42 protein-coding genes and 4 pseudogenes (1 of these 46 running past the window's edge) are annotated in these 57671 nt (G+C 61.2%); 20 read left to right on the top strand and 26 right to left on the bottom strand.

Annotated elements, in window-relative coordinates; all coding sequences use genetic code 11:
- From HHL24_RS33395 to HHL24_RS44220, 3 genes are all read left to right on the top strand, one after another.
- Window positions 1–5339: the 3' portion of a GH36-type glycosyl hydrolase domain-containing protein gene (locus tag HHL24_RS33395; protein ID WP_169489566.1), read on the top strand. The gene continues 3268 nt to the left of window position 1, outside the view; only the last 5339 of its 8607 coding nucleotides appear in the window; its start codon lies off the left edge, out of view; its stop codon occupies window positions 5337–5339.
- 210 nt (window positions 5340–5549) lie between these two features.
- Complete coding sequence (locus HHL24_RS33390; protein WP_169489565.1) at window positions 5550–7007, top strand: NCS1 family nucleobase:cation symporter-1; 1458 nt, start codon at window positions 5550–5552, stop codon at window positions 7005–7007.
- 120 nt (window positions 7008–7127) lie between these two features.
- A complete protein-coding gene (locus HHL24_RS44220; protein ID WP_169489564.1) occupies window positions 7128–7511 on the top strand; it encodes a hypothetical protein in 384 nt (127 codons plus the stop codon).
- A 47-nt stretch (window positions 7512–7558) separates the two neighbouring features.
- Here HHL24_RS44220 and HHL24_RS33380 read toward each other — a convergent pair whose 3' ends face one another.
- Window positions 7559–8014 carry a hypothetical protein gene (locus tag HHL24_RS33380; protein WP_169489563.1) on the bottom strand — a complete coding sequence of 152 codons (456 nt, stop codon included), beginning with the start codon at window positions 8012–8014 and terminating at the stop codon, window positions 7559–7561.
- Window positions 8015–8292: 278 nt separating this feature from the next.
- Between HHL24_RS33380 and HHL24_RS33375 the strand changes: the two genes are divergently transcribed.
- Window positions 8293–9354 (top strand): catalase family peroxidase, encoded by a 1062-nt coding sequence (locus HHL24_RS33375; RefSeq protein WP_169489562.1) that lies wholly within the window; start codon window positions 8293–8295, stop codon window positions 9352–9354.
- Window positions 9351–9884, top strand: a complete 534-nt coding sequence (locus HHL24_RS33370; RefSeq protein WP_169489561.1) for a cytochrome b — start codon at window positions 9351–9353, stop codon at window positions 9882–9884. The genes HHL24_RS33375 and HHL24_RS33370 overlap by 4 nt, the downstream gene beginning before the upstream one ends.
- A gap of 113 nt (window positions 9885–9997) precedes the next feature.
- Here HHL24_RS33370 and HHL24_RS33365 read toward each other — a convergent pair whose 3' ends face one another.
- The 6 genes from HHL24_RS33365 to HHL24_RS33340 form a co-directional block, all read right to left on the bottom strand.
- Window positions 9998–11641 carry an efflux transporter outer membrane subunit gene (locus HHL24_RS33365; protein WP_169489560.1) on the bottom strand — a complete coding sequence of 548 codons (1644 nt, stop codon included), beginning with the start codon at window positions 11639–11641 and terminating at the stop codon, window positions 9998–10000.
- 2 nt (window positions 11642–11643) lie between these two features.
- Window positions 11644–14967: an efflux RND transporter permease subunit gene (locus HHL24_RS33360; RefSeq protein ID WP_169489559.1), complete on the bottom strand. Its 3324-nt coding sequence runs from the start codon at window positions 14965–14967 to the stop codon at window positions 11644–11646.
- Window positions 14964–18095 (bottom strand): efflux RND transporter permease subunit, encoded by a 3132-nt coding sequence (locus HHL24_RS33355; RefSeq protein WP_169489558.1) that lies wholly within the window; start codon window positions 18093–18095, stop codon window positions 14964–14966. Before HHL24_RS33355 ends, HHL24_RS33360 begins: the two co-directional genes overlap by 4 nt.
- 15 nt (window positions 18096–18110) lie before the next feature.
- Entirely contained in the window at window positions 18111–19358 is a 1248-nt protein-coding gene (locus HHL24_RS33350; protein ID WP_169489557.1) for an efflux RND transporter periplasmic adaptor subunit, read from the bottom strand.
- 730 nt (window positions 19359–20088) lie between these two features.
- Window positions 20089–21297, bottom strand: a complete 1209-nt coding sequence (locus HHL24_RS33345) for a porin (RefSeq protein WP_169489556.1) — start codon at window positions 21295–21297, stop codon at window positions 20089–20091.
- 249 nt (window positions 21298–21546) lie between these two features.
- The gene (locus HHL24_RS33340; RefSeq protein WP_169489555.1) at window positions 21547–22659 is read right to left on the bottom strand and encodes a M14 family metallopeptidase; all 1113 of its coding nucleotides are present in this window, start codon (window positions 22657–22659) and stop codon (window positions 21547–21549) included.
- A 123-nt stretch (window positions 22660–22782) separates the two neighbouring features.
- On the opposite strand from HHL24_RS33340, the gene HHL24_RS33335 reads away from it, so the two are divergent.
- Window positions 22783–23679 carry a LysR substrate-binding domain-containing protein gene (locus tag HHL24_RS33335; protein ID WP_169489554.1) on the top strand — a complete coding sequence of 299 codons (897 nt, stop codon included), beginning with the start codon at window positions 22783–22785 and terminating at the stop codon, window positions 23677–23679.
- Window positions 23680–23917: 238 nt separating this feature from the next.
- On the opposite strand, the pseudogene HHL24_RS44215 reads toward HHL24_RS33335, so the two are convergent.
- From HHL24_RS44215 to HHL24_RS33310, 6 genes and pseudogenes are all read right to left on the bottom strand, one after another.
- Window positions 23918–24157, bottom strand: a pseudogene (locus HHL24_RS44215) (oxidoreductase); the annotation flags it as partial.
- Between the two features lie 97 nt (window positions 24158–24254).
- Window positions 24255–24467 (bottom strand): annotated as a pseudogene (locus tag HHL24_RS33330) (TolC family protein); the annotation flags it as partial.
- A pseudogene (locus tag HHL24_RS33325) lies at window positions 24467–24727 on the bottom strand (biotin/lipoyl-binding protein); the annotation flags it as partial. The pseudogenes HHL24_RS33330 and HHL24_RS33325, both read right to left, overlap by 1 nt.
- Before the next feature lie 12 nt (window positions 24728–24739).
- Entirely contained in the window at window positions 24740–26365 is a 1626-nt protein-coding gene (locus tag HHL24_RS33320; protein WP_169489553.1) for an MFS transporter, read from the bottom strand.
- Between the two features lie 431 nt (window positions 26366–26796).
- Window positions 26797–27327 carry a G/U mismatch-specific DNA glycosylase gene (mug, locus tag HHL24_RS33315; protein ID WP_169489552.1) on the bottom strand — a complete coding sequence of 177 codons (531 nt, stop codon included), beginning with the start codon at window positions 27325–27327 and terminating at the stop codon, window positions 26797–26799.
- 199 nt (window positions 27328–27526) lie between these two features.
- Complete coding sequence (locus HHL24_RS33310) at window positions 27527–28549, bottom strand: GlxA family transcriptional regulator (protein WP_169489551.1); 1023 nt, start codon at window positions 28547–28549, stop codon at window positions 27527–27529.
- Between the two features lie 548 nt (window positions 28550–29097).
- Between HHL24_RS33310 and HHL24_RS33305 the strand changes: the two genes are divergently transcribed.
- From HHL24_RS33305 to HHL24_RS33290, 4 genes are all read left to right on the top strand, one after another.
- Window positions 29098–29325, top strand: a complete 228-nt coding sequence (locus HHL24_RS33305; RefSeq protein ID WP_206003136.1) for a hypothetical protein — start codon at window positions 29098–29100, stop codon at window positions 29323–29325.
- Window positions 29322–31187 (top strand): biosynthetic-type acetolactate synthase large subunit, encoded by a 1866-nt coding sequence (gene ilvB / locus HHL24_RS33300; RefSeq protein ID WP_206003135.1) that lies wholly within the window; start codon window positions 29322–29324, stop codon window positions 31185–31187. The genes HHL24_RS33305 and ilvB overlap by 4 nt, the downstream gene beginning before the upstream one ends.
- A 53-nt stretch (window positions 31188–31240) precedes the next feature.
- Entirely contained in the window at window positions 31241–32140 is a 900-nt protein-coding gene (locus tag HHL24_RS33295) for a LysR family transcriptional regulator (RefSeq protein ID WP_169489549.1), read from the top strand.
- 297 nt (window positions 32141–32437) lie between these two features.
- On the top strand, window positions 32438–32902 hold the full coding sequence (locus tag HHL24_RS33290) for a cupin domain-containing protein (RefSeq protein WP_169489548.1): 465 nt from the start codon (window positions 32438–32440) through the stop codon (window positions 32900–32902).
- A gap of 75 nt (window positions 32903–32977) precedes the next feature.
- Here HHL24_RS33290 and HHL24_RS33285 read toward each other — a convergent pair whose 3' ends face one another.
- Window positions 32978–33253: a DUF2164 domain-containing protein gene (locus HHL24_RS33285; RefSeq protein ID WP_169489547.1), complete on the bottom strand. Its 276-nt coding sequence runs from the start codon at window positions 33251–33253 to the stop codon at window positions 32978–32980.
- A 212-nt stretch (window positions 33254–33465) separates the two neighbouring features.
- A complete protein-coding gene (locus HHL24_RS33280; RefSeq protein WP_169489546.1) occupies window positions 33466–34395 on the bottom strand; it encodes a LysR family transcriptional regulator in 930 nt (309 codons plus the stop codon).
- A gap of 173 nt (window positions 34396–34568) precedes the next feature.
- On the opposite strand from HHL24_RS33280, the gene HHL24_RS33275 reads away from it, so the two are divergent.
- The 3 genes from HHL24_RS33275 (at window position 34569) to HHL24_RS33265 (ending at window position 36917) form a co-directional block, all read left to right on the top strand.
- Window positions 34569–35273: an SDR family NAD(P)-dependent oxidoreductase gene (locus HHL24_RS33275; protein WP_169489545.1), complete on the top strand. Its 705-nt coding sequence runs from the start codon at window positions 34569–34571 to the stop codon at window positions 35271–35273.
- A gap of 288 nt (window positions 35274–35561) precedes the next feature.
- Window positions 35562–36503, top strand: a complete 942-nt coding sequence (locus tag HHL24_RS33270; RefSeq protein ID WP_169489544.1) for an aldo/keto reductase — start codon at window positions 35562–35564, stop codon at window positions 36501–36503.
- Between the two features lie 30 nt (window positions 36504–36533).
- Complete coding sequence (locus tag HHL24_RS33265) at window positions 36534–36917, top strand: nuclear transport factor 2 family protein (protein ID WP_169489543.1); 384 nt, start codon at window positions 36534–36536, stop codon at window positions 36915–36917.
- A 57-nt stretch (window positions 36918–36974) separates the two neighbouring features.
- Here the strand turns inward: HHL24_RS33265 and HHL24_RS33260 are convergent, their stop codons facing one another.
- Window positions 36975–37739, bottom strand: a complete 765-nt coding sequence (locus HHL24_RS33260; protein ID WP_169489542.1) for a ParA family protein — start codon at window positions 37737–37739, stop codon at window positions 36975–36977.
- A 490-nt stretch (window positions 37740–38229) separates the two neighbouring features.
- On the opposite strand from HHL24_RS33260, the gene HHL24_RS33255 reads away from it, so the two are divergent.
- Window positions 38230–43212: a response regulator gene (locus HHL24_RS33255; RefSeq protein ID WP_169489541.1), complete on the top strand. Its 4983-nt coding sequence runs from the start codon at window positions 38230–38232 to the stop codon at window positions 43210–43212.
- Between the two features lie 169 nt (window positions 43213–43381).
- On the opposite strand, the gene HHL24_RS33250 is transcribed toward HHL24_RS33255, so the two are convergent.
- The 7 genes from HHL24_RS33250 to HHL24_RS33220 form a co-directional block, all read right to left on the bottom strand.
- Window positions 43382–43789: an Hsp20/alpha crystallin family protein gene (locus HHL24_RS33250; protein ID WP_169489540.1), complete on the bottom strand. Its 408-nt coding sequence runs from the start codon at window positions 43787–43789 to the stop codon at window positions 43382–43384.
- Window positions 43790–43813: 24 nt separating this feature from the next.
- Window positions 43814–44209 (bottom strand): Hsp20/alpha crystallin family protein, encoded by a 396-nt coding sequence (locus tag HHL24_RS33245; protein ID WP_169489595.1) that lies wholly within the window; start codon window positions 44207–44209, stop codon window positions 43814–43816.
- Window positions 44210–45970, bottom strand: a complete 1761-nt coding sequence (locus HHL24_RS33240) for an MFS transporter (RefSeq protein WP_206003134.1) — start codon at window positions 45968–45970, stop codon at window positions 44210–44212. It lies immediately after the preceding gene.
- A gap of 627 nt (window positions 45971–46597) precedes the next feature.
- On the bottom strand, window positions 46598–46906 hold the full coding sequence (locus HHL24_RS33235) for an EthD family reductase (protein ID WP_169489539.1): 309 nt from the start codon (window positions 46904–46906) through the stop codon (window positions 46598–46600).
- A gap of 508 nt (window positions 46907–47414) precedes the next feature.
- The gene (locus HHL24_RS33230; protein WP_169489538.1) at window positions 47415–47855 is read right to left on the bottom strand and encodes a hypothetical protein; all 441 of its coding nucleotides are present in this window, start codon (window positions 47853–47855) and stop codon (window positions 47415–47417) included.
- Window positions 47856–47943: 88 nt separating this feature from the next.
- Complete coding sequence (locus HHL24_RS33225; RefSeq protein ID WP_169489537.1) at window positions 47944–48273, bottom strand: hypothetical protein; 330 nt, start codon at window positions 48271–48273, stop codon at window positions 47944–47946.
- A 109-nt stretch (window positions 48274–48382) separates the two neighbouring features.
- Entirely contained in the window at window positions 48383–48577 is a 195-nt protein-coding gene (locus tag HHL24_RS33220; RefSeq protein ID WP_169489536.1) for a hypothetical protein, read from the bottom strand.
- Window positions 48578–49074: 497 nt separating this feature from the next.
- Between HHL24_RS33220 and HHL24_RS33215 the strand changes: the two genes are divergently transcribed.
- From HHL24_RS33215 to HHL24_RS33205, 3 genes are all read left to right on the top strand, one after another.
- Window positions 49075–49620 (top strand): SRPBCC family protein, encoded by a 546-nt coding sequence (locus HHL24_RS33215; protein WP_169489535.1) that lies wholly within the window; start codon window positions 49075–49077, stop codon window positions 49618–49620.
- 284 nt (window positions 49621–49904) lie between these two features.
- The gene (locus tag HHL24_RS33210) at window positions 49905–50213 is read left to right on the top strand and encodes a putative quinol monooxygenase (protein ID WP_169489534.1); all 309 of its coding nucleotides are present in this window, start codon (window positions 49905–49907) and stop codon (window positions 50211–50213) included.
- Window positions 50214–50782: 569 nt separating this feature from the next.
- A complete protein-coding gene (locus HHL24_RS33205; protein ID WP_169489533.1) occupies window positions 50783–51151 on the top strand; it encodes a BON domain-containing protein in 369 nt (122 codons plus the stop codon).
- 281 nt (window positions 51152–51432) lie between these two features.
- Here HHL24_RS33205 and HHL24_RS33200 read toward each other — a convergent pair whose 3' ends face one another.
- Window positions 51433–52650, bottom strand: coding sequence for an FAD-dependent monooxygenase (locus HHL24_RS33200; protein ID WP_169489532.1), 1218 nt, complete (start codon window positions 52648–52650; stop codon window positions 51433–51435).
- A 171-nt stretch (window positions 52651–52821) separates the two neighbouring features.
- Between HHL24_RS33200 and HHL24_RS33195 the strand changes: the two are divergent.
- Window positions 52822–53769, top strand: a pseudogene (locus tag HHL24_RS33195) (LysR family transcriptional regulator).
- 120 nt (window positions 53770–53889) lie between these two features.
- On the opposite strand, the gene HHL24_RS33190 reads toward HHL24_RS33195, so the two are convergent.
- Both HHL24_RS33190 and HHL24_RS33185 read right to left on the bottom strand, forming a co-directional pair.
- A complete protein-coding gene (locus HHL24_RS33190) occupies window positions 53890–55008 on the bottom strand; it encodes an FUSC family protein (RefSeq protein WP_169489531.1) in 1119 nt (372 codons plus the stop codon).
- A gap of 229 nt (window positions 55009–55237) precedes the next feature.
- Window positions 55238–55822, bottom strand: a complete 585-nt coding sequence (locus tag HHL24_RS33185) for a hypothetical protein (RefSeq protein WP_169489593.1) — start codon at window positions 55820–55822, stop codon at window positions 55238–55240.
- A 451-nt stretch (window positions 55823–56273) separates the two neighbouring features.
- Between HHL24_RS33185 and HHL24_RS33180 the strand changes: the two genes are divergently transcribed.
- Together HHL24_RS33180 and HHL24_RS43680 are read left to right on the top strand one after the other, a co-directional pair.
- Window positions 56274–56732 (top strand): hypothetical protein, encoded by a 459-nt coding sequence (locus HHL24_RS33180; RefSeq protein WP_169489530.1) that lies wholly within the window; start codon window positions 56274–56276, stop codon window positions 56730–56732.
- Between the two features lie 758 nt (window positions 56733–57490).
- Window positions 57491–57671 (top strand): hypothetical protein (locus tag HHL24_RS43680; RefSeq protein WP_206003132.1); only part of this gene is annotated, 181 nt, incomplete at its 3' end.

Genomic DNA, 57671 nt, shown 5'->3' with positions numbered 1-57671 from the left:
TCACGCGTTTCAAGGGGCATTTCTATAACTGGTACGGGACACTCGATCTGCAGGTGCTGGCGCCGGCGTATGTTTCGTCGGTCGATAGTGGCAATCTGGCCGGTCATCTGATCGCCCTCGCCAACGCGTGCGAAGAGTGGCCGCATGAATTGCTCGCGCCGGCTGCGCGGCCCGGATTGCTGGACCACCTGCAACTCGCGCGTGAGGCCATCGACGCGCTGCCCGCCGCAGGTGGTGAACGTGGCAAGCAGCTGATAGCGATCCTCGAAGAAATCAGCACGCAGTTGCGCGGCCCGCAGACGCTCGAAGCGCTGTCGCCGTCGCTCACGCGGCTGACCGAAAAGGCCGCGAAGGCGATGCGTGAACTCGTCCCCGCCGGCGGTGACGACAGTTCTGCCAACCTGATGTTCTGGATCGACGCGTTGAGCAAAAGCGTGGTCGAACATGCCCGCGACCGGCAACAACTCGCCGAGTCGCCGGACCTTCTGCAGGCACGCTTGAAGTCGCTCGCCGATACGTCGCGAGCGATGGCGCTCGACATGGACTTCGCGTTCCTGCTTGATCCGGAACGCAAGCTGCTATCGATCGGCTATTCGCAGTCCGACAACAGCCTCGACCTGAACTGCTATGACCTGCTGGCGTCCGAAGCGCGCCTCGCGAGCCTGTTCGCCATCGCGAAAGGTGACGTGACGACGCGCCACTGGTTCCGTCTCGGTCGCGCCGCCACACCGGTCGGCAACGGCTCGGCGCTGATCTCCTGGTCGGGGTCGATGTTCGAATACCTGATGCCGTCGCTAGTGATGCGCGCGCCGGTCGGCAGCCTGCTCGAGCAGACGAGCCGTCTGGTGGTGGAACGGCAAGCTTCGTATGGACGTTCGCTCGGCATTCCGTGGGGCATTTCAGAATCGGCATACAACGCTCGCGACATCGAATTCACCTACCAGTATTCGAATTTTGGCGTGCCCGGCCTTGGCCTCAAGCGGGGGCTTTCAGAGAACCGTGTGATCGCGCCGTATGCAACGGGGCTAGCGGCGATGGTCGACCCACAAGCCGCGCGCGAGAACTACGCACAACTCGCCGCGCTGGGCGCGCTGGGTCGCTATGGTTTCTACGAAGCACTCGATTTCACCCGCTCGCGGCTGCCGGACAACGAGGATGTGGCGATCGTGCGCAATTTCATGGCGCATCATCAGGGCATGACAATCGTGTCGATCGCGAACACGTTACTCGACGCGCAGATGCGTGCGCGTTTCCATCGCGAACCCATGATCCAGGCGAGCGAACTGTTGTTGCAGGAACGTATGCCGCGCAATGTCGCCGTTGCGCATCCCCGTGCCGAAGAAGTGCACACGTCAGCAGCCGTCGCCGGCGTCGTGCCGCCGACCGTACGGCGCCTCGCTGCGTCGGCGGTAGCTGGCGCAGCGCCGGTCACACACCTGCTTTCGAATGGACGCTACGCGGTCATGCTGACCGCGACCGGCGGCGGTTACAGCCGTTGGCGCGACATGGCCGTGACGCGCTGGCGCGAAGATGCAACCCGCGACGACTGGGGCTCCTTCATCTTTTTGCGCGATACGCAGAGCGGCCACGTGTGGTCGGCTGGCGCACAGCCGGCAGGCAGCGAAGCCGAGTACGAAGAGGTGGTGTTCGGCGAGGACCATGCGGAATTCATCCGCCGCGACGGCGCGTTGACAACGACGATGGACGTGCTGGTTTCCGGCGAAGCAGACGGCGAAGTGCGCCGCGTGTCGTTGGCCAACGGCGGACGCCGCGCGCGCGAGATTGAACTGACTTCCTACGCCGAAATCGTTCTCGCGACACCCGCCGCCGACAACGCGCATCCGGCCTTCTCGCGGATGTTTGTCCAGACCGAGCACCTCGCAGAATTCGGCGCGCTGGTGGCCACGCGCCGTCCGCGTTCGCACGAGGAAAAACAGGTGTGGGCTGCGCATTTCGCGGTGGTCGACGGCGAGATCGTCTCCGATCCGCAGTACGAATCGGATCGCGCGCGCTTCCTGGGACGCGGGCGCAACGCCGGCACGGCGGCGGCGATCTTCGACGATCGGCCGCTGAGCAACACCGCCGGCACCGTACTCGATCCGGTCTTTGCGCTCAGGTATCGCGTGCTGGTGCCGCCGGGCAAGGTCGCACGCGTGACGTTCTGGACCGTCGTGGCCGAGTCGCGAGCGCTGTTGCTCGATCTGATCGACAAACACCATGACCGCAACGCGTTCGATCGCGCCAAAACGCTAGCCTGGACGCAGGCCCAGGTGCAGTTGCGCCATCTCGATGTCGAAGCCGAAGAGGCAGCCGACTTTCAGCGCCTCGCTGCGCCCGTCATCTACGCCGACGCACGTTTCAGGGCATCGTCGGACACCATCATTCGCGGGGCCGGCGCGCAGTCGGGACTCTGGCCGCACGCGATTTCCGGCGACCTGCCGATCGTGCTGCTGCGTATCGACGACGTCGAGGACATCGCGCAAGTCCGGCAGTTGTTGAGAGCACACGAGTACTGGCGGATGAAGCGGCTGGGCGTCGATCTCGTCATCATCAACGAACGCGCTTCGTCGTACATCCAGGAATTGCAGGGCGCGATCGAAACGGCCGTGCGCAGCAGCCAGACGCGGCCGCGTTATGGCGAAGAACTCGCGCAAGGGGCGGTGTTTACGCTGCGCGCCGATTTGATGAGCATGGAGGCGCGTGCGCTGCTGCAATCGGTCGCGCGTGTCGCGTTGATCGCGCGTCGCGGTTCTATCGCTGACCAGCTCGCCCGGTTGCCGCAGTCGCAGGGGCAGCCGTCGGCGCTGCGCCGGCAGAAGCCGCCGATGTCGTCGCCATGGCCTGCGCCGCCTCATCCGCCGCGCGCGCTTGCTTCGGTTCCGTCGAGGCTCGAGTTTTTCAACGGTGTGGGCGGCTTCGATAAAGACGGCCGCGAATACGTGACCGTTCTCGCGGCGGGTGCGACGACGCCCGCGCCATGGATCAACGTGATCGCGAACCCCGGCTTCGGCTTTCAGGTCGCTGCCGAAGGCAGCGGCTACACGTGGGCCGAAAACAGCCGCGAGAATCAGCTCACGCCGTGGTCGAACGATCCGGTCGAGGACCCAACCGGTGAAGCCATCTATGTGCGCGACGAAGTCACTGGCGACGTGTGGGGCGCCACCGCGCTGCCGATCCGCGATGGCGGGACGTATGTCGCGCGTCACGGGCATGGCTACAGCCGCTTCGAACACGAGGCGAATGGCATTGCGCTCGACTTGCTGCAATACGTGCCGCTTGCCGACCCGCTGAAGATTTCCAGGCTGACGTTGCGCAATCTGTCCGGTATGCCGCGCCGTCTGTCCGTGACGGCGTGGATGGAATGGGTGCTCGGCACCTCGCGCGGCGCATCGGGGCCCTTCATCGTGACGGAAATCGACTCCGCCACCGGCGCGATGCTGGCGCGCAATCCATGGAGCATGGGGTTCGCGGGGCGCGTCGCGTTCGCCGACCTGGGCGGCCAGCAGACCGCGTGGACGGCGGATCGCACCGAATTTCTCGGCCGCAACGGCCGCACTGCGGCACCCGTCGCGCTGACCGGCAACGCGCCGCTGTCTGGCGTAACCGGCGCGGGCCTCGATCCATGTGCAGCGTTGCAGCGCGTGATTGAGCTGGGTGTCGACGAGATCGTCGAAGTAGTGTGGTTCGTCGGGCAATGCGTTGGCGTCGACGAGGCGCGGGCGTTGATCGAGCTTTATCGCAAGGCCGATCTCGACGCTGTCCTCGCCGAAGTGACGAGCCAGTGGCAGAACGTGCTCGGTACCGTCCAGGTGAAGACCCCCGACCGCGCGATGGACCTGATGCTAAACGGCTGGCTGCTGTATCAGACGCTCGCGTGCCGTATCTGGGCGCGCTCGGCGTTCTATCAGGCGAGCGGTGCATACGGATTCCGTGACCAGTTGCAGGACGGCATGGCGCTGACCCATGCGCAGCCGGACGAGACACGGCGGCATTTGCTGCGCACGGCGGCGCGCCAGTTCGTCGAAGGCGATTTCCAGCATTGGTGGTTGCCCCAATCGGGGCAAGGCGTGCGCACGCGGATTTCCGATGACCGCGTGTGGCTCGCGTTCGCGACGGCGACGTACATCGGCTGCGCGGGCGACGTCGCGATTCTCGACGAGATCGTGCCGTTCCTCGATGGACCGCCACTGCGGCCCGGCGAGCACGATGCGTTCTTCCAGCCGATGGTCGCAGACGAGTCAGCGTCGCTGTTCGAACATTGCGCGCGCGGCCTGGATCAATGTATTGAGCTGACCGGCGAGCATGGCTTGCCGCTGATCGGCACGGGTGACTGGAACGACGGGATGAACCGCGTCGGTGCGGACGGCAAGGGAGAAAGCGTTTGGCTCGGCTGGCTGCTATGGCGGACCATTGAGTTGTTCGCCCCCCTGGCTGAATCGCGTGATGGGGTTTCGGTTGCGCGCGCTGCGCGTTGGCGCGCTCATGCGGCCTCGGTGCGCGAGGCGCTGGAGCGTGAAGCATGGGACGGCGAATGGTATCGCCGCGCGACTTTTGACGACGGCACGTGGCTGGGCTCTTCGCAAAGCGACGAGTGCCAAATCGATTCGATCGCGCAGTCGTGGGCTGTGCTGTCAGGCGCGGCGAATCCGGCGCGCGCGGCGCTGGCGATGACATCGCTGGAAAAGCACCTTATCCGTCGAGCCGACGGGCTTGCGTTGTTGTTCACGCCGCCGTTCGATAAAACGTCGCATGATCCTGGCTATATCAAGGGCTATCCGCCGGGGCTGCGTGAAAACGGCGGGCAGTATAGCCACGCGGCGATGTGGGCGATCCTCGCGTTCACAAAAATGGGCGATGGCAACAAGGCCGCCGCGCTGTTTTCACTGCTCAATCCGGTCAACCATGCGCGCACGCCGATCGAAGTCGACCGCTACAAGGTCGAACCCTATGTCGTCGCCGCCGATGTCTATTCCGTGGCGCCGCATGTCGGGCGCGGTGGCTGGACCTGGTACACGGGGTCCGCTGGATGGATGTATCGGGCGGGTGTCGAGGGGATTCTTGGGATTCGTCGCGAGGGAGATTTTCTGACGATCGATCCTTGTATTCCGGACACGTGGCCCGGATTTGAAGCAACCGTGACGATGCATTCGACACGGTATGAGGTCCGCGTCGAATCCGCTGACGAGCGCGGTGAGATGCGTGCGGTGCTCGACGGCGCGAGTGTCGAATGTGGCGATGGACGGGTGCGCGTGCCGCTTGATGGCGGGTCGCATCAGCTCCTGATTTCGCTTTGCTTCGGCGTGAGTGAAGACGTGAACTCGGGCGTGCAAGTCGCGTGACGAATCACCGGCGGTCCGGCGATCCGGCGATCCGGCTTGTGGCGGTTGGCTCGCGCCAGCACGCATCTCGATTAGGGTTAACCCATTCGAAACGATGCGGCAAAGCACATACAGTTCTCACATGCCAGCTGGCTTCAGACGCGGTGGCATCTCCGCCCAGGCGTGTCCGGCGGTGTTTCCTTAGCTCCACGAGATCAAAGGAGATGACAGATGGAAATCCGCGATCCTTCCCCCGGCCTCTACAACGAAGATCTGGCGCCTGCCAGGCAGCGCAACTGGGGTGCCTTCAGCATCTTCAACGTCTGGACCTCGGACGTGCACAGCCTCTGGGGCTACTACCTCGCCGCCAGCCTGTTCCTGCTGTGCGGCAGCTTTATCAACTTCGTGCTGGCGATCGGGCTCGGCTCGCTGGTGATCTTCGCGCTCATGAACCTGATCGGCTATGCCGGCGAGAAGACCGGCGTGCCTTACCCGGTGCTGGCGCGCGCCTCCTTTGGCGTGTGGGGCGCCAACCTGGCGGCAATGGTGCGCGCCGTGGTGGCCTGCTTCTGGTACGGCGCACAGACGGCAGCCGCGTCGGGCGCGATGGTCGCGCTGCTGATCCGCAGCGACAGCCTGATGGCGTTCCACAAGGGCACGCAGTGGTTCGGCCACTCCGGGCTGGAGGTGATCTGCTACGTGGTCATCTGGGCGCTGCAGTTGCTCATCATCCAGAAGGGCATGGAGACGGTGCGCAAATTCCAGGACTGGGCCGGTCCGGCGGTATGGGTCGCGATGCTGATCCTGGCGATCGGCTTGTGCGTCAAGGCTGGCGGCTTCTCGTTCAGCGGCGGCATTCCGATGGACGTGCTGCTCGATAAGACCAAGGACGCCGGCGTCAGCGGCGAGCCAGGCTCGTTCTGGGCGTTGATGGCGGTGGGCGCGACCTGGATCACCTACTTCGCGGCGCTCTACCTGAACTTCTGCGACTTCTCGCGCTACGCGAAAAACCGCGACGCCGTGAAGAAAGGCAATCTGTGGGGCCTGCCGGTCAACCTGATCGCGTTCTCGCTGGTCGCCGGCGTCACCACCATCGCCGCCTTCAAGGTGTACGGCGAAGTGCTGCTCCACCCCGAACAGATCTCGGCCAAGTTCGACAGCTGGGTGCTGGCACTCATCGCGGCGCTGACCTTCGCAGTGGCCACGCTGGGCATTAACGTGGTGGCCAATTTCGTCTCGGCCGCGTTCGACATCTCCAACACGTTCCCCAGGCAGATCAGCTTCAAGAAGGGCGGCTACATCGCCGCGGCCATCGCGCTGGTGCTCTATCCGTTCGCGCCGTGGGAAGGCAACGCCGCGCATTTCGTCAACGCCATCGGCGCCACGATGGGCCCGCTGCTGGGGATCATTCTGGTGGACTACTACCTGGTGGCCAAGGGCAACATCAACGTCGCGGCGCTTTACCAGGAGCACGGCGAGTACCGCTACGAAGGCGGCTGGAACGTCAACGCGCTGGTCTCGGCGGCGGTCGGCAGCGTGTTTTCGACCTTCCTGCCTAACTTCACCAACCTGCTGCCGGTCTGGTGGAATACCTATGGGTGGTTCTTCGGCGTGGTGATCGGCGGCGGCATGTACCTGATCATGGCGACGCTGCGGCCGCGTACCGCGATCGCGCCGACCGGCGCTTGAGGGTTTTCCTGATGAGCGAGTGGGATCACAAAAGTACCCGGAACAGGCACGGCAATATTGCCGATGGTTGGCAGTCGACGGTCATGCTAGGATTTCTCGCAGACAACTCCGGAGACTGCTATGCCGTTCATCTGCGAAAACGTTGAGTGTCGTGCCGTGCTGGCCCGCGGGCAGGTCAGATCCATTCGCGAGGACGAGGGGTGGTGCTTCTACTGCCCAGACTGCAAGGCGAGGAACGCGTTGAAGGATATCGGCTTGCCGGGCGGTCCCGTTGAGTTGAAGCAACCAGAGAGATCCGATCTCCCGCACAAAGTGGTTGCCACTGCTCGACCACTGGAAGACGGCAGGTACGCGGCGCAATTGCGCGTACAAAGGGCACTCGGTACGAGGGGCACTTACGCGGTTGAAGAACATTGGGAGCAACTCGGCGTATTCCCTGACCCACACGAGGCCGTCGCGCATGCGAAATCCATGGCGGCAGACTTGCTGGACCGAAAGGCATAGTCCTGGGTGGAGCGCTGGGTTCAGCCGCGCACACCGTGCGCGGTTCTTTAAACCTCAGCGGGAGCGAGCTTGATAAATAGTCTGGCTGCTTCGTTGCCATGTGACAAAGCGCGCACTGCAAGGGAGAGCGCTAGCTGCGCGTCGTGGGCGGCTGCACTGCGGTCCTGATCGAAGAGCTTGACGGCGTGGCGCATGTGCTGCGCCGCTTGCTCGTGAAACTCCGCTGCCAATGCGTGATGCTTTGCCGCGTTTGCGCTGTCTGCGCCAGAGCCGGCCGATGCGGGTGTGATCGGCGGCGTATTGGCGCTGTGTGCACCCGCGTCGTGTGCCTGAGCGATCGCGTGCAAGGTGTGGCCATGGGCCATCATCGCCTGGTGCGCGGTGTGAGCATAGTCTTTCCCGGCCTCGAAATACCGCGACGCCGCGTGGTGATATCGCGCTGCCTGCTCGTGATGTGACGCCGCGGCTTCAAGATGTTCTTTTTTGCTGTGCTTCGTGCTCATACCGGCTCCTGTACGACTGTAGGACTGACCCCGATGACGACCGATTCGAAGACGCAGTGGCGGGTCGGAAACCACTGGATTCGAATTTACACGCACTTGCGCTCTCGGTGACGTTTTGTGCAGGACTCAAGCCAATGCCAGATTCCGGCGACTATGTCTGGTCACTGTACGAAAAATTGGCCCACTAGCCGCCGCAAGCACAATCCCCCAATCACTGGCACTATTCCCCTCACCCTGCTAGATTCCTCCTCAGCCGAATCATTGATCGGGAGAGATCGATGGCCGACAGACCGACTTCCAACGCGTCCAACGTGCGTTCGCTGGTCCTCATTGCAGTCGTCGTGGTCGCGCTGGTCGCGGCCTTCGCCTTTACGGCCGGCTGGCTCTCGCCAGCGCGCCTCACGCCAGCAAAGATCGTCAACGCCCTCGCGCCGCCGGGTGGCCCGACCCTCGGGTTCCGGCGCAATCATGCCAAGGGCATCTGCTTTACCGGCAACTTCGAGTCGAATGGTGCGGCGGCGGCCTTGTCCAAGGCACCGATGTTCGCGGCTGGCTCCTATCCGGTAACCGGGCGTTTCAACCTCGCTACAGCCGACCCGAAAGCGCCCGACTCTGCAGTTCCGGTACGGGGTCTAAGTCTGCGCATCGTCACGCCGGATGGCAGCGAATGGCGCTCGGCGATGATCGACGCTCCTTTCTTTGCGGTCTCCACGCCACAGGCCTTTTACGCTCTCCTTAAGGCCTCGGCCGACAAGAGCAATCCGGACGCGATGAAGAATTTTATCGCCGCACACCCGGAATTCGGCGCGTTCGCGGCGTGGGTCGGCGCTGGACGGCGGACGGCCTCTTTCGCGGAGGAGCGCTACAACAGCCTCAATAGCTTCATCTTCACCAATGCGGAGGGACAGGACCAGGCCGTGCGCTGGTCCTTCGTGCCTGCCGCGCAACCTGAGATTGTCACGCCCGACCAATTGAAGGCGCGCGGCGCCGATTTCCTCGACGCGGATATCGCGCAGCGGGTGCAGAGCGCGCCGCAACGCTGGACGATGGTGGTCACGGTCGCTAATCCTGGCGACCCGACCGCCGACCCCACCAAAGCGTGGCCGGACGATCGACGCAAAGTGGACGCAGGAACGCTGGTGGTCAACGCCATCGAGCCGGAGCCTGACGGGCCGTGCCGCGATCTCAACTTCGACCCGACCGTTCTGCCGCCCGGGATGCATGTCTCGGACGATCCGTTCCCCGCCGCGCGCTCAGCCGCCTACGCGGTGTCGTTTGACCGGCGCACCGCTGAGGATAAAGACTATCCGCACCATCCGGCGGGAGGAGCCACGCCATGACCCCGACCCACGATCGCTTCACACCGCTGCAGCGCGCGCTTCACTGGCTCATGGCGATTTGCATTCTGGCGATGCTGTTCATCGGCGTCGGGATGGTGTCGACCATTCGGCCGGATTATCTTTCGCTGGTGTCGATCCATAAGCCGCTCGGCATCGTGATTCTCGTGCTGGCGCTGATTCGCCTGGTGGTCAGGTTGAAGCGGGGCGCGCCGCCGCTGCCGGCCGCGATGCCGGAGCCGATGAAGCTCGCCGCCCACCTGTCGCATCTCGCGTTCTATCTGCTGATGATCGGGCTTCCGCTGATCGGCTGGGGCATGCTGTCGGCGGCGGACTACCCTGTCGTGGTCGCCGGGATCCATTTGCCGGCCCTCCTGCCGCATAGCAATGCTTTGCACTCTCTGCTCTGGAACGCACATAGGGTGCTCGCGCTGTGTTTCTTTGCGCTGATCGTGCTTCACTTGGCGGCGGCGCTTTTGCACGCGCTGGTTAGACGAGATGGTGTCTTCCAGGTGATGGCACCCTGGCGATGAGGCGCACATCTGGCGGCCGGCGTTTGGTTTAACGCGTCGTCCGCCGGAGCTTATATTTTTGAGCCGTCGCTCAGGCCGACAGCCGGCCCGATTCATCCCGCGACGGCCTCAAATCACTGCGTCTTGGTGTCGACCGTCCCCGCCGCCGCATCCCCCGTCTGCACAGGCGATGCCTGTTGTCGATCTGGATGCCGTGGATCATGCAACTGATCTGCCGACCAGCCGCCGCCCAGATCGCCGAATAGCGACGCCGAGTCCAGCAGGCGCGTCTCCTGAACATTCAGCGCGGTCTGCTGAGTGTTCAACTGTGTGGCCTGCGCGGTCGCCACCGTCGTGTAGTCCACCGTACCGGCTTCATACTCGTTGAACGCGATCTCGGCGCCACGGGTTGCGTCTTGCACGGCCGTATCCAGGACGACCGATTGCTCGGCCAGGATTCGCAACCCGCTCAAGTCGTCTTCAACGTTCTGAAACGCTGTCAACACCGTGCCCCGGTAGCTGGCGACGGCCGAGTCGTAGGCCGCCTTCGCCGCGTCGACGTCGGCACTGCGCAAGCCGCCGTCGAAAAGCGTTTCGGTGGCGCTGCCGCCCAGCGACCAGACGTAGTTGGCCACGTTGAACAAACCGGACAACGGCGACTGCGTGAGGCCGGCCAGCCCGGAGAGGGAAATCGCCGGGTAATACGCCGACACCGCCACGCCGATCGCCGCGTTTTGCGCAGCCATCCTGCGCTCGGCGGCCGCGATGTCGGGCCGGCGTTCGAGCAGTGTCGACGGCACGCCGACGGGCACGCTCGGCAGCGTCGGCATCGTGGTGCTGTGCGTGATGGACAGTTCTTCCGGATTCTTGCCCACCAACACGGCGATCGCGTGCGCGTCTTGAGCGCGCGCCACGCCGAGAGCGATCAGATTGGACTGCGCCGTCTCGAGCTGGGTGCGGGCAGTGATTACATCGGACGGCGGGACGGTGCCCGCCTGATCCTGGTCGGACACGACATCCAGATAGTGCTTGTAGGCCACGACGGTCTTCTGCAGAAGGTCGATATTGGCGTCGCTGGTGCGCAGTTCGATGATCGCCGTGGCCAGCGCCACCTGCTCGGCGAGCGTCGCATTGGCGAGCGTCGCTTCGCTCGATTGCGCCGTCGCGGCGTTTTCTTCGATCGTGCGCCGCACCTGGCCCCACAGGTCGGGCGCCCAGCTGACGTTGCCTTCCAGCGAGGCCGAATTGACCACTCTGGCGGCATTGCCGACCGAGCTACGCGCCTTGGTGCCCGAACCGGTTGCGCTAATGGTCGGAAACAGGCCGGCACGCGCCGCCCGCACTTCTGCCAGCGCTTCCTGATAGTTCGCGTAGTCCGCGCGCACGGTCTGGTTCGACACCGACACCAGCGGTTCGAGTTGGTCGATCAGCGGATCGTTGAATGCCGTCCACCAGTCGCCCTTCGGTTTCTCCGCCGCGGGCTCGGCTTGCGTCCAGCCCGGCAACTCCGAGTAGGTGGCGGCCACGTTGACTTGTGGCCGGTGGTAGTCCGGGCCGACCATGCAACCGCTGGCCAGCAGGGCCAGCGTCGCGACGGCCAGCGGCCGAAGCGGGCCAAGGCGGCCAAGGCGGCCAAGGCGGCCAAGGCGGTCAACGCGACCAAGGCGGCCAAGGCGGCCAAGGCGGCCAACGCGGTCAAGTGAGCCACCAAGCAGTCCACCAAGCAGTCCACCAGTTGGCTCACCTGGCGTCCCAAAGCGGTTACGGGAAGTCTTCATCGTCATGCCCTCGTATCCGGTTGTCCGGGTTGCTGCGCGTCGCGATTCCATGGCAGGTTTGCGGACCATCTGACCAGCTTGAAACGCAAGCGGTCGAGGTAGAGGTAGATCACCGGCGTTGTGTACAAGGTAAAGACCTGACTGAGGATCAGGCCGCCCATCACCGTGATACCGAGCGGTTGGCGCAGCGACGCGCCCTGGCCAATGCCGATGGCCAGCGGCACGGCGCCGAGCACGGCCGCGAAGGTGGTCATCATAATCGGCCGCAGACGGACCACGGCGGCCGCGTGAATCGCGTCCCTCGCCGGCATGCCTTCGCTGCGCTGCAAATTGATCGCAACGTCGACCATCATGATGCCGTTCTTCTTGACGATACCGATCAGCAGGATGATGCCGATCAACGCGATGACCGAGAACGGCGTGCCGAAAATCAGCAATGCCAGCGTCGCGCCAATGCCCGCGGACGGCAGCGTCGACAGGATGGTCAACGGGTGGATCGAGCTTTCGTACAACACGCCCAGCACGATATACACCACGCCGAGCGCCGCCAGGATCAGCAGCGGCACCGTACCCATGGACTGCGAGTAGGCCGCCGCCGCGCCGGCAAACGATCCGTGGACGCTGGCGGGCATGCCGATCTCGCGGATCGTGTTGTTGATCGACACGGCCGCGTTGCTCAACGAACCGCCCGCCGGCAGGTTGAACGAAATCGTCGCGGCCACGAGGCCGCTCTGATGGTTCACCTGCGTCGACGTATGGCTGTTCGAGTACGACGCCAGCGCCGCCAGCGGCACCATGGTTTCAGCCGAGGTGCTGTCCGCGCTGCCGGTCGAACTGCCCCCCTTGCTGTTGGCGATGCTGTTGGTGGTCGCGTTGGCCTGGGCGTTCGAGTTGAGTGCGTTCGTGCCCGACGACGTGGTCGTACCGGCTTGGGTCGCCACCGTCACGCCCGACACCGTGGCACCCGGCATCTGCGTGCCCGCCGTGCCGGTGGCGTTGCCCGCCGCCGTGCTCAGGTAAATCTGGTTGAGCATTTGCGGGTACTGCCAGTAGTCCGGCGCGACTTCCATCACCACGAAATACTGGTTGAGCGGGTTGTAGATGGTCGATACCGTCCGCTGGCCGAACGCGTCGTACAGTACGTTGTCGACCTGGTTCGGCGCAAAGCCGTAGCGTGCCGCCGTCGAGCGATTGATTTTGATGTAGGTCTGCAGACCGTTTTGCTGCAAGTCCGAGTTCACGTCGAGCAACTGCGCGTGCTCCTTGGCGAGCGCGGCGACGAGTAGCGGTGTCCACTTGAACAGCGCGGCGGAATCGTCGCTGGTGAGTGTGTATTGATACTCGGCGGCGGATTGCCGTCCGCCGATTCGCAGATCCTGCTGTGCCTGGATAAAGAGCCGCGCGCCCGAGACCGCGTTGAGCTTGGGTCGCAGGCGGTTCACGACCTCGGTGGCCGTGAGATGGCGTTGCGCCAGCGGCTTGAGTTCGATGAACACGTTCGCGGTATTGAGCGCGCGGCCGCCGGTAAAGCCAGCCACCGAGGCCACAGCCGGATCCTTCTGCACGATCTCCTGCAATTGCGTGAGCTTCTTTTGCATCGCCGGAAAGGAGATGCTCTGGTCAGCGATGATCTGGCCAATCAGGATGCCGGTGTCCTGCTCGGGAAAGAAGGTGGCCGGCACCAGCTTGAACAGGAACACATTGCCCACCAGCAGGCCGATCAACAGCAGGATGACCAGCAAGGCATGGTCCAGTACGGCCGTGAGCGAGCGCGCATAGGCGTTCTTGAAACGATCGAACTGCTTTTCGACCCACGTCGCCCAACGGGCCTTCGAATGCCCGGCGTTGTCGCGGCTCAGCACATAGGCGCACATGGCCGGCGTGACCGTCAGCGAAATCAGCAGCGAGATCAGGATGGCGATGGACAGCGTGACCGCGAACTCGTGGAACAACAGGCCGACAACGCCCGGCATCAGCATGATCGGGAGGAACACCGCAATCAGCGACAGGCTCATCGAGATCACCGTGAAGCCCACCTCGCCGCTGCCTTTCAAGGCGGCCTCTTTCGGACTGAGCCCCAACTCCATGTGACGCACGATGTTTTCCAGCACCACCACCGCATCGTCGACCACGAAGCCGGTACCGATGGTGAGCGCCATCAGCGAAAGGTTGTCGATGCTGTAGCCGAGCAGGTACATCGGCCCGAAGGTGCCCACGATCGACAGCGGCAGCGCGACGGCCGGCACCAGCGTGGCGCGCGGCGATTGCAGGAAGATGAACACCACGCCCACCACCAGCAGCACGGCGATGAACAGCGTGCGCTCCGTGTCGCCCACCGACGCTCTGACCGACTCCGAGCGGTCGATCGCGACGCCCACGTGCACACTGCTCGGCAGTGTCGCCTCGATCGACGGCAGCACCTTGCGAATCTGCGCGACGGTGCTCACGACATTGCTGCCGGGCATCGGATACACGATCACGAGGATGGCGGACTTGCCGTTGAAGAGCCCGGCATTGCGGATATTTTCGTTCGAGTCCCTGACCTGGGCCACGTCGCGCAACTGGACCGGCGCGCCGTTGCGGTAGGCGACCACCAGGTCTTTGTACGGCGCGGCATGCGTAATCTGGTCGTTGGACGTGACCACGTAGCGCTGGTTGCCCTCGTCGAGATGGCCCTTCGCGCTGTCGGCGTTGGCTGCGCTGATCGCCGCGCGCACGTCTTCCAGACCAATACCGTAGCTGTTCAGCTTGCCCGGTTGCAACTCGACGCGCACCGAGGGCAACGCGCCGCCGCCGAGCGTGATCTGGCCCACACCGTTGACCTGCGAGAGCTGCTGCTGGATCACCGAATCCGCGGAATCGTAGAGCTGTGCCTTGGTGAGCGTGTCCGACGTCAGCGAGAGCACCATGATGGGGGCATCCGCCGGGTTGTACTGGCGATAGGTCGGATTGCTGCGCAGCGTGGTCGGCAAGTCGGCGCGCGCCGCCTGGATCGCCGCTTCGACGTCGCGCGCGGCGCCGTTGATGTCGCGCTTCAACCCGAACTCGACAACGATCATCGACGAGCCGACATAGCTGATCGAAGTCAGTTCTTCAACGTCGGCAATGGTGGCGAGCCGCCGCTCGAGCGGCTCGGCCACCGTGGACGCCATGATGTCCGGGCTCGCGCCCGCCATGTTCGCCTGCACCACGATGACCGGAAAGGCGATGTTCGGCAACGGCGCGACCGGCAGCCGGAAGTAGGCGAGTGCCCCGGAGATCAGAATCGCGATGGCCAGAAGCGTGGTCGCGACGGGCCGCCGGATGAATAACGCCGAGATGTTCAAGGCGCCTCCTCCGCGCCGCCTTCAGGCGGATTCTGCGGGTTATTGCGGTTGCGCCAGCGTCTCGTGCGCTCGGCCATTCTGTCGAAGAACAGATAGATCACGGGCGTAGTGAAGAGCGTCAGCACCTGGCTCAGCATCAGACCGCCGATGATCGCGAGCCCCAGCGGCCGGCGCAATTCGGAACCCGTGCCGCTGCCGAGCAGCATCGGCAGCGCGCCGAGCATGGCGGCGAGCGTGGTCATCAGGATCGGGCGGAAACGCAGCAGCGACGCCTGGAAGATCGCCTCGCGTGGCGGCTTGCCGTGATTGCGTTCAGCGTCCAGTGCGAAGTCCACCATCATGATGGCGTTCTTCTTGACGATACCAATGAGCAGCACGATACCGATAATGCCGATCACATCCAGGTCGCTGCCGGCGATCATCAGCGAGAGCAACGCGCCGATTCCCGCCGAGGGCAGCGTGGACAGAATTGTCACCGGATGGATGAAGCTCTCGTACAGGACGCCGAGCACGATATACACCGCCACCAGCGCCGCGATCAGCAGATAGACTTCGCTCGACAGCGAATCCTCGAATGCCTGGGCCGCGCCCTGCAGCGACGAGGTGATCGACGGTGGCAGGTTCACCGACTGTTCGGCCTGATGGATGGCCTTGACGGCCGTGCTCAACGACGCATCTTTCGCGAGGTTGAACGAGATGGTGACCGATGGGAACTGCGCCAGATGGCTGATCACGAGCGGCGACTTCGTGATCTGGATCTTCGCGATGCCCGACAGCGGCACCTGGCCCGTGCTACTGGTCTGACTCGGCAGATACAGGTCGCCGATCGACTGCACGTTCGGCAACGATTCCGGTTTGGCGACGAGAATCACGCGGTACTGGTTGGACTGCTCGAAGATGGTCGAGACGATCCGCTGGCCGAGCGCGTCGTACAGCGCGTTGTCGATCGTCGCGGGCGTAATGCCGAAGCGCGCTGCCAACTGCCGGTTGACTTCGACGTTCACGCTGAGGCCGTCGGTATTCATGTCGCTTTGCACGTCGGCAAGCGACGGAATCTGCTTCAGCTTCGCGACCAGTTCCGGCACGTACTTCTGGAACGCCTGCTGGCTCGGTCCGCGCAGCACGAAGCTGTACTGGTTCGGCGAGACCGTCGTGTCGAGCGTCAGATCCTGCTCGGGCTGCATGTAGAGCTTGACGCCGGGCACATTGGCGACTTCCTGTTGCAGACGCCGGGCAACCTCTTGCGCCGTGTCGGAACGCTTGTCGCGGTCGCGAAGATTGATCAGGAAGCGGCCATTGTTCAGCGTCGAGTTCGTGCCGTCGATTCCCACGTAGGAGGTCAGCGAGGTGACATCCGGGTCTTTCAGGATCGCATCGGCGAGCGCGCCCTGGCGGTTCACCATCGCGGCGTACGACACCGAGTTGTCGGCCACGCTGATACCCTCGATCACGCCGACGTCCTGCACCGGAAAGAGGCCCTTCGGAATCACCACGTACAGGATGCCGGTCAGCACGACCGTGCCGACGGCCACCACGAGCGTCAGCACCTGGTGATCCAGCACCCAGCGCAGGCCGCGTTCATAAGCGCCGAGCGTTTTGTCGAACAGGCCCTCGCTGATCCGCTCAAAGCGACTCGGATGACGGTCGGCCTGCGCGCGCAACATGCGCGCACAGAGCATCGGCACCACGGTCAGCGACACAATCGCCGAGATCACGATGGTGACGGCAAGCGTCACCGCGAATTCGCTGAACAGACGCCCGATCACGCCGCCCATGAAGAGCAGCGGAATCAGCACGGCAATCAGCGAGACGGTCAGCGACAGAATCGTGAAGCCGATCTGGCCCGCGCCTTCCAGCGCGGCTTCGAGCGGCGTCTTGCCTTCCTCCAGATAACGCACGATGTTCTCGATCATCACGATCGAGTCGTCGACCACGAAGCCGGTGGCGATGATGAGCGCCATCAGCGAGAGGTTGTCGATCGAGTAGTTCAACTGGTACATCACAGCCAGGGTGCCGATCAGCGACACCGGCACCGATATGCTCGGAATCAGCGTGGCGGGCACGTTGCGCAGGAACACGAAGATCACCGCCACCACCAGCACGATGGCGAGAATCAGTTCGAACGCCGCGTCGGAGACCGACGAGCGGATCACGCCCGTGGTGTCCGACACGACGGTCACTTGCATGCCGGCCGGCAGCGTGGACTCGAGCTGAGGCAGTTGCTTCATGATCTGGTTGACGGTCGCGATCACGTTCGCGCCCGGTTGCCGCTGCACGTTGAGCACGATCGCCGGTGAGCCGTTGTACCAGGCGCCGCGCTCGACGTCCTGAGCGGCCTGACTGACCCGTGCGACGTCGCGCATGAACACCGGGGCGCCGTTCTGGTAAGCGATCACCGTGTCCAGATAGTCCTTCGGATCGGTGATCTGATCGTTGCCGTTGATCGTGTAATCGAGGTCCGGGCCGTCGAAATTGCCCTTCGGCTGACTGACGTTCACATAGCTGAGCAGCGTGCGCAGATCGTCGATGTTCAGGCCGTAGGCGGCCAGCTTGTGCGGGTCCGCTTCGACGCGGATGGCCGGCACATTGCCGCCGCTGGTCGTGACCACGCCCACGCCCGACACTTCGGAAATCTTGGTGCCGAGACGGTTGTTGGCGATGTCTTCAAGCTGGGTCAGCGACATCGATTTCGATGTGACCGCGAGCGTCAGGATCGGCTGGTCGGCCGGGTTGACCTTGGCATACGTTGGCGGCGCGGGCAGGCCGGCGGGCAGGTAGCTGTTGGAGGCGTTGATGGCCTGCTGGACGTTTTGTTCGGCGATGTCGAGGTTCAGCGACAGATCGAACTGCAGCGTGATGACCGACGCGCCGTCCGAGCTATACGACGTCATCTGTTGCAAGCCGGGGATCTCGCCCAACTGCACTTCGAGCGGCGCCGTGACCGTGGTGGCCATCACATCCGGGCTCGCGCCCGGATAGAACGTCTGCACCTGGATGGTCGGATAGTCGACGTTGGGCAGCGATGAAACCGGCAGCACGCGCATGGCGACGAGGCCCACCAGCACGAGGGCGATCATCAGCAGCAGCGTGGCTACCGGTCGAAGAATAAACAGACGGGAAATATTCATCGGCGCGTGAGCCTGCTACGACGAAGCAGCATTGGCCGCCGCCGCCGCGGACGCAGCAGCGGGTTCGGAGGAGGCCGGCGCCGCGGCTGCGCCGCTGGCTGGACGGCTAGCCGCCGCGGGTTTCGGCTTGGCAGCCTGAATTTTGGCGCCGTCGTTCAGGCGGTCCGTGCCGTCCGTGACCACCTGGTTGCCTTGGGAGAGGCCGGACAGGATGACCGTGTTCTTGCCGTCGCTCGGACCCAGCTTCACCTTGTGCACGGAGACAGTGTTGTTCGCATTGACCAGATAGACGAAGTCGCCGGGCGCGCCGGTTTGCACGGCGGCGGTCGGCACCAGCACGGCATTCTGCATCGTATCGACCAGCAGCTTGACGTTGACGAACTCGTTAGGGAACAGCGCTTCGTCTTCGTTGGCGAAAGTGGCGCGCAGGGTGACGGTGCCGGTCGCCGTGGCCATCTGGTTGCTGACGGCGTAGAGCGCTCCTGTGGCAATCTCGCGCGCGTTGTCGCTGGAATAGGCGGTAACCGGCAAGGTAGCGCCGCCATTCAGGCGCTGCACGATGGAGGCCAGCGCGTCTTGCGGCACCGTGAACTGCACGGTAGTCGGCTTGATGGTGGTGATGACCACAATTCCGGTCGACGATGACGCCGTCACGTAGTTGCCCGGGTCGACCAGGCGCAGGCCGACCTTGCCGGCGACCGGCGCGGTGATGCGGCAATAGGTCAGGTCGAGGTCGAACTGGGCAATGTTGGCGAGGTCGGACTGGACTGCGGCCTCGTCTTGCTGCACGAGGAATTGCTGATCCGCAAAGGTCTGCTGGGCGATCGACTTGCGCTCGTTCAACTGCGTGTAGCGGACCAGATCGGCACGCGCCTGGGCCAGCGTCGCGCGGTCTTTGGCGAGTGTCGCCTGAGCCTGCTGCTTGCTGATCTGATACTGGCGCGGATCGATCTGGGCGAGGAACTGGCCTTTCTGGACTTCCTGGCCTTCGTGATAACCGACGGCCGTCAGGTAGCCGCTTAGCTGCGGCAGCACGGTCACGGTGGCGGTCGGCGTGACCGTGCCGAGTTCGCTCAAGGTGACTGGCATCGAACCGAGTGTAGCGCTCGCCACGGTGACGACGATGGGTGCGACGTCGCGCGTGGGTTTCTTCTGGGTCAACAGGTGGACAACGACAAGCGCGATTAGCGCCAGCACGACAACCGCAAACAGAATGAGCCCGCGTCGGGAGCGCTTGGGTTGCTTGGACACGGCTTCACTCATAGGTATCTCCGAATACAGATGCTGCCGTTGATGATTGGACGGGTAGTCATTCTCTGCCAGGATGTTGGGAACATGCCATGGTTCTCGCGTGTTGTCACAACCCAACGAACGTTTGGAATGGTGTTATCTAATCGCAAGCAAAGCGGACTACGCAAAATGCATGACGTCGTGACCGGCACAAGGCGACGTTATGGCTTGCTGATTGGGTCCGTGACGATGAATGCGCTTCGTAATCGGCGGTAATGTTTTATCAAGGTGGTCGCGCGAAATAGAGCGTGCGGCGAGTCGTCGACTGCCGCGAGGGCGCTGCTGACGGAGCGTGTGTTGTTCATGTTCGCGTTGCTGGAAGCGGGTGGACAACGATTGGGACGAAGGATGGCATCAATGTACCAGGTGCGCGCAAGGTTTGAGTTACCAGCGTGAAACATGTCGGGATCCGGAAGACTCCTTCGGGTGTCTTTTGACCCGCAGCCTGCGTCAATGGACGGTTGAACGTGGGGTTTCTTTTGGCGGCGGTCACAGCCAGCGGGATGTGTGATGAAAGCTGTTTGAAATTATTCGAGCTGTGTAACCACTCGCCCCGCATCGCGTCCGACACCAAGGGCATGAAGGAAGCGCCGGCTGCGCACCGGGCTTACTGACCGACGGCCTTGATGGCCAGTGCCTTGCGCACAGCCTTTTCAAGGGCGTGGTCGCCCTTGCGCGTGGCCTTCAGGTCGGATCGTCCAGATTAGAACGTCATGCGAATGCCGACGTCAGCGCCGACCGTCGTGCCCGGCGGGAGGCCGAGGCCTTCGGCAGCCGTCCCGAGACCTTGCAGACCGCCGACTCCGCTGCCACCGCTCTCGACGGACAGGCCCGAACCGAGGCACACGCCATCGCGCGCACACGTGTTGTTGACGACTCCCACCTGGGCATACAGGGACGTGCGCTTCGACAGAAAGAACTGTGTCCCGATCGCTCCCATCACCGAGTGACCGCCCGAGTTCACGCGGTCCTGCTGATAGTAGACACCGGCGTTCAGATCGAGGTCCGGCAGGGCGAAATAATCGACGCCACCGCTATAAATGTTCACGCTGGTATTGGTCGAATTGGCTAGCGCCGGGTCTACCGAGACTGGCACGCTGTTCGCCTTGAAATTGGCGAACGAGGCCTTGGCCGTCAGGCCGCCAAACTTGTAGCTGGCACCCGCCGTATAGGCGCGGACGTTCGCCGGATAGAGTTCGCCAACGCTGGCGAGGGCGCTGTCGGCCGCGTTGTTGACGTTGATGTAAGCGGCACCGACCAGCAGCGTCCCGTTGGTGTATTTCGCGCCGACGGAATAGGCACGGCCGGTCTGGAAGGAGCCGGCGACGCCGCCCAGGCTGTACAGGGCGGCGAACTGGAACCCGGCAATGTTGGGCGAGGTGTAGGTCACCGCGTTCGGCATGAAGATGGCGGCGATCAGGCTGTTCTCGCTGACCGGGATGAGCATGCTGCCGAATTCGCTGGTACCGCGCGGATCGAGGTCGAATATCATTTCGAAGAACGGCGAGAGCTGCAAGCCGGCCATGACCTTACCGAAGCCGCCCGACAGGCCGACGTCGGCAGTACGGTTGAACAGCCCGTTGTTGCCGCCCGGGTTGTCGAAGCCGCCGTTGGCGAGATTGATACCGCTTTCGAGCTTGAATTCCGCCTTGAGGCCGCCGCCCAGATCTTCCGTGCCCTTCAAGCCCCATAGCGAAGGCGAGTAGCCCGAGTTGGTGAGCTGGAACTCGCGTCCTGCGCCTGTTCCGCCGTTGAACGCAGGCGTCGAATGACTCAGATACATCAAGCCGGCGTCAGCGATACCGTAGAGCGTCACGCTGCTGTCGTCCGCATTCGCGGCACCCGCCGCACAGAGTGCCGCGGCGGCCACACACGCCTTGATCGGGAATTTCCGTCGCTTCGCCATCTTCATGAGTCTCCTGTCTTTAGATATGGTTTTAAAAATAATTACGATTGGTTGCTGATTTCTTATGCCGATTCATTAACTTCGGATTCCATAGCATTAATCGCTCAAGCGTCGACTGAGCCCGAACTTTCATGTCCCCGCTACTCTCTTTGAATGAAATCGGGCGTCGTCTCCAGACGGTCACCGATACGACCACCGGCCAAGGATTGCTACGTTGGAATATTCGGGGCCGCCGTGAACGTCACGAGCAAACACTCAACGGGTCGAACCGGAAAGCTCCGAATCACCTTCCGAGAGCCCCGCGATGGCCTGCCAGGCCACGACACGCGTCTGCCCGAAAACCAACCCCTTCCATTCGTCGTTGTCGCAGTAGAACGCGTCTTTCAGGTTTTGCCGGATCTGCGCGGCCGCCGTGGCCTCACATTCCGGGTGACGGTGGAGCCAGTGATCGGCGCGCAGCGCTTTTAACACGTGCAAGGGTTCGTAAGTGCCAAATTCGAGGCCCAGCGTCGTCTTTTCGATGCCCGGGAATTCATCGTACGAAACCCCGATGATCGGGCCTTGCACGTCGGCCGAAACAGATCCCGCTGCATGGATCGGCTTCACGTCGTCGCCCCACCAACGGCGCGCCCTCTCCAGTTCGGAGCGATCCGTGCTCATGAAGATCTTTTCACCGTGACCATACGGGCCCAGCCCCGTGTGAAGATCGATCCACGCAAACCGGCGATAACCGCTAGCGTGCGCGCGCAGAATCGAGTGAACGGTCTGCGTGCTCCAGCACGTTTGCGCACCGCCGTAGAACATCCCGTCCGGCACAGCGTACTGTCCCTTCGAAACGGTGTCGCGCAACGCTTGCTCGCCATGCGTCTGGATGTAAGCCCCGAGAGCGGCCTGATTGTCCGCGTCGGGCGGCCAGGACTCCGGCAGCAGCAGCGGACCAAGTTCTACGTACCCGGGATTCGTATCGGCCGCCGTGGAAAAATCCACGCTATTGCGATTCAGATCGACGTTGTCTTCGTTCACCCGACGCAGATGGGCGAATCCGTAGGGGTTCACGCCGTGGATCATCAACAGCGCGACGCCGCGCCCTTGCGCCTCGGCGATAAAGGCCGCATCCTGGAGCAATCCCACCTGACAACCCGATCCGCAGAAACCCTCGACCCCATGCGTGCCCGACGTGATGATGAGCAGCGAACGAGCGCCGGCATGCGCGTATATCGCGAGATCGATCGATAGCATCTCGTTATCAGGGCCAACTGCCGTGGGGTGCACAATCTGCTTGACCTCGAACCCGCCGGCGCGCGCCGCCCTCGTAAATCTCTCGCGCGCCTGAGCGTATGATCCCGAGAAATTGTCTTTTATTACCATGCAGTGACCTCGAAGAGATGCACGCGAGGCGTGCGTTCGGTCACAATGATCATGACTAACGCACCGGCGCACAAGGCAATAAAAAAATGGCCTTGATAACGTTTTTTTATCTCATGGAGCAGAATGAAACTTCGTCAATTGCGGGTATTCCTGAGTGTCGCCGAGCAGGGCAGCTTGCATGGCGCCGCGCGCGCGCTGTGTTTGACGCAGCCGGCCGTCACGGTCACGATTCGCGAGCTGGAAAAAACGCTGGGCGTGCCGCTCGTCGTGCGATCGGTCAACGGCGTCGCGCTGACCGAATACGGCGTCCTGTTTCAGCGCCGCGCACGCATGCTGGTCAACGACGTGCGGCACATACACGAAGAATTGTCGGCCATGCTCAATGGCGCGGGTGGAGAGGTCGCCGTGTCCGTCTCATCGGCGGTCGCCTGTGCTTTGCTACCCGAGGCGTTCGCGCAATTTCGCGCGCAGAATCCCGATACGTCGGTTACCGTCCGCGAATTGTCGCTGCCCGCCGCGCTCCGTGCGCTGCGCGACGGAGACACCGATTTCGCAGTAGCCATGGGTACCGCGGACACGCAATGGCCCGATTTCGTCGAGCAGCGAAAAATCATGTCGGTGCCGTTGCTGGTCGTGGCGCGCCAAGGCCATCCGCTCGCGCAGGCACGCTCGATCTCGAAGTTACACGGAGCGGAATGGCTCCTGCCCTGCGAGCCCGGCGACGACATCGACAAAGGTTTCAGCGCCTACTTCCACTCGCTGGGTTTATCCGCGCCCAGCAGAATCATGCGCTGCCAGGCATTGGCGCCGGCCGTCGCATTGATCGCGAAGACCGATGTGATTTGCGTGGCCACGCAGCAGACGTTCCAGCTCGAGATGAAGCGCCGCAGGATTCGTGAGCTGAAGATCCACGAGTCGCTTCCCGACATGGACGTCTACGTGGTGCAAAGGCAGGAGCGCCCGCTCACCTCGGCGGCCTCCCGCTTTCTCTCCTGCGTCGAGGAAGCGGCCATGCGTTGAAACGCTTTTGCGGTTGAACTGCGGTTGAACGGCATGCTTCGGACGGCGCTGCAGGTGACGTTACTCGTTATCGCACTATGTACTTTGAGCAAGCGAGGGATCGCGAGCGAACGCGATGTCGTCAACACACCGGTATGTAGAACTGCAGATCAGTCATAGCACGGTCATGCCTGACGTCGACCACTATGCCAGCACGTCCTTGTAGTCTGCCCTTTGAATGGGGGGGCGGTAACGCCGTCTACGTTGCGAGCCGCAGATCTTTGCGAATGCCGGCGTCTACCAGCCCAGCGGGCGCAAATCTGCGTAGCAATCGCAGACGTCCGGCGAGTCCACCGGCTGTATAGCGGAGTTTCGGGCGAGCCGCGACGGCAGCCTGTAGTAAGGCCTCGGCCACAACCTCAGGACCGTCGGCGTCGTCGACCACCTCTTTCACTCGCTTATCCACGGCCGAGCGCACCCCGCGATACGCGTCGAGGGGGATATGACCGATGTCTCCTTGTCGGGCTTACCTAGGATTGCATGCCGTATCGCCAACTTCCACATAAGACGCTCACTGGTCGCCTAACGCCGTCCTGTCAATGAAGATCGTCCTGTTTGGCATACGTTGACTCCCACCCGCCGCCGAGTACCTTGCATAGCGTGATGAGGTTGGCGTCAGCGTCGGCCTTGCTTTGCTCAAGGTTGCTCTGCGCGTCGAGCAACTGTTTCTGCACGTTAAGCACGTCTAGAAAATCGACTGCGCCTGCCTTGTACCGTTGCCGCGCAATCGACAGCGCGCGCTGGTTCAGGCGCGGAAGTCGCGGTCATCGATACGTACCAGTAGTTGTCCGGCTTTCACCTGCTGGTTGTCTTCTACGAGTACCTCTGAAAGCTGGCCAGCGACACGCGGTGCTACCAGCGTGAAATCGGCCGTCACATAGGCATCGTTTGTGGACTCGCTATTCGAGTCGGCAAATAGTCTGATGCCAGCCCATATGGCGACGCCGAGTATGACCGCATACGCAGCAAGACGAATTGCTTTGGGAGGAAGTTGGGTAACGGATGACATATATAGCGTCGCTTAACGGGAAGAGGGCGGCGTAGTACTCCATGGCGGATAAATACGCACGGGCAACACCGGGATAACGAAAAGGAAGGCGACGGCGATACCGGCCATCACGCGATAGAGATCCGCCGATGTCAGCACTACGGCCTGCTCGTGGATCCGGTGTGCGAGTTCGCCGAGACCATGAACGGCATCGATGCTTTGGCCCGTAATTAACGCGTTGTTGCCTAACCGGTCCACGAGCATGCTCGAATGAAAATGCTCACGCGCAGTACCTAGCCCTTCGATGAGACCGGTTGCCGCAGCGCCAGAAAAGGTTTTGAGCGTGTTGAACATGGCCGAAGCAAACGGCCCTTCCGTTGGCGGCAAGCCTGTTGTTACGCCCATCAGGATCCCCATGATCACCATCGGTTGCGCAACGATCTGTAACGACTGAAGCCAGCAGAAGTTCTCGCGGATCCACTCCGAGGTCATGAAACTCCCCATAAAGCAGGAGGTGGCCATCAGGGAAAGTCCAATCGCCATGACCCAGCGGTGGTCGACCTGCCTGAGGTTCAGGACGGCGGCGGTCGCAGGCAGTGCAATCAATAGGGGAATGGCAACCAGCAAAGACAGCGGCGCGGTTTGCAGCGGCCTGTAACCGTGAACTTGTGCGAGATATTGGCCGGGTATAGCGGCAACGCCAACCAGTAGCACAACTGCGCCTACCAGCGTCAGAAGCCCGTGCGCGAAGTTCCTGCGGGAAAGCAGCCTAAGCCCGAAAAACGGCAGCGGATGAAACCACTCGTTGATAAGGAACGCAACGAACAACAGCGCCCCTCCATAAAACATCGTGGAGATAAACGTGGAGTTCAGCCAGTCAAGGCGATCGCCCTGTAGAAAGCCAATGACGAGCATTGCTATAGCGGGATATCCCAGTATGAACCCGCTCCAGTTAAACGAACGGAATCGTTCGAGTTTGGTGGGATCTGCCGGAAGTCCCTTGTAGATTGCCACGCAGCTCACTAAACCAAGCGGCACGATTTGCCAGAATGCCATTTGCCAACCGACATATTCGGTCCATAAGGCCGCGAGAGGCGTGCCGAGCGCTGGGCCGAAGGTCGCAGTCAGTGCGTAACCCGCGAGTCCATATAACTTGATTTTCGGGGGAAGATAACGAAGCGCCACGATGATCAACATTGGGGGCAGGCATCCGCCGGCTACGCCCTGCAGCGCACGCAACACATAAAGCATATGCAGGTTCGGCGCAAAGGGACAAAGGAACCCGAGGAACATCACGGCCAGCACGGCGCCGATCGTGAATCGCTTCAGCGTGAGCGTCACTCCAAACCACGGAGCAAATACCATCGTGGCCACGTTTGTAGCCTCGAAGAGAGCGGTCAGCCATGTCCCATCGTCACGTCCGATCGAGAACACGCCGCGAATATCGGTCAGCGCCACCGCGGTGACCTGTTCGTTCAATATCGCCAGCAGCGACGCCAGCAACATTCCGATCAGGCCGATAGCGCGGCGAAGCGGTAGCTTGGCTTCGGTGGACGTTTGCTGTACAGGAGTCTCTGTCTTCCGTACAGAAACCGGCGCTGACGAATGCGCGAGCTTCGGTTCTCCTGTTCTGGTTGTCGGTGGGTTGGCGGTGTTCATAAGGGTCTGGCTACTAAGGGTTGAATGGCGCATTCCATCGGGAAATCTCCCTGTCACGCCCGGCGCTCGCAAAGACCTCAGATGCTCCGCGAAGAAACTTGATCCCATGACTTGATGGTTTTTCCTGAAGTCATTCAAATCGGCTCGTTACCGTATCGCTGCTGCGCAATGGGTTGAACTAATTCTAGGAGAGGGGGCAGCATTCTTATAGTCGATACAGGTCGTGAATTGGGCCATTTCGAGCGGAAATCTGGCCAATGCCACCGTCGCCACGAGGACAATGCGCCCACCGGGAAAGGATTTTTTTTCGGTTCGTATAACGAAGTAAACGTCGCCCCGGTGGAACGGCGCGAGCGGCGCCTCAAGCATGTAACGCGAGTCCCGACCAGCCTGTTTCGTTATGATGATGCCGATATCGCGCTACGACTGCCTCAAACAGCCGGCGCGACTGCAAGACGAAGTTCCCGGTAGGCAATCACTAGCGCGTCGAGACTGAATGTCCGGTTCAGGCCGCTAGGATTTGGCAATACCGATGCGCGGGCGCCGCCGAACGTTTTCGGTTGTAGGCCCCAGTGGATGTCGCGCGTGTCCGACATGGCGGAGAGCGCCATCTTCCCGAGGAAGGCAACACATTGCGGCGCATAGCGTTCAATCTTCTGCTCGAATTCCGTCGCAGCCGCTTTGAACTCCCATTGCGATAGTTCGTCCGCTCGTGCGGTTGGACGCGAGACCACGGTTGTCAGGCCGCAACCATACTGCAGCAGCGTGCGATCGTCCTCAGGAGATATTTGTTCAGGAGTAAAACCCGCAAGGTGAAGGACCCGCCAGAACCGATTGCCTCTGCCGGCAAAGTGGCGGCCGGTGGAAGCCGCAAGGGCGCCCGGATTGATTCCGCAAAACACGACCGATAAACCCGGTTCAAGAAGGTCTGGAAGGCATTGAAGTGGATCGGAGTGAGTCACGGATGATGTAAGCCATTATCGGGAGGGCCTCCCACAAGCGCCGTAGTTTGGGCCACCTCGTTACCGCGGACAAGCCACAAGAGGATCGATTTCAGGTCAAACGTACCCCGATTCTGGCCAGCGACGGTGTATACCTCCGCCTTTCCACGCGAGGGGCGTGCGCAGACCAGGCCAGTCCTGGGTAGACCGGAAAGCTATCTCACGCTTCCATCTCGGCTATTTCGACTTGCTCGACGATACCGCCGGACGCCCACTGCTCCGTGCACGCCGCACCACGGAATCGTTGACGATACTGTCTGGGCGTTACGTTTAGCCGCCGGAAGAAAATCGCTCGCATATGCGTGGCGCTGTGAAAACCACAATTGAACGCCACAGTCTTGAGAGGCGCATCTGTCTCCTCGAGCAGTTTCCTCGCGGCGTCAACGCGAACCTGCTCGACAAACGCGGACGGCGTCACCTTTGCATACTTCGAAAATAGCCTCGAGAAGGTACGTCGGCTGACCGAAACCGCGCTCGCAAGCTGTTCGATCGATAGCGTATCGGTGATGTGCTCGGTCACGTATCGGAGCACCTTGCTGACGATCGGATCCTGGTCCTTCCGTAGGCCAACGTAAGGGCTGTATTGAGACTGCCCGCCTTCTCGCTGGATATAGACGACCAGACGTTTCGCTACCCGAACCGCAAGCTCATGCCCCCAGTCTTCCGCCACGAGCGACAGACACAGGTCTATGCCCGCCGTTACGCCGGCAGAGGTAAAGAGGCGTCCGTCACGGATGAAAATCCTGTCGGGTTGCACGCGAGCCTTAGGAAACTCGTCAGCGAGGCGGCCGGCATCCGCCCAGTGGGTCGTCACTTCCTTACCGTCCAGCAGCCCAGCATGCGCGAGCATGAACGCTCCGTTGCAAACGGAGCCAAACCGTGTTGCGCCGCGCGCCTGCTCTTGCAACCATTCCAGAAACGCGCTTCGCGGCTGGGCGTTGGGCAACTGCGGTCCTCCTGCTATCAACAGCAGGTCAAATGGAGAGTCGAAGTCCGCATACCCATAAGGCACTGCGACTTGCATCCCATTCGAGCAGGACACGGTGCCGGCCTGGTACCCTACAAGAGAGACCTCGTATCTCCGATGCTCCGGCAGAAATGTATTTGCTTCAGCGAATACGTCCAAGGGGCCTGCAACATCCAGCGCCTGCACACCATCGAACAAAACAATGGCGACTTTCATGCCGTCACCTTCATGGGTTGTAAGCACGGCGCCGCGGGTGCCGTCAATTGACGCTTCAGACACGCTTCAGCAACTGCCAGACCGACGCCACGCGACGCGCCAGGGATAACGACCGTCTTGTTGCTGGAGTTCATGTCCGAGCCATTGAGGTGAGTTGATCAATCGATCGCTCGCGTGCCCGCACCGCTCGGTGAGCGGCTTGTCTGCCGGATCGCGACCCAGATCTGTCTTCGCTGAGGTGAAATATAGAGGCGAAGCGAGGCGGGATAAAGGCGCCGCGCCGATATTCACTTGTTACATGGCGTAGCGGAATGCAATCCGATAACGCCGGTAACGGCCTGCGCACGCATTCATTGCGTGGCCCAAATCTCATCCCGATTGGCCAGATACCGCGCCATCTGCGTATTCCAGTTGCCGTTCCGACTATCTATTCTTGATCGCATCAACGCGGCTGGGTCCACGTTCGGACCCGACGTCAATCGAGAACGGATTCATCATGCTAATGCAAAAACATCAAAGCTCTTTCTTGTTCGGGGGAAGCGCTCCCTATGTCGAGGGCGGTACAGCCGCTGATTGCCGCGTTTCGCATGGTCGGCACGCGCAAGGCGAAACTGGACCGGCTGCTGTGGACTCCGCCGCAGGCCTCGGTCGAACTCACGCCAACGTTCTACGGCTTGTCGGCGGCAGAGATGTCTACGCGATTCAGCACGGCCGACACGTTTCTTTTTGACGAAGACGCAACGTTGGGCAACCGTTTCCATGCGAGCCAGCCATGACCCAAAACCCGAACCCTGCTTTAGACGCACTCCCGAAACCACCGCTTGCCGGCGAATCGATGTCGGGCGCCGACATCATCCTGCGCGTACTCAGCGAACAGGGCGTCGACACCCTATTTGGTTATAGCGGCGGCGCGATTTTGCCGACGTACGACGCCGTCTTTCGTTTCAACGAACTGCATGCGGCAAATCCAGAGCGCCAGATCAACCTCGTTGTACCCGCCAATGAACAGGTCGCCGGTTTCATGGCCGCCGGTTATGCGCGCGCGAGCGGAAAAGTTGGCGTATTCATGGTGACGTCAGGTCCCGGGGCGACGAACGCGGTGACGCCGATCGCCGACTGTAACGGTGATTCAATCCCCGTCGTCCTCATATGCGGACAGGTACCTCGCGCCATGGTCGGCACGGATGCGTTCCAGGAAGCGCCCGTCTTTAACATCATGTCGGCGTGCGCAAAGCAGGTGTTTCTGGTTACCGACCCGGCAAAGCTGGAACAGACACTGCGGAGCGCATTCGAAGTCGCTCGCACCGGCCGTCCTGGCCCGGTTGTCGTCGACGTGCCGAAGGACATCCAGAACTGGACCGGAATCTACCGTGGGCAAGGCACGTTGGAGTTTCGAGGCTACTCCGACCGTCTTCGAATGGTGGCAAAAGGCGCTCGTCTCGAAGAGGACAAGCGCGCCGAATTCTTCGATCTGCTGGCGCACAGCAAGCGACCGTTGCTGTATGCCGGCGGAGGCATCATTGCGGCCGGCGCGACGGCTGCGTTGCGTGAGTTTGCAGAGCGCTATCGGATCCCCGTGGTGACCACGCTGATGGGTCTTGGCGCGATCTCCGTGAACCACGAACTGGGGCTTGGCATGCTGGGCATGCACGGCTCGGCCTGTGCGAACTACGCGGTGGACGATTGCGACTTTCTGATCGCGGTGGGTGCCCGATTCGATGACCGCGTCGCCGGTGGCCGTCCTGACGATTTCGCGCGCGGTGCGCGGTATGTCGCCCATATCGACATTGATGAGGCGGAGATCAACAAGGTTAAACGGGCGCACTGGACGCACGTAGGCGACGCGAAGAATACGTTGCTGTCACTGATGAAGCACAGTTCAGCCGCTCAGTCGCCTTTGGACTGGCTCGATCATATAAAGGAATTGAAGCGGGTCTACGGTATGAACTATGACCGGAGCAATCCGGCGATTCAGCCGCAGTTCGTTGTCGAAAAGCTCAGTGAAATTACCGGAGGGCGAGCAATCATCTGCACAGGCGTCGGCCAGCATCAGATGTGGGCTGCACAATTTTTCGACTTCGTCGAGCCGCGAAGCTTCCTGACTTCGGGCAGTATGGGGACGATGGGTTTCGGGCTGCCCGCGGCTATCGGTGCTCAACTTGCGCGACCGGACGCCCTCGTGATCGACATCGATGGTGACGGCAGCATCCGCATGAATATCGGCGACCTGGAGACGGCAACCACGTACGGCGTGCCCGTCAAAGTATTGCTGCTCAACAATCTCGGTGACGGGATGATCCGGCAGTGGCAGCGTCTTTTTTACGAGGGTCGATTGTGCGTGAGCGACAAGTCGCTTCATCGCAAGGATTTTGTCACGGCAGCTCGGGCCGACGGGTTTGAGTTTGCCTGTCGGGTTGAAGCGATAAGCGAACTCGAGGACAAACTTAAAGCCTTCGTAGAGTTTGATGGACCGGATTTCCTCGAAGTGATGGTCGACCAGAACGCTGATGTGTTTCCGATGGTGGGGCCTGGGCAAAGCTACTCGAATATGATCACCGGGCCGTTTATCCCGTCCCGGTCTGAGCGAGAAGCCGGAGGGAAGGGCGCAGAGCGTCAAGCGGCTGCGGATATGTTCTAACCATACTTCGTATAACGAACCTCGACATGTAAAGAAAGACGTAACCACAAACGATGGACAAGATTTCCGCAATGAAGGTGTATGTGAAGGTGGTCGAATCGACTAACTTCACGAGAGCCGCCGAAGTTTTGCATACGTCGGCGGTCTACGTTACCCGTATGGTTCAGGCCCTTGAGTCGGATCTGGGCGTGAAGCTTCTTAACCGAACAACTCGCCGAAGCAAGCCGACAGATGCGGGCCTTCGCTACTACGAACGTTGCGTCGCGCTTCTTCGGGATTTAGACGAAATGGACGCCGACGCTCAGGCTTCCAAGGGAAGCAAAAGCGGAATGGTGCGTGTCAGCATGCCGTCGCTAGTCGCGAAGTCGACCGTTATCCCTGAGCTACCGAAATTTTTCGCCAGTAATCCTGATATTCGACTGGACATCAGCATTGCTGATCACCACCCCGATCTGATCGAAGAGGGGCTGGACTGCGCGCTGCGCGTGGGAACGGTGAGCGAACCTGGACTAGTCGCTAAAACAGTTGGTCATTACAAAACGCTGACCTACGCGTCGCCCGAATATATCCGGGCCTATGGCGAGCCCTTCACCCTGGATGACCTCGGCGATCACATCGGCGTGAGTTACGCCTTGAAGTCAGGCCGTATCAGGAGTTGGGAGTTTCTCGAGGGAAACGAGGTCCGTTCCGTTCCGCTGAAGAGCGCGATCCTGGTGAACGACGCAGATACCTACGTGGCATGTGGGCTTGCGGGTCTCGGATTGATACAGGGGAGCACTTTTATACTCGACGCCCATGTGCGATCAGGCCGGCTGAGCAAGGTTCTGAGAGACTATCCGTTAAATCCCCGCCCTGTGTCCGTTGTGTATATGCCCAATCGAACCAAACCAAGGCGGGTCGATATTTTTATCGACTGGTTAGTCGATTTGTATTCGACTCATCGTGCCGACTAAAGCTGATTCGCGTCGGCAGGCCGGCTGCTGCCGTATGCATCAACGGTATGAGATGCTCGAGAGTCTGCCAGACTTCGAGGTAGCGATGGTTATTGATCGCAGTATGCTGCATGCCGATATTCGCTGGCCGGCTTCGTTCTCAAATCGGGGATCCCCTTCGCGTGTCTTATTTGGAGTGACGTACTCAGGTGTTGCCCTGGTTTTCAGCTGTCTGCTCAATGGTGCGACAATAATGCAAAGACCAGCCACTTCAAGGCGGTGTGCGCCGAAGGTCCGCTCAATTCAAAGGACAAGAACATGCGTCGATACATCTATCTCGCGGCGTTACCTGCGGCCTTTGTTGCTGGCATGTTTGCATCCCATCTGGGCACACCGGCGCAAGCTCAGGCGTCAAACGTGGCGCTGACGGCGCAGATCATCGACCTCGCGGCCATAACCGATGCCGATCTTGGTCCACAGATTCCGAACATGGGTACCCTGCGTTCGAAAGGCCTCGTAGTCACGCCGAGCGGAACAGTCGCAGTGCAGACCGGTAACGTACCCAAGCATACGCATAGGGGTTCTGACGAAATCCAGTACGTGATTTCGGGAAGCGGTACTTTCTGGCTGGGTAACGAACAACGCCAGATTCACCCCGGCGACCTGATCATTATCCCGAAGGGGATGGTGCATGCGGGGTCCGAGCCGACCAGCGGTGAATTCAAGGTCCTGTCTATCAAGCTGCCGCCGCAAGCTCCAGGCGACATGCAGATGGTTCCCTGACGTGTCGTCGATGTCCTGCCATTGCGGTCATTCAAAGAATCGCCGCAAGCTTGGCGAAGTTCGATCCCGTCACGCTTACTTGCGCGCTTTCGCGGTCCCCTCATACTTTTTCCAGTATTGAAACTCGTCTTCGTGCACCTCAAAATCAAGCTCCGAGACGCGCTGCAGGAGCCCTTCTTGCACGTCAGCCACGGCCTTGTTGTAGATACTGGGGCCAATTTCCTCCAGGAAAAAGCCGAGGAGCGCGCCAGCAGCGATGTTGCCGATAGGCTCCTCCATATTCTTCTCGAAATATCTCTGAATGGATGCAATCGCATCGGCTCGAACTTCTTTAGTCAATTCAATTGTCATGGAAGCTATGCCCGGCTAAATTTTGTGAAAGAGGCCCTATCCGATTGACGATTGCTGACCACGTCAGCAATCAGGCTTACTGGTGCCGAATTTTAGTGAATCAGGATTATTCACCATCGGTTAGGGTCTTTATCCGGCGTTCGTCCGTCGATTGTCAACGGTCCAGGTGCGCCACGGAGAATGGCCGCGTATGCGCACCGATGGCCACTGTGTCACAGCGGCACCCTTTGCCGACATACAGTTAGCACCAGTTGCCGGAGCCAACGATGAACAGGGTCGACCTCTAAACGAGGATGCCACATCTGCGACACCGTAATTTTTTCGGTCGTAACAGGCAGCTCGAAAGCGTAGGTGGTTCTGGAAAGGGACGATTCTTGATGTTGAGGTTGATTGCCCAGAAATGACGCAGGCACGAGGGCGACCAAATCGGAGGCTCGGGCCACGGCCAGCGCGGCGGGAAAACTTGGGACCACGGCGACGATCGTTCGTTCTAACCCTAAAGCGGTCAACGCTTCATCTACCGGTCCGCTTGCGTGTCCGCGGCGCGAAGCAACAACATGGCCGAAGGAGACGTACCGTTCGGCTGTTACTTCGCGCTCCAATTCGAGCGGATGCCCCTTTCTGACGACACCGAGAAAGCGATCCCGGAACAGGGCCTGCACTCGGACTTCCGGCCCCATTTCGCCTAAGACACCGATCTCAAGGTCGGCTGAACCCTCTCGCAAATGCGCTGCCGTTTTCTCAGCCTTGGGCGCGAAACGCAACCGCACGAGCGGCGCGATTGCCGTCGCCGCGGCGATAAGCGGAGCGCCGAAGGCTTCCACAAAGCCGTCGTTCGCTCGAATCGTAAAGGTGCGCTGCAACGTTGGGAAATCCGGCTCTGTTGTCGAGGGACCAAGTACTGCACGTGCCTCATGAACCGCATTTTGAGTGCGTTGACGAAGTGCCTCCGCATGGGGTGTCAGCACCATACGGCGCCCCGCGCGAACCAATAATGGGTCGCCGATTGCCTCGCGCAGCCGGGTCAACGTGCGACTCATTGCCGAGGCGCTCAATCCCAGTCGACGCGCAGCGCCGGCCACGCTGCCATCGGCAAGCAATACGTCGAGCGCAATGAGTAGGTTCAAATCGGGATCGGACATGCCCGATCGTAGCACCAACCGTCGAGACATGGCGTTTGGTGCATGTTATAAGTGCAAACGTTGCGTCTTCCGCCATGTCTCCCGCATCGATATATTCCCTTGACTGACACGCCAACGGGCGCGCAATTCGCCAATGCCACGCGCAATCAGGTTTCATCAACAGGGAGCTATCAATGCAAGACTTATCTCTACAGAAAACCGTTCTCCTCATCGGTGCATCCCGCGGCCTTGGCTTCGCAATGGTCGAGGAATACCTCAAACGCGGCTGGCGAGTGATAGCCAGCGGGAGGGAGGGCTCCACGGAAAAGCTTCTTCAACTCGCGAAAACTTCGCACGGAGCGCTTGAAGTTGAAACAGTCGACATCACGATTCCGGAGCAGGTCGCCGCGCTACACGGTCGTGTCGAAGGTCGACGATTGGATGTGCTTTTCGTGAATGCCGGTGTCAAGAACGACGATCGTGAAACGATCGCGGATGTCTCGACAGAGGAATTTGTGCGCGTCATGGTGACGAACTCGTTGAGCCCCATGAGAGTCATCGAGGTGTTTCAGGACCTCGTGCAACCGACCGGAACGATTGGCGTCATGTCGTCCGGGCAGGGCAGCTTAACAAACAACGATAACGGAAATTATGAGGTCTACCGGGGCAGCAAGGCCGCACTCAACATGTTCATGCGTAGCTTTGCTGCGCGCCACCGAAACGACACAAAAACTTTCCTACTGATGGCGCCCGGATGGGTACGGACGGACATGGGCGGTCCTGAGGCGCGTCTGAGTATCGAAGAAAGCATCCCGAACTTGCTGAGCACGATTGAGGCTTACGAAGGGCGTTCCGGATTGCATTACCTGGACTACCTGGGGAGAGTCGTTCCTTGGTGAACGGCGGCGTGAGCTTCAATTCGCACACTCGCGTACAGATTTGCTTGACGCAGATGCGCGTAGCAACGCTGACAACCCTCCGCCGCCGCCCCGTAATTCATTTGCTACACTTGATCGAGAAGCAGACCTGTGTGGCGCTCGGTTTGACCCTGATGGCGGCGGCTGAGTTGCGAATCAACGCGACTCGAGTAGTTTGACGTTTTTTCTGTTCATGGACGTGGCGCCACAACTGCAGGTCCGAGCGTCGGTCCTTCGTCGCATGGCATGAAATAGTGCGGAGGTGTCGCCATGACTGAGTCTTCCGATTTCCGGAGCAAAAAGATAGTGCTTAATCACGGAGCCGGCCGTATGCCCGCGCTCGGATTTGGCACGCTAATTCCCGATGCAGCTACGACTACCAGCGCTACCAGAGACGCGCTGGAAGCCGGCTATCGACACTTCGATTGTGCCGAGCGATATCGGAACGAGCGCGAGGTGGGCGAGGCGCTGCGCATAGGGCTTGCTGCCGGAGGGATCGCACGCGAAGACATCTTCGTGACCACTAAATTGTGGAACTCGAATCATCGGCCCGAGCGTGTCGAACCGGCTTTCGAGGCAAGTCTTGAAAGGCTCGGGCTCGACTATCTTGATCTCTATCTGATACACACTCCGTTTGCATTTCAACCGGGGGATGAGCAGGACCCGCGCGATGAAAACGGCGATGTCATCTACGATAAAGGCGTGACTTTGCTAGACACGTGGAGGGCGATGGAAGATCTCGTGGACCATGGAAGATGCCGGGCCATCGGACTGTCTGACATCGGCTTGAACGAATTGCGACCTCTCTATGAATCGGCACGAATCAAGCCGGCGGCGGTGCAGGTCGAAGCCCACCCGTATCTTCCTGAAACGGAACTTCTGGAATTCTGCAAAGAGAAAGAGATCGTGTTTTTGGCTTTTGCGCCATTAGGTCACGGAATCAGGCCGGGGCCACTCGAGGATCCAGTCATCACGCAGATTGCCGCGCGAATTGGCAAGACGCCAGCACAGGTACTGCTTGCCTGGGCAATCCAGCGTGGCGGGGCTTTGCTCACCACCCCTAAAAGTGCGGCTCGTGCGCGAGAGAATTTCGATATTTCCGCGCTTCCGGCAGACGCGTTCGACGAGATCAACCGGATTGAGACGAGGCAGAGGTTCAATGAAGTCGTCAAGACGGGCAGCCCCGGGTTCATTCCGCGACGCGCGCAATAGATAGATGTGAACGGTATCCGGAGGCACGCCATGCAGGACGAAAAAATACGTGAATCCCTGAATGCGCACTGGCAGGCGTCGGCGACCGGCGATGTCGACGCGGAACACGATATTTACGATGACGATGCCATCTGTGACTATCCCCAATCAGGTGAACGAATCGTCGGGCGAATTAATTTGCAGGCTCTGCGGAGTCATCATCCGGATAAGCCATCAGGTTTCGATGTCAGGCGAATTCAAGGAGAAGGGAATCTCTGGATCACGGAATACACCATCACCTATCAGGGGCGAACGGCTTATACGGTAAGCATTATGGAGTTCCACAACGGCAAGGTTGTTCACGAGACCCAGTATTTTTCGGATCCCTTTGAAGCACCGGGTTGGCGCAGCCAATGGGTTCAACCGATCGCGTGACGTCGCGTTGCGGCGAGATGAGCCCACTAGCTTGATAGCCGTACTTTCGATTTCCCGCTATCCGGCCAGCTCACGATGCAAGGCCCGATATTCATGCGAAAGTTTGTGTCCCGGATCAAGGTGAATGACGGGGGTCGCCTGCTGATGCGATTCGCGGATTTTCACGGACGAAGACAGCCGCGAGGCCAGCACCGGCAAGCCCTCGCTGACGAGTTCGTCGACCAGCTTTTGAGGCAGGCTCGCACGAGGCTGAAACTGGTTGATGACAATTCCCTCCACCTCCAGTGCAACGTTGTGATCCTGCTGGATCTCCTTCACGTTTTCCAGCAACGTGTAAAGCGCGCGGCGGGAAAAGTCATCACAGTCGAACGGGATCAGACAACGCTCGACGGCGATCAGCGCAGAGCGGGTGTAGAAGTTCAACGCCGGCGGCGTATCGATATAAATCGCGTCATACATGTCGAGTTCGTTGAGCGCGTCACGCAACTTGTAGATCTTGTAGCGGGATTCCAGTTTGCCGTGCAACGCGTCCAGGTCAGGATGAGCGGGCATGACGTCCAGATTCTCAAACGGCGTCGGATGAATGAAAGACGTTACTTCTACGGGCCTGAAGCTAAACGTTAGCGCGGTTTCAAAGAAGCCGGCGACGGTGGGGTGGACCTCGCTGGCCCGCGAGCCGAGCAGGTATTGACTTGAGTTCGCCTGGGCATCCAGATCGATAACCAGAGTGCGCAGACCTTCACTGGCGCTGATGGCCGCAAGGTTGCAGACGATAGTCGATTTGCCTACACCACCTTTCTGATTGAATACGACGCGCCGCATGTTCTCCCCTTGAACGGAAGCTGTCCCAAAACCCCAGCATACCTGAGTCAGCGGACCGGGACGGATACGAGCGGCCATTTTCCGGCATGGGTAGTTGTGTCGTTGAAGGGCAGAGCCCGTCGGCAACACGGATTGGGCATGGCATGCGGCGGGCGTGACTTACCGGACGCGCGAAGTCGTGGACGGGGTCATTTTTGCTCTGAAGCGCACCATACAGGCAGCACGATTTACCGGATTGAGGGCCGCCCAACGCGCTACGGGAGGCTTCAATTTACCGTAACACTCCGTTCGTAGCATTCGGCGAGCATCCCAGCATCGGCGCGTCGCTTTTGTGCGCTTGGAAGGGCATTCCGGTGCTTGTATAAGCGTCGTGCATGCGAGAATCTTGCGAAGCTGGTCTGTTTGCATTGAGGCGCTGCAGCACCAGTCGTGCACTGCTTGCGAACGTCGGTCAAATCAACGAGAAAACCGTGCCGAGGAGGTGGCGTCAATGAAGCCGTATAACCGAACGCTCGATGCGTTGCGCCCCAGTTTGACCACGAACTTTCTGGTCGGCGGCGGAGAAATGGGTGAGCTGATCCGCGCGTACGACTGGAGCTCGACTTCGCTCGGCGAGCCACAGAGTTGGCCTCAAGGTCTGAAGACCGCCATCCGCATCATGCTCACGTCGCGCCAGCCGATCTGGATCGGCTGGGGCCCGGAACTGCTGTTCTTCTATAACGACCCCTATAAGTCGATTATCGGCGGCAAGCATCCGGTGGCGCTCGGTCAGCCGACCGAGGTGGTGTGGCACGAAATCTGGAACGACATCGCGCCCCTGCTCGCCACTGCACTGACTGGCGAAGAAGGCACCTTCGTCGAACAGAAGCTGCTGATCATGGAGCGCAACGGCTTTCCCGAGGAGACTTACTACACCTTCTCGTATAGCCCGGTCCCCAACGACGACGGCAGTGCCGGCGGGATCATCTGCGCCAACAGCGACGATACCGCGCGTGTCATCGGCGAACGTCAACTGATGCTGTTGCGCGAACTGGCCGCCTCGACTGCGGATGCCAGGTTGTGGCGCGAGGCCTGCGAGTTGAGCATGCGCGCAGTGCAGACCGATTCGCACGATATCCCGTTTGCCCTGCTGTACATGGCCGAACCGGGGGAAGCGGACGTCACGCTGGCGGGCGCCAGCGGTATCGAGCCCGGCCATCGCGCGGCACCCGCATCGATGCGCGCTACCGACGCAGCGTGCTGGCCGTTTGCAGAAGTGCTGCGCACGCAAACCCCGGTGGTCGTGTGCGATCTGGCGCAACGCTTCGGCCCCGGGTTGCCGAGCGGCCCGTGGAGCCTCGAGCCGGCTCAGGCCGTTGTGCTGCCCGTCACGCCCGGCGGCGAGGCGGCACGGGCGGGCGTCCTGGTCGCCGCGCTCAATCCGTGCCGCCCGCTCAACGACGGCTATCGGGCCTTCCTCAATCTGGTGACCGGGCAGATCGGCGCGGCCATCGGTTACGCCCATGCGTACGAGGAAGAGCGGCGGCGCGCCGAAGCGCTCGCTGAAATCGACCGCGCCAAGACTACCTTCTTCTCGAACATCAGCCACGAATTCCGCACCCCGCTCACCTTGATGCTGGGTCCCCTCGAAGAGTTGCTCGCCAAGCCCGATGGGACAAGCGAAGTCGATCGCAACCTGATCGAGATCACGCATCGCAACGGCCTGCGGCTCCTGAAGCTTGTCAACGCGCTGCTCGACTTTTCGCGTATCGAAGCAGGGCGGTTTCAGATCAGTCCACAACCGACCGATATCGCCGCATTCACCGCCGAGCTCGCCGCGCTGTTTCGCTCCGCCATCGAGACAGTCGGGCTGCAACTGGAGGTGGACTGCGGACCCGCTCCGGTGATTGCAGCGATCGATCGCGACATGTGGGAAAAGGTCGTGATGAATCTGCTGTCGAACGCGTTCAAGTTCACGTTTGCCGGCACGATCAGGGTGACCGTGCGGCAGGCTCAGCACGGCAGCATCGAGATGAGCGTGGCGGACTCGGGGATCGGGATTCCGCCTGATGAGATTCCACGGCTCTTCGAACGGTTTCACCGGGTCGCCGGATCGGCGGGGCGCTCGGTTGAGGGCAGCGGCATCGGCCTCGCGATGGTGCAGGAACTGGTCAAGCTGCACGGCGGTACGATCCGGGTCGACAGCGTGCCCGGCACCGGCAGCTGCTTTACCGTCGTGTTGCCGCGCGCCACTGGACTCGTCGGCGCGCCGGAACCCGCGGTTGCCGCACCGGCCACGCTGAGCCGGCACGCCCTTGCGTATGTCGATGTCGCGCGGCGCTGGATTCCCGCCTCGAACCCGCTTTCCGACGTCGAGGTGGACGAGACGCAATCCTTGCTGGATCCGGCCGAAACGCCGGCGCCCCGCCCTGTCGGACACGTCGCCGGACGGGTGTTGGTGGTCGACGACAACGCCGATTTGCGCGACTACATGCGCCGCATTCTCAGCCAGGCGGGGCACGAGGTCACGGTCGCCGTCGACGGGCAGGACGCGCTGGAGACGGTGCGGGCGAGCGTCCCTGATCTGATCGTTTCGGATGTGATGATGCCGCGGCTCGACGGCTTCGGTCTGTTGCGCGAACTGCGTGCCGACCCCGCCTTGCGCGAAACGCCGGTGCTGCTGCTCTCGGCCCGTGCGGGGGAAGAGGCGCGCGTGAGCGGTCTCGAGTCCGGCGCCGACGACTATCTGACCAAGCCGTTCTCGGCGCGCGAGCTGTTGGCGCGCGTGGCGGGCAATCTGCAACTGGCCCGGCTAAGGCGGGAAACCGAACGTAATCTGCGTGAAGAGTCGCGGACGCTGGAAATCCTCAACCGCGTCGGTACGGCGGTGGCTGCGGAACTCGATCTGAGCCGGGCCGTGCAAGTCGTGACCGACGCTGCAACAGAATTGACGGGCGCCGCCTTCGGCTCGTTCTTCTATAACGTACCGGACCCGCAGGGCGGGCAGGCCGACGGGGGCGGCACCTACCAGCTGTACTCGCTCTCCGGCGCGCCGAAGGACGCGTTCGCCAGCTTGCCGATGCCACGCAACACCGCGCTGTTCGCGACGACCTTCAAGGGCGAGGGCATCGTGCGCGTCGATGACGTCACGCAGGATCCGCGTTATGGCCTGAACGCGCCCTTTCACGGCATGCCGCCGGGCCATCTGGCGGTCCGCAGCTACCTCGCTGCGCCGGTGGTCTCGCGTACCGGGGAGGTGCTCGGCGGTTTGCTGTTCGGCCATCCGGAAGCGGGCGTATTCGGCGCCCGCGCCGAACGCCTCGTCGTCGGTATTGCGGCGCAGGCGGCCGTCGCCATCGACAACGCGCGGCTGTATCAGGCGGCACAATCGGAAATCGCCGAGCGCACCAAGGCGGAGCAGGCGCTGCGCGATCTGAATGAGACGCTTGAGCGCCGCGTAAGCGAGGCCGTCGCCGATCGCGACCGGCTTTGGGAGCTGAGCGAGGATCTGCTGGTGGTGGCCGATTTCGAAGGCTCGCTGCAGCGTATCAGTCCTTCGTGGCAAAGCACGCTCGGCTATTCGGTGCATTGGCTGACGTCGCACTCCTACATGGAGCTGAATCATCCCGATGATGTCGCCATGATCACCGAACAACTCGAGCGCTTGCGGCGCACGGGCGTGCCGGCGCGTTACGAGTGCCGACTGAAGCGCATCGATGGTACGTGGCGTTGGATAGCGTGGACCCTGTCGTTCGACCGGGCTTCGGACCGCATCCATGGCGTGGGGCGCGATGTCACCGCCGACAAGGAAACTGCCGAAGCCTTGCGGCATGCTGAAGAAGCGCTGCGGATGTCGCAGAAGATGGAGTCGATCGGCAAGCTGACCGGCGGCGTGGCGCACGATTTCAACAACCTGCTGCAGGTAATCGGCGGCAATCTGCAACTGCTGGCGAAGGATGTGGCCGGCGCGGACAAAGCCGAACAGCGCGTGCGCAACGCGCTGGCAGGCGTGGCGCGCGGCGCCAATCTCGCGTCGCAGTTGCTGGCATTCGGCCGGCGCCAGCCGCTTGCGCCGAAGGTCGTCAATCTCGGCCGCTTTATTCGCGGGCTGGACGATATGTTCCGCCGCGCGCTCGGCGATGGCATCGAGATCGAGACGGTGGTCTCCGGCGGCCTGTGGAACACGCTGGTCGATCCGTTTCAGGTCGAAAACGCGCTGCTCAATCTGGCGATCAACGCGCGCGACGCGATGCGCGGACACGGCAAGCTCACGATGGAGGCGGGCAACGCCTCGCTCGACGACGCGTATGCGCAGCGCAACGCGGATGTGACGCCGGGCCAGTACGTGATGGTCGCGGTCACCGATACCGGCTCGGGCATGCCGCCGGAGGTGCGCGAGCGCGCCTTCGAACCGTTCTTCACGACCAAACCGGAAGGCCAGGGGACGGGGCTGGGACTGAGCATGGTGTTTGGCTTCGTCAAGCAGTCCGGCGGTCATGTCAAGATCTACAGCGAGCGTGGCCACGGGACGACGGTGCGCCTCTATCTGCCGCGCGTGCGCCAGGAGGAGGACCGCGAAACGCAAGTCGATGCCGGTGCGGCCAAGGGCGGTGCGGAAACGGTGCTGGTGGTCGAGGATGACGAGGAGGTGCGCGCCACGGTGGTCGAAATGCTGACCGATCTCGGCTACAAGGTCCTCAAGGCCAAGGACGCCCAGAGCGCGCTGGCCATTGTGGAAAGCGGCGTGCCGATTCATCTGCTGTTTACGGATGTGGTGATGCCCGGCCCGCTGCGCAGCACGGAGCTGGCGCGCAAGGCGCGCGAGCGCTTGCCTGCCATCGCGGTGCTGTTCACCTCCGGCTATACCGACAATGCGATCGTGCACGCCGGCCGGCTCGACGAGGGCATTGAATTGCTCAGCAAGCCTTACACGTTCGAGGCGCTGGCTCGCAAAGTACGCCATGTGATCGGGAATCAGCCTTGGCAGAGTCTCGATGAGAGCGCTTCTAGCGTGCGGGATGCGAGCCCTGGCGCGATCGCTGAGGGGCAGCACGACAAGGTGGGCGGGGGGATTCGTGATCAGTTTCGCGAGGCCGCGCATGCCGACGATGCGCCGGGCGCCGGCGACCCTATCAATCGTCTGCGCATTCTTTACGTCGAAGACGACGAGCTGGTGCGCCCGAGTACCGCCGAATTGCTGCGGACTTTCGGACTGCAAATCGTCGAAACCGGGGGCGAGGCCGAAGCGATGTGCATTCTGCGCGAACAGCCGGTCGACGTGCTGCTGACCGATGTCGGGCTGGCGGGCAAGTCGGGCGTCGATCTCGCGATCGATGCGTGCCGGGAGCGTCCACAACTGCAGGTGATTTTCTTGACCGGCTACGACCTCGTGCTGACGCCCGAACAGCGGCAGATGCTGCCCAACGCAATTCCACTGCGAAAGCCGTATGATCCGCTCGCGCTGATCGATCTGCTGCGACGCTGTGCCTGCTGAAGCAAGGAGGGCGCTTGCGAACTGACGAACCGGCACGGCCCATATGCTGATCGTTTATCCGCATCGCCCTTCCTCCATAACGTTCTGTATCCACACCTCCGCGAACGGGCGATGGCGACCTCGCGGCCGCCACCGGTTTTTTCCCCTCCTCGTTGCGGCTCTGCCGGGCTCAGTTCGTCTGCACCTCGATCCGGCGTGGGCGTGCTTCGTCGCGACGCGGAATCGTCAGCTTCAGCACGCCGTCCTGCAGGTTCGCATCGATTTCCGATGTGTCGAAGTCCGGGCTCAGCGAGAACGCGCGCGCGAAATGCGGTTGCCGGATCTCGGCGTGCTGCAGCCGCAGGCCGGCGGGCGTCGGCACAACTGCTTCGGCCTCGATATAAAGATTGCCGTCGTGCACCTTCACGTCGAGTTTGTCCTTTGTGACGCCTGGCAGGTCCGCCCACAGCGTGATGCCCTGGCTGTCCTCGAACACGTCGACTGCGGGTGCGAGCGTCGTCCGCCGTGCCGGCTGCTCACCCTCGCGTCGTGCTACCGCTTTCTGGTCGCGTTCAGCGACCTGTGTCCTGTCGTTCATGGCTTGCTCCTTGAATGCATGGCATTACTGAACGGTAATGGCTCGCGGCTTCGACGCTTCACGCTTGCCGACGCTGATCGACAGGCAACCGTTGGTGTAGCGCGCCTGCACCCTGTCGGGATCCGCATTCTGCGGCAGCTCGATCACGCGCCGGAAACTGCCGCTGAACCGCTCCTGTGCATAGGTGCGGCTGTCGTCCCGGGTTTTGTCATCGCTGCCGGTCTGGGCGGCCTTGCGCTCACCGCTGATTGTCAGCAGGCCCTTGTCGATCGACACGTCGAGTTCGGCCAGCTTGAGACCGGGCGCGAACGCGACGATTTCGATTGAGTCGTCGGTCGTACCGATGTTCACCTGCGGAAAGGCCCCGAAGCGGCCCGAGCGGATGCTGGACGGAAAACCGCCGAACCTCTTGCCCAGCAGTCACGAGTGAACTGCCGCCGCGCACCGAGGCATGCCAAACACGACTGCCGCCAGTGCGAGCAGGGCTATCGCTACATTGAACCACAGTGCTGCCGCAGCGGCCAAACGTAGCTCATCATTTCCTGGCCCAACCAATGCTTGCGCCGATTGACCATCGACGTTGGCAAGTGCCTCAAATATGGCAGCCGATGTCGCGACACCCAACGCGGTACCCAGCGAGGATGCCATCTTGTAGATTCCCGACGCCGCCCCTGATCGCGATTCCGCAACGCTCGACAATGCGGCATCGGTCGACGGCGTCGCGTAGATCCCAAGTCCGGCGCCAATCAAAGTAAAGCCGAAGAACGCAACGGTCACGTATTGGGAAACAGGCAGAGACGTGACGGTCAACAATATCAGACCGACAACCGTGGTCGCGCAGCCAAGTACCATCGGGCGACGTGGGCAACCCCAACGCTGCTGCAACTTTTCCCCAACCCGGATCATGACGAGGATTGCGACGAGATACCCTGCGGTCATCAGTCCGGACTGGAGCGACGAAAGTCCGAAAGCGCTTTGGACGAGTAACAACGCGATGAGCAACGCGCCCGCAACGCCATTCAAAAAAAAGTTCGACAGCGTAGAGGCCGTGTACGCCGAATTGCCAAACAAGCTGAAGTCGACAACCGGATAACTCGCGCGACGCTCGAAAAGAACAAACACAGTGGCGGCTAGACCGGATATGACGGTCGTCGTCACTATGAAGGTACTTAGCCACCCGACTTCTGCACCTTTAGCGACAACCAGGTGAAGAGCCACCATTGCAATAACGAAGGCCCATGTACCCGTCCAGTCGATTGGCCTCCTGTTGACGTCGACCACTTTGCTTTCGGGCGTTCCGCGAATTAGCGTCCAGCTCACGACCGCAACTAGCGTTGACATCCAGAAGATCCAGCGCCATCCGATCGTCGAGTCGACGGCGCCCGCCAGAAGTGCGCACAGTCCGGAGCCGCCCCATGAGCCAATCGACCAGAAACTGAGTGCCCGCTGACGCTCTTCGCCGTCGTAATATGCGTTCATGAGCGACAAGGTCGCGGGCATGATACACGCGGCAGACAGGCCCTGAATCATGCGTCCTGCCATCAGAAAAACAGCTGTGCCGCATGGAGACATTGCAATCAGCAGGGATCCAATTGCGCTCAATGCGAGCCCAACGGTAGTCACCTTGACGCGGCCGAACCGGTCGGCCAGTCCGCCCGCCACCACAATGAACGCGCCCGTAAACAGCGCTGTCACGCTTACAGCGATGTCGCTCACGCTATTGCCGATCCTCAGTTCCGTCCTCATTGAGGCCAACACATTGAATGTCGTCTGAGCAAAAAGCCAGAAGGTGACAACTGAGAGCACGATTCCAGCGATGAGCTTGTCGTCGCCCTTGTATTCAAGAATGCTCACCGGGTCGCTGCAACGGGACATTGTTGTTTCTCCTTGATCTCGGATGAGACCCGACGCCATCTCTCCCCAAGTAACCCAATGCGAACGGGACGCGCGGCATTGAAGCGTCGCCTGGCTTTCCAGTGAGATAAAGCGCACGCGGTTGCCATAGCGTCGGGGTGCGCGTGCGCCGCCTGATGCTGGACCGCAACGGGCAACGCGGGGGCGATTGCCATCGTCGATGGCTGCGGTGGTCCCGCCGAGAATTTCGAGACTCGTAACAAGCGCGACTGCCGTATTCACCGCATTACCGACGATATGCAGTCTAGATTTGATGCATGTCCACATGCCATATGTCGTTCGACATAGTGTCGCGTGAGTGGGCAATGCGTGCGGCTGCTCTTGAGTTGGTCAACTACGAACGTCCTGCCTGGGCCTTGACCATCGCGCGGGATACCGAGCCGAGAATGTCTCTCTATCCGCGATGGATCTTCCGCGTGTACATCACCTGCACATCGGCTTGGGATCCGGTTTGCTCACCTGCGGTCGGTAACTTCCGTTTTGGCCCGTGCGGCCGCATCCGTCGACATAGAAAGCGGGCCGCCGCGTCGAATCACGCAATGATTGGTTCACTTAATCAAGCGGTCGCGCAAGCGGGAATCACCGAGCGGCAGCGATGGCCGAACTGCTGTCCCCGAGAAGCCGGCTTGGGTGACCGGACCACTCTGTTACCTGCCGTTGAGCCCTTGGCAGCGCGACCGGCGGCAGTGGGTCGCCTGCCGCCAGTCGACAGCTGGTCGTTGCTGCGTCGTCAGTGGTATCTCCCGGCTGGTTCCCGTTTGGCTTCAGCGGCGGCAAGGCGGATTCGGACGCTGCAATTGCATGGCTAGGAGGCTGGCCGGATAGCGACCGGCACATCCGGTGCCGGACGCATTGCCTGATCGTTGACGTATGCGACCGAGACACTAACTAGGCTTAAACGTCTTTGGTGTCGAATACGAGAAGCTCGACTCCGGCCTGTGCGAAATTGGCTAGATCGCTCGCGCTCGTTCGGCCTTCGGGTGAATTGAGTGCCTGTTGCAGAGCATCCATCGAATCAAAGCTCAGGATCGCTGCGAGGTGATACGGAGAGTCGCCTTGCGGGGTCGCTACCGGCCCTGTACTAACTTCATAGCGCTGAAGCCCAGGTATCGTTTTGGCAAGAGGCACATGATTCGAGAAGTAGTGTGCGTCAAATACATCCGGGTTTGACGGCGTCTTGTAAAGTGCGATGAGCTTTGCCATGGTCAGTCTCCTTGAGCACCCGCTCGAAATCGGTGCACGACAGAATGAGCGCGTCGCGTTCCAAGCCGCCGACGGCCCGGATCATGCCGGCCTGATATGGGTTCGGGTGGACAACCGTCTTACCTTGTTGAGATTTCCGCTTGAATTCTACTCTGGCTGTGAACTCGCATCGAAACCTGTCACGAGTCTTTGCATGTTTGCCAGACGGCCTAAGGTCCCTTGAAGCCCGGACCTGCCCACGAGCGAGGATGTCAGTCATGGGTCCGGTAGTGTCGGTCACGACAGGCAACCTGCAAACTTAAACAACTCCAGACCTTCGCTCAAGTTGCCATACGGACATTCAAACGGCGGCTCCGCACCAGATAGCAGGTCTTCGTGTGCTCGATACGTACACCCCCCACTTCATCTGGAACCAGGACACCATCGCGTGGGTGATTCGGGCGTAGGGGGCGGCGAAGGCGCCAGCAGTCGATACGAAGACGGTTGATATGTTTGCAGACGTACCCGTTCAGTCGTGAGCCCCTTCTTCGATTATCTTCGGGTCAATGAATCCCACGGTTTCATTGGGATACTGGATGTGGACTGCTGCCACGACGGCGTCCTGTGGCACGTAGCATCTAATGTCTCCGCGGGTGATCTCGATCATCGCCCCGCCAGTGTCAACGGCGTCGCAAAGCGTCATGCGCCAATCCTTGTTCCGGTGGTGCTTGTGGAAGATGACCGGTGAGATATCGCCCCAATGCTTTCCATTCAAGATGGCGAGCCAACGCATTTTTTGATCCCCTTTGTGATTTTCAGGAAATCTTGGCATGACGCCGTATCCCACCCATTTCGGCGAGTGCCTGCGCCGCTTATCCGGGCCTGCTGTCGTGATTGTCGACGGCATCACGAAGGCGTTCAACGCCTGAAACCTGGATACCGCCGACGACGCACGAATTGTGTTCGGCATACGGCGGCATCGTTGATGATGAAACGCCGCCGCGGCGATGCCCTTTCGGCGTACCACGTGGCTGGGCCGTGGATGCGCGAGATGGATGTTAGAGGTCACCCTCGTCAATCTCGACAACGAATGGTTCGACTGCGTCGAGCGGACCAGAAGGCTCATAGTGAACGCCTCGATGCTGCACGATATCGCGAATACGCGAGGCAATCCTCGTCTGCTCTGGTTGGTTGCTGCTTTCGTAGCGGTCGATTGCCTCCGTATCGATGACGATGACGAAGGGCGCGTTGCGTCTCGGCGCGTCATCTGGCCCGACCACCTGCCATTCGATAACTACGTGGTTCGGCGCGCTTCCTTCAAGAAATTCAACGTCAGACGGGAATTCCTCGTGGAGCACGAATTTGACCCATTCGGACTCGCGAGACATGGCGATCTCCTCAAGAACATTTCTGAAATCCTGGGGCCGCGGCAAGGGCCTGGGAGGACGGTCAAGCCCGCATATTACCGTCGCGTGCGCGCTCACACGGTTCGACATGTCAGTGAATTCGCGCGAGCGTACGAAGCAGGGAATCTCCGTCCTGCGTAACGCGAGGGAGCACGGCACCGCCCGCAAGTTGCTCCATGGCGACCAGTTGACGTTCGAGCAACGCGTCAAGTTCGTCCCTGTCGGCAATCTGTTCGGCGGAGTCCTTGACGAGCATCAAGGTCGCAAATTCATGGGGGCTGAGCATACCTGTCTCCTGAGAGTTCGAGTAGGTGCTGTACGTGGAATGCGCCGGCTACTGGCTTGCGTGCCGTGCCCGCCAGGCTATAGCGCTCGCTTGCGGCGACGCATTACCGGTGGCGCGTTTGGCTGCGATATGCAGCGGGGAATTGATGGTAGCGGGCGGTTCAGGAGTACGGCAATTCGGGGTGGCCCGCATATTAGACATATTGGCCGTAGCGCCCTTCCAAAGGTGCGCGCCGATTAAGCGCTTCCTTCATCGTCGCGCCTCCCTTGTGAAGGGAACCGGTGAGCGAGTGGACGCTTGCCGCCAGTTTGAACCGTTCGATCTGGGACTTTGACTGTCCGTCCAGGGTCTCGGATCAGCCTGTACTTCCGCATCACGTCCATCGCTTCGTCGCCCCGGAGCATGTCGCGAAATGACGCCGGTCGGCCCTGATCGCCCTTGATCCGCCACTCCGCAGTAGGATACCTTCGTTCCGAACGTGTAGAGTACGCAGCGCTATGAAAAACCGTACACGGTGCGTCACAGCAATATTGCCTGTGCTCGTCGCCATCGCGTTGCTCTTTGTGCCATTGCCGCAGTGGGTCGGGCTCGACACGCGCATCGTTACGGTTGCCTTGATTCAACGTCCTTCCAAAGTCGTGTTCGACTATGTCACGACCCCGGCACACTGGCCAGTCTGGCATCCGTCATCGCTCGCGGTGAGCGGCTCCGTTGACCATCCACTCGATCTGGGCGAGCAGGTGACGGAGGAATTTCGTGTGGCGGGCAGACGCGGCCGCGTCGTGTGGACCGTCACCGCACGGGAGCCTCTGAGCAAGTGGACGATAGAGGGAAAAATTGATGGCAGATCGGCTGGCACCGTCACTTATTCGCTGACATCGACCGCGAGCGGAACGCGCTTCGAACGTGAGTTCACTTATCGCGCGCCGTCGTTGTGGTTCGCGACAATCAACTCGCTCGTGTTGCGCGCGCGGATTCAATCGGAATCCGACAACGCAGTTTTGCGACTTAAGAGCCTTCTGGAAGCAACACCGCAGCATTAGCAATTTCGCTCGGCCAGCGCTCCGACTTGCCGTTTTACGAGCAGACACGATCGACCGATGCAAACCAGCGCTGAACGGATTATTCAATGCCCGTTCTGGACGAGAGCAGCCGTTCATAGCCACTTCACGAATGACTGCAACGGGTGTGCACCGCCGGTCGCCAGTACGTGCGGCTCCGAGACGCAAGCGGAGCGGCACTGTGAAGCGCTGGCAGCATGCGTGGCCGAACGTGGCTATGATTGGAGGCGGCGATCTATGCCGAACCAGAAAAGGAGAATGTCGGGATGATTCACGTCATTGCCACGATCACTGCCCAGCCGGGTCAACGGGACGCCGTGCTGGCACTATTCGCCAAGAACCGCCCAGCGGTGCTGGCGGAAAAAGGATGCATCAGCTACGAGGCGGTAGTCGACGTACCGGACTTCGGGACGATGCAGACACCGCTCGGCAATGACACATTTGCCGTAATCGAGCGCTGGGAAAGCGCCGAAGCGTTGAAGGCGCATGCGGCCTCTGCGCACATGGCCGAATATGGACGCAATACCAAGCCGTTGCTGGCTAGCCGCGTCATCAATGTGCTGCAGGCTTGCTAAGACGGCGACTCGCACCGCCCCGTGTGTGTTAGCACGGGATAGCGCGCGGCCGTGCGCTTAAATGATCAACGCACGGCGTAGTCGTCCTCCATGCGGCGGCCCGTGCGAAACGTTCACCATCGGTCCCGGACCAGCGCGTTCGTCCTTGTCGAGCGGCAAAGATAAATATTTTTCGATCGGCACGCCCCCTTCAGGTGCAATCATTCGCTGTCGGGCCATGTGCCGCCATTCGATGAACATATGTGACTGACTGTCCGCTTCCCTGTGAACTTGAGCCGATAACGTGCGGCTCTCCGGGAACCTCTCGAGGCGCGACCTCAGAAGTTTGGCGCTGCCGATCTATTGGACCAAGGTCCTATTGTTTCTCTAGAAAAACAGGAGGAGATTGCCTGTGAGCGATTGCACACCCTTGCGCGTGCTCCCCAAAACTCGGCCAATGATCGGCGGGTTCGAATTGTGGGGCTCTAAGGCAGGGAGCAACCTACTGGGAACCAGCATGATCAGGCTGCGCCGTAGTGCCAGACCAGCGATCTCTGTGGGGATTCGTCGTGGCCCAACTGGAGCGAGCAATGAAAGCAATCAAGACATTAAAGGTGATAGGTAGCGCATTGATCGTTGTGGTATCCATCAATGCGTGGTCGCAGACTAGCGAATCCGCTGCGCCGTCGACTCAATCCAGCATGGCGCCGGCCGGCGGGGGAAGTGCAAAAGCCACCAGACAGGCGAATCGCGCACTCAGCAAGAAAGTGCTTCGCGCGCTCTCGAAGGGCGGTGTCAACACTTCAAGAATCAACGTAATTGCAAAAAGTGGCGCAGTGGCGCTGGCGGGATCCGTCACTGACGCGACCCAGATCGACAAGGCGGGCGAGGTAGCGAAGGGTGTGCCCGGCGTGACGTCCGTGAAGAATTCTCTGACACTTAAAGAAGTGGGTCAGTAATTCTTCTTGATCAGGTCGACCGGTTCGCCCCATCAAACGCCCACTCGACTGCCGGGGGTGAAGGTTGCTTCATAGAGCACCACTCCGGTTAGCCAAGCCTGCCGATAATTGGCCGATCTTGACCCGGTCCAGGAAAAATCGAACAGGCGGTGGCCTTGACGGTTGTTCGACGCCTGCCGGCACGCGGCGCAGCATGTTCACAGTCATCTCGACCACGGCGGGCCGAACAACCCTCACCGAGCCAGGACAGTCGTGCAGGTGTCAAACGAGAGGAGCGCAGTTCAAAGCCAGGTGCCGCCCTGGCGTTCGGTCGGCTCTTGTGCAAGGGCGTCGAAATCGTGAATCCAGTCCAGATGATGCAGCAGGCTGTCGCGTGCGCGAAGGCGGGCGTTGCGCGCCTGCGCCTCGGGTCCGTCCGGCAGATGCAACACGTCAGCCGTCGATATCGAGGCGTATTGCACCTTGCGCGTGCGGCCCCGCCGCAACCGCTCGTAGGCCTCCTGGGCCTCGCGCCAGCGACCCGGGCCCGCTTTGGCCAACTGCGCGGCCAGCACCACGGCATCTTCGATCGACTGATTTGCGCCCTGGCCATGGTGCGGCACGAGCGCGTGCGCTGCATCGCCGATGAGCGTCACGCGGCCCTTGCTCCAGCGCCCGAGCGGCGGACGATGGAATAGGCCCCAGCGCTGGCTGATCGGCACTGCCGTGATCATCTGCGCCACCGCCGGATGCCAGTCCTTGAACAGGCGTAGCTGCTCACCCTCGCTCGCCGGCGTGACCCACTCGCGCGATGGCCACGGCGAGGGATGGCGCTCGACGAGCAGAAAGTTCTGGTCGCCTTTGTCGCCGATCGGATAGTGAAGCAGATGGCCCTGTGGTCCGACCCAGAACTGGATGGCCTCGGGATCGGGCAGCAGATCCATGCGTCCAGCCGGCACCACACCACGAAAGCCTGAGCAGCCCGAATACAGGGCGTCGTCGTAGCCGAGCATCCAGCGCCGCGTGATCGAGCGTGCCCCGTCCGCGCCGATTACCAGATCGGCGTCGATGTGCTGACCGTTGGCGAAACTCAGACTCACACGATCCGGATGCTGCACGAGATCGGTCAGCCGATGGCTGAGATGAATGCGCTCGAGGCCGACCGCGTTCGACAGCACCGCCTGCAGGTCCGCGCGGTGTACGCCCCAATAGGAGCCGCCGAACTGATCGCGATAGCTCGGTTCGCCACGATGCTGTCCAATCACTTCGCCGCTGCGCCCGTCCCGATAGATCAGCGCGGGGATTTCAGCGCACACCGCGTCGAAGGCTGCACGCAGTCCCATGCGCTCGTAAAACCGCGTCGCATTCGCCGACAGCGCGACTGCCGCGCCGACCTCGCGAAGCTCGTCGGTCTGCTCGTAGAGCTGCGCGTCGATGCCATGTTCTCGCAGCGCGAGCGCGAGCGTGAGGCCGCCGATGCCGGCACCGATTATTGCGATCTTCAGATCCAGCTGTTCCATGGGGTGTCTCCAGTATTCAGACTGAGTGGTTGAGTCGGCACGGCATGCCTGCTGTGCTGAAGGCGGATGTGTGCGCCATGTCTGAATTCTCGGCACCGATCGTCCATTTCACAATAAAATGGGGTGAATTTGCATCATCACTGAAATCAATGAGACCGGGATACCCGCGTCATGAATCTAAGTGAAGTCGATCTCAATTTGCTGCTGCTTTTCCAACGGTTGATGCAGGAGCGGCGAGTCTCGACCGTGGCCGAGCAGATGAACATGAGTCAGCCGGGCGTTAGCAACGCCCTCGCCAAACTGCGTTGACGGCTCGGTGACCCGCTGTTCGTGCGTGGGCCTGGCGGAGTCGTGCCCACGCCGTTCGCGTTGGGTCTCGCTGAGCCGGTTTCCCAGGCGCTCGCGATCTTGCACGCCGCGCTCAATCCCGAGACCGGTTTTGATCCGCTGCGTGTCACGCGCACGATAACGATCGGCATGACCGATATCGGCGAGGTCGTCTTTCTGCCCGCGCTTGTCGAACGGCTGTCGCGCGAGGCGCCGGGCATTGCGCTCAATACGGTTCGCGACACGAGTGTCAATCTGAGCAACGAGATGGCCGAGGGCCGGGTCGATCTCGCCATCGGCCTGCTGCCGCAACTCAAGGGTGGCTTTTATCAGCGCCGTCTGTTCGATCAGCGCTACGTCTGCCTGTTCAGGCGCGGCCATGCGCTCGAAGATGTGCCGCTCACGCTTGCTGCCTGGCGTGAAGCCGAGCATCTGGTGGTGGTGTCCGCCGGCACCGGACACGGTCAGGTGGACGATTGGCTGAAACGGCGAGGCGTGCAGCGCCGGGTGCGATTGACCGTGCCGCACTTCATGAGCGTCGGCTACATCCTGCAACGAACCGATCTGATTGCCACGGTGCCGGAGCGACTGGCTTTGCAGCTGGCGGCGCCGTTCTCACTGAGCCTGCACGCATTGCCCGCGAGGTTGCCCGCCGCGCCGATCCATTTGCTCTGGCACGCGCGAGTCCAGCAGGACGAAGGCAATCGTTGGCTGCGCGGGGTGGTGATCGACCTGTTCGCGGACTCGGCGATGCAAGCGCGCAAAACAAAGTCCGTGCAAAAAAGCTTGTAGTTCGGAACAAGACATCGGGTCGCGCGGGCTGATCGACGCGGTCGAGCAAGCAACGGGATCTGGCGCCATAAACTGCCGCTCACAGACGTCATTGGAGCTGCACACAGTTCCGGTCGCTGGCTATTTGTTGGGGCTCGGAGATCGAAGCGGAAAAATGAACATCGCGGTGGCTAGGCCGATTGATCCGCCGAGGAGCGTCTCCCAGGCGCGGGCGGCAAGCAGCGGGATTGAGTGCACACCACTTGCCGCGAGCGTGACGATTAGCGTGAAAGCGAACGCCCCGCAGGCGATGTCGTAGCGCTCCGGCAACGCCATCGCATAGATGACCATTGCGAGTGCGGCTGCCGTCCAGATCAGCAGCGGCGCGTGCTCTGCGACCGGCAGACAGGCAAGGCCAATCGGAACACCAATCAAAGTACCGATAATCCTGCGCCGCACACGCTGTATGGTCCCGGTTGCCGAACCCGCGACGACGTACGTGCATGCGGTGATCGCCCACGCCGACTCCTCGAGAGCAATCAGGCCGTTCAGGAAGCAGATGACCAACGCGCCGATCGCCGCCTGCAGGCCCATGAAGAACTCCGGCGAACACCTTCCGGGCAACGGTTCCGGCCCGGCAGCGAGTGCCGCCACCGTGACGGGCCGCTCCGCGGGGCCGCTTAGCATGCGCGGCACGACCGACGCCAGCGCGGCGATCAGCGCAGCAATCCCGATCGCCCACAGATCGTCCTTTGTTAAACGAGCGCCGTATGCAAGCAACTCCCCGATATAGATTTGCGATCCGATGCCTGCGCCCAAGACGCCGAATCGTTTGAGATATCCGACCAGAAACGCGCCAGTCACGAGAACCAGTTCCGGCCCCGCCCGACCCGCAAGCTGCAGCGGCCTGGATAGAACCACGAACAGAACCGCGCCTAACGCAGCGGAAAAGCTCAGCAGCGTGAGATCACGGCTTGATTCGGCTCGTGTCGATTTGCCTTCGGACACGCTCGCCCAGAGGGCGAAGCTGCCGGCAAGATACCCTAGCGAGATGCTGCTGGGCACACTATGGGCAATATCCTGCAACGTCCCGAGTGCAGCCGCGATGCCGTACGCCGTCACGAGTCGCAACCCCTTGATTCGACGGTGCGTACCGGGATCGACCCGGTCTAACCAGCGGCCAAGCGCAGTTACCGGCCGCAGCATGCCCCGGCGCGATTTTTCGCCTTGATCAGGGGAGCGTTGCGCGTTGTCATTCATGAGCCTGTCCGCGATCTCTTCCGGGGAACACGCAAGCTGCAATGCGAATTATCCAGGCCGTCTCTGGAGCGGTGTCGATGCGTCGAATTGCGATGGTGTGTCACCTACGATACCAGGATCGTGCGCCAATCGCTCACTAATCCGGCTCAGGCTCGGCGCGAAGTCTACGAGACGCGGCTGGTCCAGATCGCGCATCTCGCCCGTTGGTCTTGCGTGGTTCGCTACGGGATCAGCTGCCCGGCGGCTGGGCCGGAACTCTCTGCCAGCCGCCAGGACAGGCCTTGACATACGGGTAGTAACCCTCGGGCTTCGCGCAGTAGTAATACCAGGAGGGCGCTTGCGGCACGGCGCCGCCGCCCATGTCCGCCTGCCCATCCTGCTCCATGTACTGAGTCGGCGACGGGGACACACCGACCGCCATAGGGCCGTAAGGGTAGTAGCCGGGGTAGTAGTAGGGGAACGGATAGGCGTAGTACGGGTACGGATAGGCATACACAAATCCCGGGCCGAAATAGAAACCAATGGACCCGCCGCAGCAGTAACCACCGTGGTAGTAGTAGCCGTGGTAGTAGCCACCGTGGTAATAGCCACTGCCATGATAAGAGCCGCCATTTCCCCAGCTGCCGCTACTGCCACTGCCATGATAGTCGCCGCCGCCCCAGCCACCGCCGCCGCCATGATAGTCGCCACCACCGCCCCAACCACCGCCATGATAGTAGCCGCCGCCCCAGCCCCCCCTGCCGGCCATAGCTGCGTCGCTAGCGCCCAAGGCCGCCAACACCAGTAATAGCTGGCACACTCTATGCCCATTCATGATGGTCACCTCGACAGTCAGCGCCGATTCAGATTTGACCCGCCGAGCCGAATCCCGCCCGGGGAAAAGCTAGCCTGAATGAGGACCGGCTACTTATAAGTGTATGAATTTTGGAGACACTTTTCCTACTTCGTGTTATGGGGCGCGGCTGTCGGCCGGATCGAACTCAAGAACGACGAGCCGGGGATGCTCGCGTGAATGCGCTGCGACAGCGACGGTTATCGGTGGGCGGCTGAATGGCCGTTTGGCCGTTGGTATTTCTAATGCGGGCGTTTCTGCGCCGAGGCCAATTGGCACAGGGGGGCGTTCACGGAAACTTGACACGGAACCGGGTTGGCCATGAACCGCCGGTCGCCCGCAATGCCGCATGGCCACTTGGGTGGCCGTCAGCCGACCCATTGCGAATGAGAGTTACACTGGAATACCTATGTTCAGGTGCCAGGAGACTTCTATGAGCAAGCATACCCTTGTATCGACTGCCACCGCGTTGCTGTGCGCGGGTGCCCTGACGGGCTTGATCACCACCCCGGCTCAGGCAGGCAACGCGCCGGTGAAATGCCATCTGACGTACAGCATGTCCGGATGGTCGGCAATTTATCAGCACGCCGAAGGACGCGGCAAAATAAGCTGCAGTAATGGGCAAAGGGCCGCTGTCACGATCAGCGTGCACGGCGGCGGCCTGACCGCTGGCAAGTTTCACGTCAGCGGCCACGGCGAGATCAGCAATGTCTACAGTATTAGGGATGTGTACGGGAATTACGCGCAGGCCGGCGCCTCGGCCGGCGCGGGGAAGAGCGGTACTGCTCAGGTGCTGACCAAGGGAACTACGTCGATGGCGTTGACCGGCAGCGGTGAAGGCGTGGACCTTGGTGTAGCAGTCGATGCTTTCAAGATCGAACCGGTGCGCTGAGACATGAGAAAGGCTCCCATGTATTCCCTACATCAGGCGTCATAGCAGTGGAGTCCGAGTAAGGCACTTGAAGCAGCGCAGTATGCCATCGGACTGGGTTCGGCCACGAAGGGACGTTCGATCTCGTCGCCAGAATCGCCGACAATCGGACTCTAGTAAAATGAACTGTCCCTTGTGAGTAGTCGCAAACTGCCAAATCATCGCGCCTCAGCAGAGGAAACATGATCTTCTTCGCGTGGTCCACCGCCGGAGTCGCCGCCTTTGAAAAATTGAGGCGCGATAATCTCGATTGCCAATTGTGGGTGCGTGGAGGCTTGCTAACACAGCAGCAACTCACAGCGCTTCGCTCGACTGGAGCGCAAGTAACCAATTTCACATGCGACATTGGGCCTGAGCATGCTGACACGATTACATACGCGATCAGTGTAATTCGAGAGCATCATCCGAACGAATCAATTTGGGTGGAAAGCTGATGGCGGCAACAGACCTTCGCCGACGTGGTGGCCAATGACCGCCCCATCAACTTGTCTGCGGAGAGCCGGCGGGAATGGCCGTTCCACCTTACAACGGGCCGGAGACCTTGCAATCGCTCGAAAGATATCTGAGGGGCGGTCCGAACCGATGGTCGTAGGCCCGGGTTCGGCCAAAAACGGTCATTGCACTGCCTGCCCGAAATTGACGACAATCTAACAGTCTAAACTTTGCGACAATTGGCACTGCTTGAATCGGAGCGGTCGTGATCAAGTGCGGAGGCGAAAATGGGTAAACCTTCGAGAACAGCGCTATTCTCTGCATCCCGCATGTGGGACTGGCCAACAGTCGCGGCATTATTGGTTGCAGCCCCTGAACTTGTTGCGGCGAGCGACCCGCAGGGGCACACCGCCCTGCATCGGGCATGCGCGGTCAAGCCTGGCAGTAGTCCACAATTGGTCGAACCGA

Origin of the sequence: Paraburkholderia polaris (genome assembly GCF_012927345.1) — a bacterium.
Lineage (GTDB): Bacteria > Pseudomonadota > Gammaproteobacteria > Burkholderiales > Burkholderiaceae > Paraburkholderia > Paraburkholderia polaris.
This window is presented reverse-complemented; position numbering and strand designations above follow the sequence as displayed.

Bases quoted from the DNA above. Each gene is read 5' to 3' on its own strand.
- HHL24_RS33390 (WP_169489565.1), top strand. From the start codon at position 5,550: ATGGAAATCCGCGATCCTTCCCCCGGCCTCTACAACGAAGATCTGGCG.
- HHL24_RS44220 (WP_169489564.1), top strand. From the start codon at position 7,128: ATGCCGTTCATCTGCGAAAACGTTGAGTGTCGTGCCGTGCTGGCCCGC.
- HHL24_RS33380 (WP_169489563.1), bottom strand. From the start codon at position 8,014: ATGAGCACGAAGCACAGCAAAAAAGAACATCTTGAAGCCGCGGCGTCA.
- HHL24_RS33375 (WP_169489562.1), top strand. From the start codon at position 8,293: ATGGCCGACAGACCGACTTCCAACGCGTCCAACGTGCGTTCGCTGGTC.
- HHL24_RS33370 (WP_169489561.1), top strand. From the start codon at position 9,351: ATGACCCCGACCCACGATCGCTTCACACCGCTGCAGCGCGCGCTTCAC.
- HHL24_RS33365 (WP_169489560.1), bottom strand. From the start codon at position 11,641: ATGAAGACTTCCCGTAACCGCTTTGGGACGCCAGGTGAGCCAACTGGT.
- HHL24_RS33355 (WP_169489558.1), bottom strand. From the start codon at position 18,095: ATGAATATTTCCCGTCTGTTTATTCTTCGACCGGTAGCCACGCTGCTG.
- HHL24_RS33350 (WP_169489557.1), bottom strand. From the start codon at position 19,358: ATGAGTGAAGCCGTGTCCAAGCAACCCAAGCGCTCCCGACGCGGGCTC.
- HHL24_RS33345 (WP_169489556.1), bottom strand. From the start codon at position 21,297: ATGAAGATGGCGAAGCGACGGAAATTCCCGATCAAGGCGTGTGTGGCC.
- HHL24_RS33340 (WP_169489555.1), bottom strand. From the start codon at position 22,659: ATGGTAATAAAAGACAATTTCTCGGGATCATACGCTCAGGCGCGCGAG.
- HHL24_RS33335 (WP_169489554.1), top strand. From the start codon at position 22,783: ATGAAACTTCGTCAATTGCGGGTATTCCTGAGTGTCGCCGAGCAGGGC.
- HHL24_RS33320 (WP_169489553.1), bottom strand. From the start codon at position 26,365: ATGAACACCGCCAACCCACCGACAACCAGAACAGGAGAACCGAAGCTC.
- HHL24_RS33310 (WP_169489551.1), bottom strand. From the start codon at position 28,549: ATGAAAGTCGCCATTGTTTTGTTCGATGGTGTGCAGGCGCTGGATGTT.
- HHL24_RS33305 (WP_206003136.1), top strand. From the start codon at position 29,098: ATGTCGAGGGCGGTACAGCCGCTGATTGCCGCGTTTCGCATGGTCGGC.
- ilvB (WP_206003135.1), top strand. From the start codon at position 29,322: ATGACCCAAAACCCGAACCCTGCTTTAGACGCACTCCCGAAACCACCG.
- HHL24_RS33295 (WP_169489549.1), top strand. From the start codon at position 31,241: ATGGACAAGATTTCCGCAATGAAGGTGTATGTGAAGGTGGTCGAATCG.
- HHL24_RS33290 (WP_169489548.1), top strand. From the start codon at position 32,438: ATGCGTCGATACATCTATCTCGCGGCGTTACCTGCGGCCTTTGTTGCT.
- HHL24_RS33285 (WP_169489547.1), bottom strand. From the start codon at position 33,253: ATGACAATTGAATTGACTAAAGAAGTTCGAGCCGATGCGATTGCATCC.
- HHL24_RS33280 (WP_169489546.1), bottom strand. From the start codon at position 34,395: ATGTCCGATCCCGATTTGAACCTACTCATTGCGCTCGACGTATTGCTT.
- HHL24_RS33275 (WP_169489545.1), top strand. From the start codon at position 34,569: ATGCAAGACTTATCTCTACAGAAAACCGTTCTCCTCATCGGTGCATCC.
- HHL24_RS33270 (WP_169489544.1), top strand. From the start codon at position 35,562: ATGACTGAGTCTTCCGATTTCCGGAGCAAAAAGATAGTGCTTAATCAC.
- HHL24_RS33265 (WP_169489543.1), top strand. From the start codon at position 36,534: ATGCAGGACGAAAAAATACGTGAATCCCTGAATGCGCACTGGCAGGCG.
- HHL24_RS33260 (WP_169489542.1), bottom strand. From the start codon at position 37,739: ATGCGGCGCGTCGTATTCAATCAGAAAGGTGGTGTAGGCAAATCGACT.
- HHL24_RS33255 (WP_169489541.1), top strand. From the start codon at position 38,230: ATGAAGCCGTATAACCGAACGCTCGATGCGTTGCGCCCCAGTTTGACC.
- HHL24_RS33250 (WP_169489540.1), bottom strand. From the start codon at position 43,789: ATGAACGACAGGACACAGGTCGCTGAACGCGACCAGAAAGCGGTAGCA.
- HHL24_RS33240 (WP_206003134.1), bottom strand. From the start codon at position 45,970: ATGTGGACATGCATCAAATCTAGACTGCATATCGTCGGTAATGCGGTG.
- HHL24_RS33235 (WP_169489539.1), bottom strand. From the start codon at position 46,906: ATGGCAAAGCTCATCGCACTTTACAAGACGCCGTCAAACCCGGATGTA.
- HHL24_RS33230 (WP_169489538.1), bottom strand. From the start codon at position 47,855: ATGCCGAACACAATTCGTGCGTCGTCGGCGGTATCCAGGTTTCAGGCG.
- HHL24_RS33225 (WP_169489537.1), bottom strand. From the start codon at position 48,273: ATGTCTCGCGAGTCCGAATGGGTCAAATTCGTGCTCCACGAGGAATTC.
- HHL24_RS33220 (WP_169489536.1), bottom strand. From the start codon at position 48,577: ATGCTCAGCCCCCATGAATTTGCGACCTTGATGCTCGTCAAGGACTCC.
- HHL24_RS33215 (WP_169489535.1), top strand. From the start codon at position 49,075: ATGAAAAACCGTACACGGTGCGTCACAGCAATATTGCCTGTGCTCGTC.
- HHL24_RS33210 (WP_169489534.1), top strand. From the start codon at position 49,905: ATGATTCACGTCATTGCCACGATCACTGCCCAGCCGGGTCAACGGGAC.
- HHL24_RS33205 (WP_169489533.1), top strand. From the start codon at position 50,783: ATGAAAGCAATCAAGACATTAAAGGTGATAGGTAGCGCATTGATCGTT.
- HHL24_RS33200 (WP_169489532.1), bottom strand. From the start codon at position 52,650: ATGGAACAGCTGGATCTGAAGATCGCAATAATCGGTGCCGGCATCGGC.
- HHL24_RS33190 (WP_169489531.1), bottom strand. From the start codon at position 55,008: ATGAATGACAACGCGCAACGCTCCCCTGATCAAGGCGAAAAATCGCGC.
- HHL24_RS33185 (WP_169489593.1), bottom strand. From the start codon at position 55,822: ATGAATGGGCATAGAGTGTGCCAGCTATTACTGGTGTTGGCGGCCTTG.
- HHL24_RS33180 (WP_169489530.1), top strand. From the start codon at position 56,274: ATGAGCAAGCATACCCTTGTATCGACTGCCACCGCGTTGCTGTGCGCG.